At 62.2% G+C, this 55,930-nt stretch carries 52 protein-coding genes, 2 pseudogenes and 1 riboswitch (2 of these 55 running past the window's edge); of the genes and pseudogenes, 20 read left to right on the plus strand and 34 right to left on the minus strand.

Features of this window, described 5'->3' with window-relative positions; translation table 11 throughout:
- The 9 genes in view from AC4P1R_RS21925 to AC4P1R_RS21965 are tightly spaced (at most 58 nt apart) and all read right to left on the minus strand, a layout consistent with a single transcriptional unit that may run on beyond the window.
- Positions 1-785, minus strand: the 5' portion of a protein-coding gene (locus AC4P1R_RS21925) for an arsenate reductase/protein-tyrosine-phosphatase family protein (RefSeq protein ID WP_492177824.1). It extends 559 nt beyond the left edge of the window; the window shows 785 of its 1,344 coding nt (coding positions 1-785); the start codon lies at positions 783-785; its stop codon lies beyond the left edge, outside the window.
- Positions 782-1,705, minus strand: a complete 924-nt coding sequence (locus tag AC4P1R_RS21930; RefSeq protein ID WP_492177825.1) for a phosphoglycerate dehydrogenase — start codon at positions 1,703-1,705, stop codon at positions 782-784. The genes AC4P1R_RS21925 and AC4P1R_RS21930 overlap by 4 nt, the downstream gene beginning before the upstream one ends.
- A 12-nt stretch (positions 1,706-1,717) precedes the next feature.
- A complete protein-coding gene (locus tag AC4P1R_RS21935; protein WP_492177826.1) occupies positions 1,718-2,293 on the minus strand; it encodes a glucose-6-phosphate isomerase in 576 nt (191 codons plus the stop codon).
- A gap of 12 nt (positions 2,294-2,305) precedes the next feature.
- Positions 2,306-3,256, minus strand: a complete 951-nt coding sequence (locus tag AC4P1R_RS21940; protein WP_492178814.1) for a shikimate dehydrogenase family protein — start codon at positions 3,254-3,256, stop codon at positions 2,306-2,308.
- 7 nt (positions 3,257-3,263) lie between these two features.
- Positions 3,264-4,763, minus strand: coding sequence for a glycerol kinase GlpK (glpK, locus tag AC4P1R_RS21945; RefSeq protein ID WP_492177827.1), 1,500 nt, complete (start codon positions 4,761-4,763; stop codon positions 3,264-3,266).
- Positions 4,764-4,785: 22 nt separating this feature from the next.
- Positions 4,786-5,835, minus strand: a complete 1,050-nt coding sequence (locus AC4P1R_RS21950) for a galactitol-1-phosphate 5-dehydrogenase (RefSeq protein ID WP_492177828.1) — start codon at positions 5,833-5,835, stop codon at positions 4,786-4,788.
- Entirely contained in the window at positions 5,832-6,890 is a 1,059-nt protein-coding gene (locus tag AC4P1R_RS21955) for an alcohol dehydrogenase catalytic domain-containing protein (RefSeq protein ID WP_492177829.1), read from the minus strand. The genes AC4P1R_RS21950 and AC4P1R_RS21955 overlap by 4 nt, the downstream gene beginning before the upstream one ends.
- A 4-nt stretch (positions 6,891-6,894) precedes the next feature.
- Positions 6,895-7,728, minus strand: a complete 834-nt coding sequence (locus tag AC4P1R_RS21960; RefSeq protein ID WP_492177830.1) for an SDR family oxidoreductase — start codon at positions 7,726-7,728, stop codon at positions 6,895-6,897.
- A 58-nt stretch (positions 7,729-7,786) separates the two neighbouring features.
- Complete coding sequence (locus tag AC4P1R_RS21965; protein WP_492177831.1) at positions 7,787-8,428, minus strand: bifunctional 4-hydroxy-2-oxoglutarate aldolase/2-dehydro-3-deoxy-phosphogluconate aldolase; 642 nt, start codon at positions 8,426-8,428, stop codon at positions 7,787-7,789.
- Between the two features lie 206 nt (positions 8,429-8,634).
- On the opposite strand from AC4P1R_RS21965, the gene AC4P1R_RS21970 reads away from it, so the two are divergent.
- The 3 genes from AC4P1R_RS21970 (at position 8,635) to AC4P1R_RS21980 (ending at position 11,703) form a co-directional block, all read left to right on the plus strand.
- Positions 8,635-9,270, plus strand: a complete 636-nt coding sequence (locus tag AC4P1R_RS21970) for an HAD family hydrolase (RefSeq protein ID WP_492177832.1) — start codon at positions 8,635-8,637, stop codon at positions 9,268-9,270.
- Positions 9,271-9,366: 96 nt separating this feature from the next.
- Positions 9,367-10,971, plus strand: coding sequence for a GMC family oxidoreductase (locus AC4P1R_RS21975; RefSeq protein WP_492177833.1), 1,605 nt, complete (start codon positions 9,367-9,369; stop codon positions 10,969-10,971).
- A 48-nt stretch (positions 10,972-11,019) separates the two neighbouring features.
- Positions 11,020-11,703 carry a GntR family transcriptional regulator gene (locus tag AC4P1R_RS21980; RefSeq protein ID WP_492177834.1) on the plus strand — a complete coding sequence of 228 codons (684 nt, stop codon included), beginning with the start codon at positions 11,020-11,022 and terminating at the stop codon, positions 11,701-11,703.
- Between the two features lie 4 nt (positions 11,704-11,707).
- Here the strand turns inward: AC4P1R_RS21980 and AC4P1R_RS21985 are convergent, their stop codons facing one another.
- On the minus strand, positions 11,708-13,204 hold the full coding sequence (locus AC4P1R_RS21985; protein ID WP_492177835.1) for an aldehyde dehydrogenase: 1,497 nt from the start codon (positions 13,202-13,204) through the stop codon (positions 11,708-11,710).
- A gap of 102 nt (positions 13,205-13,306) precedes the next feature.
- Here AC4P1R_RS21985 and AC4P1R_RS21990 point away from each other — a divergent pair, with 102 nt between their 5' ends.
- The 5 genes from AC4P1R_RS21990 to AC4P1R_RS22010 all read left to right on the plus strand — a co-directional run bounded on the left by AC4P1R_RS21990 (position 13,307) and on the right by AC4P1R_RS22010 (position 19,007).
- Positions 13,307-14,170, plus strand: a complete 864-nt coding sequence (locus tag AC4P1R_RS21990; protein ID WP_492177836.1) for a transketolase — start codon at positions 13,307-13,309, stop codon at positions 14,168-14,170.
- A gap of 1 nt (position 14,171) precedes the next feature.
- Positions 14,172-15,161: a transketolase family protein gene (locus AC4P1R_RS21995; RefSeq protein ID WP_492177837.1), complete on the plus strand. Its 990-nt coding sequence runs from the start codon at positions 14,172-14,174 to the stop codon at positions 15,159-15,161.
- A gap of 68 nt (positions 15,162-15,229) precedes the next feature.
- On the plus strand, positions 15,230-16,471 hold the full coding sequence (locus tag AC4P1R_RS22000; protein WP_492177838.1) for a sugar ABC transporter substrate-binding protein: 1,242 nt from the start codon (positions 15,230-15,232) through the stop codon (positions 16,469-16,471).
- Positions 16,472-16,525: 54 nt separating this feature from the next.
- On the plus strand, positions 16,526-18,019 hold the full coding sequence (locus AC4P1R_RS22005) for a sugar ABC transporter ATP-binding protein (protein WP_492177839.1): 1,494 nt from the start codon (positions 16,526-16,528) through the stop codon (positions 18,017-18,019).
- The gene (locus AC4P1R_RS22010; protein ID WP_492177840.1) at positions 18,009-19,007 is read left to right on the plus strand and encodes an ABC transporter permease; all 999 of its coding nucleotides are present in this window, start codon (positions 18,009-18,011) and stop codon (positions 19,005-19,007) included. The genes AC4P1R_RS22005 and AC4P1R_RS22010 overlap by 11 nt, the downstream gene beginning before the upstream one ends.
- A 55-nt stretch (positions 19,008-19,062) precedes the next feature.
- Here AC4P1R_RS22010 and AC4P1R_RS22015 read toward each other — a convergent pair whose 3' ends face one another.
- The gene (locus tag AC4P1R_RS22015) at positions 19,063-19,845 is read right to left on the minus strand and encodes a shikimate dehydrogenase family protein (RefSeq protein ID WP_492177841.1); all 783 of its coding nucleotides are present in this window, start codon (positions 19,843-19,845) and stop codon (positions 19,063-19,065) included.
- Between AC4P1R_RS22015 and AC4P1R_RS22020 the strand changes: the two genes are divergently transcribed.
- The 3 genes from AC4P1R_RS22020 to AC4P1R_RS22030 are packed head-to-tail and all read left to right on the plus strand — an operon-like array spanning position 19,799 to position 22,761.
- Complete coding sequence (locus AC4P1R_RS22020; protein ID WP_492177842.1) at positions 19,799-21,034, plus strand: glycerol dehydrogenase; 1,236 nt, start codon at positions 19,799-19,801, stop codon at positions 21,032-21,034. The two genes, AC4P1R_RS22015 and AC4P1R_RS22020, sit on opposite strands and share 47 nt — an antisense overlap.
- Before the next feature lie 31 nt (positions 21,035-21,065).
- Complete coding sequence (locus AC4P1R_RS22025; RefSeq protein ID WP_492177843.1) at positions 21,066-21,776, plus strand: SDR family NAD(P)-dependent oxidoreductase; 711 nt, start codon at positions 21,066-21,068, stop codon at positions 21,774-21,776.
- A 10-nt stretch (positions 21,777-21,786) separates the two neighbouring features.
- The gene (locus tag AC4P1R_RS22030; RefSeq protein ID WP_492177844.1) at positions 21,787-22,761 is read left to right on the plus strand and encodes a zinc-binding dehydrogenase; all 975 of its coding nucleotides are present in this window, start codon (positions 21,787-21,789) and stop codon (positions 22,759-22,761) included.
- Positions 22,762-22,989: 228 nt separating this feature from the next.
- Here AC4P1R_RS22030 and AC4P1R_RS22035 read toward each other — a convergent pair.
- The 3 genes and pseudogenes from AC4P1R_RS22035 to AC4P1R_RS22045 all read right to left on the minus strand — a co-directional run.
- A pseudogene (locus AC4P1R_RS22035) lies at positions 22,990-23,076 on the minus strand (aldo/keto reductase); the annotation flags it as partial.
- A gap of 44 nt (positions 23,077-23,120) precedes the next feature.
- The gene (locus AC4P1R_RS22040; protein WP_492177845.1) at positions 23,121-24,146 is read right to left on the minus strand and encodes an LLM class oxidoreductase; all 1,026 of its coding nucleotides are present in this window, start codon (positions 24,144-24,146) and stop codon (positions 23,121-23,123) included.
- A 64-nt stretch (positions 24,147-24,210) separates the two neighbouring features.
- Positions 24,211-25,395, minus strand: a complete 1,185-nt coding sequence (locus AC4P1R_RS22045; protein WP_492177846.1) for an MFS transporter — start codon at positions 25,393-25,395, stop codon at positions 24,211-24,213.
- A gap of 260 nt (positions 25,396-25,655) precedes the next feature.
- Between AC4P1R_RS22045 and AC4P1R_RS22050 the strand changes: the two genes are divergently transcribed.
- Positions 25,656-26,558 (plus strand): LysR substrate-binding domain-containing protein, encoded by a 903-nt coding sequence (locus AC4P1R_RS22050; protein WP_492177847.1) that lies wholly within the window; start codon positions 25,656-25,658, stop codon positions 26,556-26,558.
- 588 nt (positions 26,559-27,146) lie between these two features.
- On the opposite strand, the gene AC4P1R_RS22055 is transcribed toward AC4P1R_RS22050, so the two are convergent.
- Together AC4P1R_RS22055 and AC4P1R_RS22060 are read right to left on the minus strand one after the other, a co-directional pair.
- Positions 27,147-28,358: a cytochrome-c peroxidase gene (locus AC4P1R_RS22055; RefSeq protein ID WP_492177848.1), complete on the minus strand. Its 1,212-nt coding sequence runs from the start codon at positions 28,356-28,358 to the stop codon at positions 27,147-27,149.
- Positions 28,359-28,371: 13 nt separating this feature from the next.
- Complete coding sequence (locus AC4P1R_RS22060; RefSeq protein ID WP_492177849.1) at positions 28,372-28,815, minus strand: FixH family protein; 444 nt, start codon at positions 28,813-28,815, stop codon at positions 28,372-28,374.
- 106 nt (positions 28,816-28,921) lie between these two features.
- Here AC4P1R_RS22060 and AC4P1R_RS22065 point away from each other — a divergent pair, with 106 nt between their 5' ends.
- Positions 28,922-29,719, plus strand: coding sequence for a helix-turn-helix domain-containing protein (locus AC4P1R_RS22065; RefSeq protein WP_492177850.1), 798 nt, complete (start codon positions 28,922-28,924; stop codon positions 29,717-29,719).
- Between the two features lie 187 nt (positions 29,720-29,906).
- Positions 29,907-30,599, plus strand: coding sequence for a DUF4386 family protein (locus AC4P1R_RS22070; protein WP_492177851.1), 693 nt, complete (start codon positions 29,907-29,909; stop codon positions 30,597-30,599).
- A 210-nt stretch (positions 30,600-30,809) separates the two neighbouring features.
- Here AC4P1R_RS22070 and AC4P1R_RS22075 read toward each other — a convergent pair whose 3' ends face one another.
- From AC4P1R_RS22075 to AC4P1R_RS22100, 6 genes are read right to left on the minus strand one after another with little or no spacing between them, the layout of a single operon-like run.
- Complete coding sequence (locus AC4P1R_RS22075) at positions 30,810-31,808, minus strand: ABC transporter ATP-binding protein (protein WP_492177852.1); 999 nt, start codon at positions 31,806-31,808, stop codon at positions 30,810-30,812.
- Positions 31,805-32,806: an ABC transporter ATP-binding protein gene (locus AC4P1R_RS22080; RefSeq protein ID WP_069461362.1), complete on the minus strand. Its 1,002-nt coding sequence runs from the start codon at positions 32,804-32,806 to the stop codon at positions 31,805-31,807. The genes AC4P1R_RS22075 and AC4P1R_RS22080 overlap by 4 nt, the downstream gene beginning before the upstream one ends.
- Positions 32,803-33,696 carry an ABC transporter permease gene (locus tag AC4P1R_RS22085; protein ID WP_069461363.1) on the minus strand — a complete coding sequence of 298 codons (894 nt, stop codon included), beginning with the start codon at positions 33,694-33,696 and terminating at the stop codon, positions 32,803-32,805. Before AC4P1R_RS22085 ends, AC4P1R_RS22080 begins: the two co-directional genes overlap by 4 nt.
- 2 nt (positions 33,697-33,698) lie before the next feature.
- The gene (locus tag AC4P1R_RS22090) at positions 33,699-34,634 is read right to left on the minus strand and encodes an ABC transporter permease (RefSeq protein WP_492177853.1); all 936 of its coding nucleotides are present in this window, start codon (positions 34,632-34,634) and stop codon (positions 33,699-33,701) included.
- A gap of 10 nt (positions 34,635-34,644) precedes the next feature.
- Positions 34,645-36,243 carry an ABC transporter substrate-binding protein gene (locus tag AC4P1R_RS22095; RefSeq protein ID WP_492177854.1) on the minus strand — a complete coding sequence of 533 codons (1,599 nt, stop codon included), beginning with the start codon at positions 36,241-36,243 and terminating at the stop codon, positions 34,645-34,647.
- Between the two features lie 2 nt (positions 36,244-36,245).
- Entirely contained in the window at positions 36,246-37,484 is a 1,239-nt protein-coding gene (locus AC4P1R_RS22100) for a trans-sulfuration enzyme family protein (RefSeq protein WP_492177855.1), read from the minus strand.
- Between the two features lie 108 nt (positions 37,485-37,592).
- On the opposite strand from AC4P1R_RS22100, the gene AC4P1R_RS22105 reads away from it, so the two are divergent.
- Positions 37,593-38,489: a LysR substrate-binding domain-containing protein gene (locus AC4P1R_RS22105; protein WP_492177856.1), complete on the plus strand. Its 897-nt coding sequence runs from the start codon at positions 37,593-37,595 to the stop codon at positions 38,487-38,489.
- A gap of 983 nt (positions 38,490-39,472) precedes the next feature.
- Here AC4P1R_RS22105 and ribB read toward each other — a convergent pair.
- The 5 genes from ribB to AC4P1R_RS22130 form a co-directional block, all read right to left on the minus strand.
- Positions 39,473-40,108, minus strand: a complete 636-nt coding sequence (gene ribB / locus AC4P1R_RS22110) for a 3,4-dihydroxy-2-butanone-4-phosphate synthase (protein WP_492177857.1) — start codon at positions 40,106-40,108, stop codon at positions 39,473-39,475.
- Between the two features lie 113 nt (positions 40,109-40,221).
- A riboswitch (FMN riboswitch) is annotated at positions 40,222-40,368 on the minus strand.
- Positions 40,369-40,429: 61 nt separating this feature from the next.
- Positions 40,430-41,218: an SDR family oxidoreductase gene (locus AC4P1R_RS22115; protein ID WP_492177858.1), complete on the minus strand. Its 789-nt coding sequence runs from the start codon at positions 41,216-41,218 to the stop codon at positions 40,430-40,432.
- 16 nt (positions 41,219-41,234) lie between these two features.
- Positions 41,235-42,722: a sugar ABC transporter ATP-binding protein gene (locus tag AC4P1R_RS22120; RefSeq protein WP_492177859.1), complete on the minus strand. Its 1,488-nt coding sequence runs from the start codon at positions 42,720-42,722 to the stop codon at positions 41,235-41,237.
- A gap of 26 nt (positions 42,723-42,748) precedes the next feature.
- Positions 42,749-43,681, minus strand: a complete 933-nt coding sequence (locus tag AC4P1R_RS22125) for a substrate-binding domain-containing protein (protein WP_492177860.1) — start codon at positions 43,679-43,681, stop codon at positions 42,749-42,751.
- 126 nt (positions 43,682-43,807) lie between these two features.
- Positions 43,808-44,782, minus strand: a complete 975-nt coding sequence (locus tag AC4P1R_RS22130; protein ID WP_492177861.1) for an ABC transporter permease — start codon at positions 44,780-44,782, stop codon at positions 43,808-43,810.
- A 210-nt stretch (positions 44,783-44,992) separates the two neighbouring features.
- On the opposite strand from AC4P1R_RS22130, the gene AC4P1R_RS22135 reads away from it, so the two are divergent.
- The 5 genes and pseudogenes from AC4P1R_RS22135 to AC4P1R_RS22155 all read left to right on the plus strand — a co-directional run bounded on the left by AC4P1R_RS22135 (position 44,993) and on the right by AC4P1R_RS22155 (position 50,131).
- Positions 44,993-45,802 (plus strand): transketolase, encoded by an 810-nt coding sequence (locus tag AC4P1R_RS22135; RefSeq protein ID WP_492177862.1) that lies wholly within the window; start codon positions 44,993-44,995, stop codon positions 45,800-45,802.
- Positions 45,802-46,770 (plus strand): transketolase family protein, encoded by a 969-nt coding sequence (locus AC4P1R_RS22140; protein ID WP_492177863.1) that lies wholly within the window; start codon positions 45,802-45,804, stop codon positions 46,768-46,770. The genes AC4P1R_RS22135 and AC4P1R_RS22140 overlap by 1 nt, the downstream gene beginning before the upstream one ends.
- Positions 46,771-46,851: 81 nt before the next feature.
- Positions 46,852-48,321 carry an FGGY family carbohydrate kinase gene (locus AC4P1R_RS22145; RefSeq protein WP_492177864.1) on the plus strand — a complete coding sequence of 490 codons (1,470 nt, stop codon included), beginning with the start codon at positions 46,852-46,854 and terminating at the stop codon, positions 48,319-48,321.
- 24 nt (positions 48,322-48,345) lie between these two features.
- Positions 48,346-49,296 carry a sugar-binding transcriptional regulator gene (locus tag AC4P1R_RS22150; RefSeq protein WP_492177865.1) on the plus strand — a complete coding sequence of 317 codons (951 nt, stop codon included), beginning with the start codon at positions 48,346-48,348 and terminating at the stop codon, positions 49,294-49,296.
- A 48-nt stretch (positions 49,297-49,344) separates the two neighbouring features.
- A pseudogene (locus AC4P1R_RS22155) lies at positions 49,345-50,131 on the plus strand (SDR family oxidoreductase).
- A 359-nt stretch (positions 50,132-50,490) separates the two neighbouring features.
- On the opposite strand, the gene AC4P1R_RS22160 reads toward AC4P1R_RS22155, so the two are convergent.
- The 7 genes in view from AC4P1R_RS22160 to AC4P1R_RS22190 are tightly spaced (at most 49 nt apart) and all read right to left on the minus strand, a layout consistent with a single transcriptional unit that may run on beyond the window.
- Positions 50,491-50,994: a gluconokinase gene (locus AC4P1R_RS22160; protein ID WP_492177866.1), complete on the minus strand. Its 504-nt coding sequence runs from the start codon at positions 50,992-50,994 to the stop codon at positions 50,491-50,493.
- Positions 50,991-52,265, minus strand: coding sequence for a TRAP transporter large permease (locus tag AC4P1R_RS22165; RefSeq protein WP_151612468.1), 1,275 nt, complete (start codon positions 52,263-52,265; stop codon positions 50,991-50,993). The genes AC4P1R_RS22160 and AC4P1R_RS22165 overlap by 4 nt, the downstream gene beginning before the upstream one ends.
- Positions 52,262-52,774 (minus strand): TRAP transporter small permease, encoded by a 513-nt coding sequence (locus AC4P1R_RS22170; RefSeq protein WP_492177867.1) that lies wholly within the window; start codon positions 52,772-52,774, stop codon positions 52,262-52,264. Before AC4P1R_RS22170 ends, AC4P1R_RS22165 begins: the two co-directional genes overlap by 4 nt.
- Before the next feature lie 49 nt (positions 52,775-52,823).
- On the minus strand, positions 52,824-53,849 hold the full coding sequence (locus tag AC4P1R_RS22175; RefSeq protein ID WP_492177868.1) for a DctP family TRAP transporter solute-binding subunit: 1,026 nt from the start codon (positions 53,847-53,849) through the stop codon (positions 52,824-52,826).
- Between the two features lie 27 nt (positions 53,850-53,876).
- The gene (locus AC4P1R_RS22180) at positions 53,877-54,782 is read right to left on the minus strand and encodes an NAD(P)-dependent oxidoreductase (protein WP_492177869.1); all 906 of its coding nucleotides are present in this window, start codon (positions 54,780-54,782) and stop codon (positions 53,877-53,879) included.
- A gap of 10 nt (positions 54,783-54,792) precedes the next feature.
- A complete protein-coding gene (locus AC4P1R_RS22185; protein WP_151612476.1) occupies positions 54,793-55,086 on the minus strand; it encodes a putative quinol monooxygenase in 294 nt (97 codons plus the stop codon).
- Positions 55,083-55,930, minus strand: partial view of an NAD(P)H-dependent oxidoreductase gene (locus tag AC4P1R_RS22190; protein WP_151612478.1) — the 3' portion only. 511 nt of this gene lie beyond the right edge of the window; the window shows 848 of its 1,359 coding nt (coding positions 512-1,359); its start codon lies beyond the right edge, outside the window; its stop codon occupies positions 55,083-55,085. The genes AC4P1R_RS22185 and AC4P1R_RS22190 overlap by 4 nt, the downstream gene beginning before the upstream one ends.

Raw genomic sequence — 55,930 nt, forward strand, 5'->3', positions numbered from 1 at the left:
GGCGTCATCGCCGCCAATTTCCGCAGGCCGTCCAGTGGATCGAGCGTGTTGAAATCGAACAGGCCGAAATGGTGACCGATCATGGCCCGGGCGCCAATCTCGTCCGCGAGCGTCACGGCCTCATCGAACGTCAGGTTGCCCGGTACGCCATTGGCAGCGCGCAGGGCATCCCGGCCGTTGACCGGCAGCAGCGCCAGATCGACCCGGAACGGCATCAGCCATTCCGCAAGGCCGGGAAAGGGGATTGTATCCCCCGAATGCCAGAGCGTTACTCCACCACCGGTCAACACGTAGCCGAGGAAAACATAGCCGTCAGGCGTGCGGCGCAGATCCTCGTGCGCGGCCGGCGTTGCGGTTGCGACGACACCGCCGAGATCGACACTCTCGCCGGCGTCGATCAGAACCAGCCGTTCCTCCGGCACGCCCAGCTCGAGCGCTCGTGCCTTTTCAGCGCGCGGCACAAGAACCTTAGCCTTGGGATTGGCGGCCAGCAGGGCCGGAATCGTACCCGGGTCCATGTGGTCGGTATGACCGTGAGTACAGAGCAGCCAATCGACGCCGGTCAAGCCCCCCGGCTCGACGGGGGCCGGCATCATGCGCTGATGTGGAAACAGCGTTCCCCGGTATTTGTCCGCAAGCGAGTCCGAGAGATAAGCGTCGATGACGATCGTCAGGCCGCACTGCCGGATGAGAAAGCCGGCCTGACCGAGCCAGGCAAGCGCCGCCCCCTCGCCCGCTGGAAGACTTTCCACCGATGTCAGCGGCTCGACCTCGATGATGCTCATCGCCGCACCAGGTTCTTCAAGAGATTGTCGACGGCAACGCTTGTGGCGCGGTCGACGCTTTCCTCGGTGAAACCGCCGGCATGCGGGGTGAGAATCACGCGCTCGTGGCTCAGCAAAGCGGAGCTTTCCGGCGGCTCGCGATGAAAGACGTCGGTAGCCAGCGTCGCGACCTGCCCCCTCTCGAGGGCCCCCAGCATCGCTGTGTCATCGATCAGCTCGGCCCGCGCTGTGTTGACGATGATCACGCCCTTCTTCATGCGTGAGAGAATGGCGTCGTCGAGGATGGGCTTTTCCCCCGGCGGGCAGTGAAAGGAAACGGCATCGGCGACGACCAGTGCATCCTCCAGCCCCGCGAAACGGAAGCCGGACGGTGAAAAGCGGCTGTCGGGATAGGGATCATATCCGATCACTTCCATGCCCAGCCCGAGCGCCATATTCACGACCTCCCGGCCGATCGCACCACACCCGATGACGGCAAGCGTCCGCCCCTTCACTTCCTGGCCGATCCGCCTGCACCATTCTCCCTTGACAAGATGCTGGTGGGACCAGGGAATGTGTCGGTACGAGGACAGGAGGAGACCGACGGCGAGTTCGGCGACGCCACGGGCGTTGGCACCCATGGCTCGCTCCACCGTGATGCCGCGTGCCTCGGCCGCACGAAGATCGATATTGTCGACCCCCGTGCCGTTGCGGCTGATGACGCGCAGTCCCTTCGCCGCATCGAGCACCCGCGTGCTGATCGGCTCCACACCGGCAAGCCAGCCGACGCAGCCGGGTATCGTGCGCAACAGATCCTCCTCCGACGGCGTCTTTCCGGGGGCGGGAAAGACGATCTCGAACCCCTCGTCCATCAGGCGCGTGAGAACCGGATGGCCGGAGCCGGAGAGAGAACGGGGTGTGACGGCGATCCGACCAGACATCGTTCTATCCGCTCAACCGTTCCAGCGGGGATTGTCGATGACGGTCGGCTTGCCGTCACGCTCGACCATCAGCTTGCGGAAACCCTTGCTTTCGATCGTGCCATAGTCATGGCCGGCATTGCCCGGAAAGGCAAAGAAGGTGACCAACGGCTCTGTCGGATGAACGTTGATCGAGCGGTGAGCCCAGCGGCCCGGTACATAAACCGCCTTGCCGGGCAGGAATTCCAGCCATTGGGTGTCGCCTTCCGGCGTTTCCATCATCATGTAGCCGTGGCCGCGCAGGCAATAATAGACCTCGGCCGTGTCGATGACCGTGTGAAAATGCCCCTTGGTCATGTGATATTCGTCGCCGACCTTGCCGGGATAGGTGATCGACGTGCCATAGGCGACGTCCTTTTCGCTGTCCGGCACGCCCATGTCGTAGAATTCGTAAATCAGCACGTCACCCTTGGCCAGTTGCGCCTCGAAGGCCGCCCGATCGTGAAACATGCCCTTCATCTTGGACAGCGTGCGGCGGATGGGCTCGCGCGTCGAACTCAGGCCATTGTTGAGGTTGAATTCGTGAAGGCTGGGGAATACGGCGGTCATTTCTTTGTCCTTTCAGGCAGTTGCGTCACGGGCGATGCGGCTCAGGGCCTCGAAGGCTGGCCCGGACATGGGGATGTCGATGTCGAAAACTTCGGCGATCACGCGCGTCCAGCCGTGGATGAAGTAGACCCACCCGTCATGGACCGTGAGGTTGTGCGCCTGCTCAGCGGCGCGGGCCTGGTCGAGGAAGACGAGGTCACCGCGATAATTGAATTCCCAGACGAGACCGTTCTCAGGAAAGCGGACTGCGTTGGTCAGCGGCGAGCCGGGGCCATCCTTGCCAAGCCCGGTGGCGTTGACCACCATCGAGCCGGCAGGGAGTTCGTCGACCACGCGATCGGCCTCATGCGGGGTGGCGGCGAGCCGGTATTCGATCGGGATCGAAAAGCCGATCTCACCATGCACATGACGCATCTCGACAAGCGAGGCTTCACGTCGTGCGGTGACGATCAGGCGCTGCGGCACGTCTCCGCCGGCCTGCTTCTTGTTGTGCAGGTAGAGTGACAAGGCGAGCGACGACCCGCCGGACCCGAGCACGCAAAGGCTGGCGCCGGTTTTCGACCAGTATCCGTCCGGCACGATCGCCTCGAAGCTCGCCCCCGCCGTGATCGGATCCTTGGCATGGCCTGCGAGACGGTTGCCGCGTTTCGAAATCGAGGAGATTTCGTGCAGGGTCCGGGCATAGGGATCAAGGTCGTCAAAGAGATCGCGCGACGCCTTCAGGAGATTGACCTTGTGGGTCGTCACCAGCGCGCCCAGTGACAACGGGTCGTTCTTGATGAACTCGACCGCGCCGCGATAGGCCGCCGGATCGGAATTCGGTGCAAAATCGATGCCCTTCATTTCGGCATCGAGGCCGAGATGCGCCGACCATGCCGGAAAGACCTTCATGATCGACGACTTTCCGGTCGTGACCCCGATGAAATACATCGTGCGCCGGGTTGCGGGGGCGTATGCCATCAGAATGTCCTCATTCGTGTTCGGCCCAGTCCCGCGACCGGTCAACGGCGCGGCACCAGCCGTGATAAAGGTGATCGGCGGAGGCGCGGTCCGTCGAAGGCCGGAATTCCCGGTCAAGCGCGAAGGCGGTGTGCAGGTCCGCCGTGTCCTTCCAGTAACCGACAGCAAGGCCCGCCAGGAACGCCGCGCCGCGCGCGGTGGTGTCGATGACCTTCGGCCGCAGTACCCGCACACCGAGCTGGTCGGCCTGGAACTGCAGCACGAATTTGTTCATCGCCGCGCCGCCATCGACCTTGAGCTCGGCAAGCGCGATGCCGGAATCGGCTTCCATCCGGTCGATCACGTCGCGGATCTGGTAAGCCATGGATTCGAGCGAGGCGCGGATCAGGTGATTGCGGTTCGCACCGCGGGTGATGCCGACGATCGTGCCGCGCGCATACTGGTCCCAGAAGGGTGCGGACAGACCATTGAAGGCGGGAACGATATAGACGCCGTTGGTATCGGGCACTTCAAGCGCGGCGGCTTCCGTCTCCGATGCGCTATGGATGATCTTCAGCTCGTCGCGCAGCCACTGCACCACCGAACCGACGGAAAACAGCGTGCCTTCCAGAGCATATTCGAGCTTTCCGCCGAGCCGCCAGGCAACGGTGGTGAGAAGACCGTTTTCGGACATCCGCATCTGCGAGCCCGTATTCATCAGCAGGGTACCGCCAGTGCCGTAGGTCGCCTTGACCATGCCTTCGGCGAAACAGGACTGGCCGAACAAGGCGCCCTGCTGGTCACCGATCGAGGAGGCGACCGGGATCTCGACACCGAAGAGGTCGGGATCGGCAGCGCCGTAGACTTCCGAACTGTCGCGCACATCGGGCAAGATGGAACGCGGCACGTTGAGTTCGGCCAGAAGACGCTCGTCCCAATCACCGGTGTGAATATTGAACAGCAGGGTCCGCGAGGCGTTCGAGGCATCCGTTACATGGGCGCGGCCACCGGTCAGGTTCCAGATCAGCCAGGTATCGATCGTGCCGGCCGCAAGTTCCCCGCGCCTGGCCCGTTCGGTCGCGCCGGGCGTGTTTTCGAGGATCCAGGCGAGCTTGGTACCGGAGAAATAGGCGTCGATGACGAGACCGGTCGTCTCCTTCACATAGGGCTCAAGCCCCCTCGCCTTCAGCTGGTCGCAGGCACCTGCGGTGCGGCGATCCTGCCAGACCAATGCATTATGAAGGGGAACACCGGTCTTGCGATCCCAGATCAGGCAGGTTTCGCGCTGATTGGTGATCCCGATGGCTGCGACCTGATGCGCTTCGATGCCGGCGTTATGAATGGCCTCCCGTGCGACCGAAAGCTGGGTGGACCAGATCTCGTTCGCGTCATGCTCCACCCAACCGGGCCGTGGATAGATTTGCCGGAACTCTCTCTGTGCGAGCGAGACGATATTGCCCGCCCTGTCGAACAAGATCGCCCGCGCGCTGGACGTTCCCTCGTCCAGCGCCATGACATAGCGCTCCACCATGATCTCTCCTCCCAGATATGCGTCAGTCGTTCGGCTTGAACAAAATCTTGTGGTACCCGCCGAAGCTTCGTTCCTTCAGTGCCTTGAATATGGCCGGCGCTTCCTCCAGCGTCGCCCGATGCGTGATCAGCGGCTCGACCGCCAGACGGCCGTCGCCGAGCAATCCGATGATGTCAAACCACTCCTTTCCAGGGAATGGTAGCGAATAGGAATTCCAGGATCCGACGACCTGCAACTCGTCGCGAACGATGCGCGCGAAGGCCTTTTCGGCAAAGGTGACGTCTCCATAGGCCGTGCCGTAGAGCATGACCGCGCCCTGCTTCGCAGTGACCATGATGGAAAGGTTGCGGCCGGGCTCGGAGCCTGCGCATTCCAGCGAGACCGCGACGCCACGCCCGCCGGTCGCCTCCCGGACACGGGCGACCACATCGTCCCGCGTCGGATTGAGGCAGAGATCGGCACCGAGCTCGCGCGCCAGCGCCAGCTTGTCATCATCCACGTCAATGGCGATCAACGCCCGCGCGCCGGAGAGCTTGGCAAATTGCAGGGCGAAATAGCCGAGCGCCCCGCATCCGACCACGGCGACGGCATCACCGAGCTTGATATCAAGCTTGTGAATGCCATGCAGGATGATTGCCGCCGGCTCGATGGTTGCCGCGACTTCATAGGATACGCTGTCGGGCACTTTCAGAACATTGGTGGCCGGGGCGCAGAGATACTGCGCGAAGGCGCCGTCGCTGCGCGAGCCCATGAAGTCATAATCGTCGCAAAGGTGGAACTTGCCGCCCTCGCACCACTGGCATTTGCGGCACGGCATGAGCGGCGCGACGGCCACCCGGTCCCCGACCTTCAGATGGCTGACGGACGCGCCGACCTTCTCCACCCGCCCCGCGAATTCATGACCGGGAATGGTCGGAAAATGATAGGTGCCCGTCACCATGACGCGGCCGATATCCGAGCCGCAGATCCCAGCGGCCTTGACCTCGACCAGAACCTCGTCGGGGCCGATTTCGGGAACGGGCACGTCCTCGACCCTCAGATCGCCGGGCGCATGCAATACAGCCGCTTTCATTGCAGTCTCTCCTCCTGCGGATAAATGATCGTTTTCATGCCCTTGCCGGACAAGGCGTGGTCGAAGGCGGCAACCGCCTCGCCCATGCCGAAACGATGGGTGACGACATCGGTGACGCGGATCTGGCCGGTCTCGACGAGACGGAGCGCGCGCGAATAGTCCTCGATGCTGGACCCGGTCGAGCCCAGGAGCTTCAGGCCCCAGTAATGAACCTTGTTCGTGTCGAGCTCGACACGCGTTCCCTTGTTCAGACCGGAAAAGAAATTCATCCGACCGAGGCGGGCGAGGCATGACAAGGCCTGGACCTGTAGGTCGGGCGCAGGAGCGCAGGTCAGCGCCACATCGACGCCGTGACCACCCGTCAGGCGCATGACCTCATCGACCACGTCGACGCTGCTGGAGTCCACAGTATGCGTGGCACCCAACGAGGCAATCTCCTCGAGCCGTTCGGCGCGGCGACCAACGACGATCACCTGCCGAGCGCCATAGGCGCGGGCGAGCTGAAGGAACATGCCGGCGATCGGGCCCGTTCCCAGGATCAGCACCCGGTCCTCCGGCGTCACCGAAAGGTCCTTCCAGGCGTTGACGCAGCAGGACAGCGGCTCGACCAGCGATGCCTCCTCGTAGCTCATCGTCTCGGGGATATCGAAAAGATTGCCGCCGGAGATGGCACCCGCCGTGACGATCATGTGCTGCTGGAAACCGCCATCAATGTCGATGCCGAAAGCCTTGTAGTCCGCGCACATATTGTTGAGGCCCTTGCGGCACATGTCGCAATGGCCGCAACCGATATTCGGAACGACCGAGACCCGCTGGCCGCGGCGCCAATGCGAAACGTGCCGGCCGACCTCGACGATTTCTCCCGCCAGTTCATGCCCCAGCACCCGCGTGTCGTTTGCCCCGACACGAAAATGGCCGCCGCGAAGGACCTTCAAGTCCGTGCCGCAGATCGAGGCGGCGAAAACACGGACCAGCACCTCCTCGTCCCGAGGGTGCGGCTGCGGCCGGTCCTCGAGCACGATCCTGCCCTGGCCCTGATAGACAGCGGCCTTCATCGCCTCAGACCTCCATTCCGTAGCGATGCGCCTTGTGGGTCGGGTAAAGCGAGATCGTCGGAATGGTGACGTCGGGCGTACGGGTAGCGACATAGAGTGCCAGCCAGGCCACATTGTCGACGTCGATGCAGGAGGCGTGGATGCCTTCCTTGATTTCCTTCTCGTCCAGCCAGCCGTCGACATAGGCCTCGAGGTCACCGTCATAGAGCCCCTTGTCGATGATCTCGGTCATCGGCGTCTTGACGTGGCTCGGATTGAGCACGGTTACGCCGATCTTCTTGTCCTTGCCTTCCAGCAGGATGTTCTTAGAAAAACCGAGCATGCCGTGCTTGGACGCGCGATACGGGCTGTGGCCGGGACCGGAAGCGACACGCGTGGACGACGAGCCCATATTGATGATGCGACCGCCCTCGGCTTGCTTTTCCATGTATATGAAGGCTTCACGGCAGCAGAGGAAAACCGCCGTCAGGTTCGGGCCGATGGTCTTGTTCCACTCTTCCAGCGTGACCCGCGTGACCGGCGGCGCGAGGCTGTCGCGGCCGGCGGAATTGACCACCACGTCGATCGAGCCGAACGTGTCGTTCACCTGCTTGAAGAACGAACGGACCGTTTCCTCCTCGCAGACATCAGCGTAGATCGGCAGAACCGTTCCACCCGCGGCCTTGATTTCTGCCGCCACCCGCTCCAGGCGCTCGCGGTCGAAATCGACCATGGCGACCTTTGCACCGTTCTGCGCATAGATGCGCGCAACGGCCTCGCCGATCCCGGACGCCGCGCCGGTGATGATGCAGGATTTGCCCCTGAGGGACAGGCCCTCGGACAGGGTATTGCTGGCCATTTGAAACCTCCGTGTTCGCTCCTCCCGGAGCTTGTTTGCGTTACCGTTGAGAACCGCATCACCCCTTGCGGGCGAGCGCGACGGCCTGCGCCGTCAGTCTGGAAATCTCCTCGAAATTCCCGTCTCGAATGAGCTTGGCATCCACCATCCAGGAGCCACCGCATGCCAGGACCGCCGGCACCGCCAGATAGGATGCGAGATTGGCCGGCCCGATGCCGCCCGTCGGCACAAAGCGCATGCCCGGATAGGGCCCCGTCAGAGCCTTGATAAAGGGAATGCCGCCGCTCGGCTCCGCCGGGAAAAACTTCACCGTTTCCAGCCCGTAGGACATCGCCTGCTCGACCCCCGTCGGATTGTTGACGCCGGGCACGATCGGCAAACTCGCCGCCTGCGCCGCTTCGACGATCGCGGGGTTGAAACCGGGCGTCACGATGAACTGCGCACCGGCCGCACCGGCATCGGCAAGCTGCTCCCTCGTCAGGACCGTACCGGCACCGACAAGCATGTCAGGCACATCCTTGCGAATGCGGGAAATCGCCTCTACGGCAGCCGACGTGCGGAAGGTCACCTCCGCCACGGCAAGCCCACCCTCAAGGAGGGCTTTCGCCAGCGGCACCGCGTCCTCTGAACGCTCCAGCACGACGACAGGCAGCAGGCGCGCAGCGGCGATCCGCTTTTGAATATCCGTTCCAGCCGCCATGTTGGGTCGCCTTTCCAATCGAATTTTCTACCGTGCGAAGTTGATAGAATGAAATTTGTTATTGTGCAATAGAGAAAAAAATGATTTTTATTTTTTGCTCGGACGTCGAGGTCGCAGAGCACCCCCAAACCCTTGGTAATCCGCAACCTTGGAGACTTTTTCTTCCGGAAAGCGGTCCCGGACCAGAACAGAAGCGGTGAAGAACAATGATCAAGGCAGTCTTGTGGGATATGGACGGCACGCTCGTCGACAGCGAAGACATCGCCGTCGAGGCACTCGCCCTCGCCATGAAGGAAGCCGGCCTCATCCCGCCGCAAGATCTGAAGGAGCGTGTCGTCGGCCGCTCCGCCGACGAAATCTATCGCGATATCGTCGATACGTTCGGGCTGCGGGCCGGTCCGGTCGAATGGGAGCGGCGCAAACACCATTTTTACTTCCGCTCAGCCGAAGCGCTGCGCGGCTATGACGATGCGGTCGAGACTTGGCACAGGCTCGATGCAGCCGGTATCCGCCAGGCGGTCGTCTCCAACAGCGACCGCGCCATTATCGACGTCAACCTGCGGGCTGCCGGCCTGCTACGCCCGGGCCTGATTACCGTCGCGCGCAACGACGTGCTCCACGGCAAACCGCATCCGGAAGGCTATCTGCGCGCCGCCTACCTTCTCGGCGTCAAACCCAGTCAGTGCCTGATCGTGGAAGACAGCGCCAGCGGCGCGGCAGCCGCGCTGGCTGCCGGAATTGAAACGGTCTTTGTTCCCCACAGCCACAGCGCCGCACCGGAGGGCGTGAGGCCGCTTTCCTCGATGCGGGAGCTCGAGGAAACGGTGCTGGCCCTTCTCTAAAGTCAAAACTATTTCCCGGCCCGACGCCCCTCCTTGCAGTTGACGCAGGCAATCGCCTCTCATAAAATATATGATATATCATTATGGGAGGCGTGAATGGCTGATTATATCGTGGTAGGCGGAGGCTCGGCGGGCAGCGCGCTCGCAGGGCGACTGGCGCTCGCAAATGCTGGCAAGGTGCTCGTCCTGGAGGCGGGGCCGCGCGACAGCAATCCTCTCATCCACATCCCCGCTGGGTTCGTGAAGCTGCTCGATAGCGATCTGCTTTATCACTACAAGACGGAAAAGCAGGATGCGCTGAACGGCCGGGCGCCGGTCATGCCGCAGGGTGCAGTGCTTGGCGGTGGCGGATCGGTGAACGCCGCCATCTACATTCGCGGCCAGCGGCGCGACTATGACGACTGGGCATGCCTCGGCGCCGATGGCTGGGCCTATAGCGACGTGCTTCCCTACTTCCGCCGGGCCGAGGACAATGACAGGCTATCCGATGCCTATCATGGAACAGGCGGACCGCTCGGCGTTTCGGATCTTCGGCAGGTGACTGACCTGACGCGCGCCTTCGTGCGTAGCGCGCAGGAGGCGGGCATTCCCTACACGCCGGATTTCAACGGCGTGCGCCAGCGCGGCGTCGGCTTCAACCAGACGACGACCCGCAATGGCCGGCGTTGCAGCGCCGCGGTCGGATACCTGCTCCCGGCCCTGAAGACCGGCAATCTCGAAATTCGCACCGGCTGCCTGGTCACGCGCGTTCTTCTCGACGGCGACCGGGCAACCGGCGTCGAATATGTGCGGGGCGGCAAGATCGAGAAAGTCTATGCCGAGAAGGAGGTCATCCTATCCGGCGGCGCGGTCCAGACGCCGAAGCTGCTGATGCTCTCAGGCATCGGCCCGGAGGCGGAACTGCGCCGGCACGGCATTGCCGTGCAGCACCGGCTCGAAGGCGTCGGCCAGAACCTGCAGGATCATCTCGAATTTCCGGCCATCCGTTTCTGCACCGGCCGGCACGGCTATTATGGGGAGGACAGCATCTTCCGCGCGATCCGCAACGGGCTTCAATATCTGCTCTTCAAGTCTGGTCCCGTCATGTCGAACGTCACGGAGGCCTGCGCTTTCGTCAATGTGGACGACATGGAAGCGGAACCGAACATCCAGATGCATTTCGTGCCGATCGTCTTCATGGACAGCGATCAGGAATCGATCAAGCGCGCCGGCGCGACGGTGAACCCTTGCGTGCTACGCCCCGAAAGCCGAGGGGAAATCCGCCTCAAATCGACCAACCCCGCCGACCATCCGCTCGTTGATCCTCGCTACCTGACGGCGCCCGAAGACATGCGCCTTTCGATCAAGGCACTGAAGCTTGCCCGAGAGATCCTCGCCCAGCCCTCCTTTGCTAGCTATGTCGAAAAGACCGAGGCTTATCCCGGCGAGGCGATCGCCGACGAGGCGGCGCTCAGCGCCTATATCCGCTCCAAGGGCAAGACCGTCTACCACCCAGTCGGCACCTGCCGCATGGGCCGCGACGAGATGGCGGTCGTCGATCCGGAACTGCGGGTGCATGGGCTGAGAAACCTGCGCGTTGTGGACAACTCCATCATGCCGACGCTGATTTCGGGAAATACCAACGCGACTGCGATAATGATCGGCGAGAAGGCGTCGGACATGGTACGTGGCCTGACGCCTCTTGCGCCATCCAACGCGTGATGCACATTGTGTGTTGACACTTGCCAACCAAACGCCACAGGTCCCCAGATGAACCGGCTGCCGAAGATCAACAAGGGAAATCTCTCCGAGCAGGTCTATGGCACGATCCGTTCCTCCCTGATGGACGGACGTTATGTCCCGGGCGAGCGGCTGACCTTCGCAAGCCTCGCCGAACAGCTCGGCGTCTCGATCACCCCCGTTCGGGAAGCGATCTTCCGGCTTGTCACCGAACGGGCGCTCGAGATGCGGGCCGCCACCTCGATTCAGGTCCGCAGCCTGACCCCATCGGAACTGCGCGAGATCCAGATCATCCGCCATCATCTGGAAGGCGAGGCAGCGGCCCAGGCTGCCATGCGGATTTCAAAAAAGGAACTGGCGGCGCTAGAGGCCCTGCAGGCGGATTTCGCGAAGGCCGCGGCCAGCGATCCGCTGGAGGCCTCCCGCGTCAACCGCGAATTCCATTTCAGACTTGCCGAAGCCGCGCAGATGCCCCTGCTCTACGCGACGATCGAGGGCATGTGGGCACAGATGGGCCCGCTCATCCACCTCTACCATCTCAACACGCCGACCCGCATTTTGGCGAGCGGCGACCACGGCCATTATGACGTCCTTCGCGCGCTTGCCGCCCGCGATCCGGAAGCGTGCAGGCGGGCGATCCAGGCCGACATCGGCGTCGGCGTCGTGATGGTCGAATGGCTGGAAGCCAAGGAGGCGGCCGGGGCCGCCTCCTGAAATCTCAAAGCTCGATCCAGGTCGTCTTCAGCTCGGTATATTTGTCGAGCGCATGCAGGGACTTGTCGCGGCCGTTGCCCGACTGCTTGAACCCGCCGAAGGGCACCGTCGCATCGCCGTGATCGTAGCAGTTCACCCAGACCGTACCGGCCCGCAGCTTGCGGGCGATCTTGTGGGCGCGCGACAGGTCGCGCGTCCAGACGGCGGCGGCAAGGCCGTAGGAGGTATCGTTGGCGACCCGAACGGCCTCCTCGTCGTCCTCCACCGTGATCGTCGAGAGCACCGGACCAAAAATCTCCTCGCGTGCGATGGTCATGTCGTTGCGCACGTCCGCGAAGATCGTCGGGTTGACGTAGTAACCGTCGGGCGTATCGGTCGGCCGGTCGCCGCCGAGCACCAGCCGCGCACCTTCCGCCCTGCCCTTGGCGATATAGCTTTCGACACGGTCGCGATGGCTGCTTTCGACGAGCGCGCCGAGTTTCGTTTCCGGGTCAAGCGGATCGCCGGGGCGGATCGACTTCGCCGTGCTGACGACGATATCGAGGAACTGGTCCTGGATGCGTTTGGACAGGATCAGCCGTGACGGAGCGACGCAGACTTCGCCCTGATTGAAGCAGATGGCGGTGGCTGCCCGCTCGGCTGCGACGCGCAGTTCCGGCACGTCGTCGAGGATGATGTTCGGCGACTTGCCGCCGCATTCCAGGAACACCCGCTTCATGTTGGACTGGCCGGCATACTGCAGGAACAGCTTGCCCACTTCGCCCGAGCCGGTGAAGGCGAGGCAATCGACCTCCATGTGCAGGCCGAGCGCCTTGCCTGCGGTCGGGCCGAAACCGGGAACGACGTTGAAGACGCCATCGGGAATGCCGGCCTCGGCGGCAAGCTCGGCCATACGGATCGCCGTCAGCGGCGACTGCTCGGCAGGCTTCAGCACGACCGAATTGCCCATGGCGAGCGCCGGCGCGAATTTCCACGTCGCCATCAGCATTGGGAAGTTCCACGGAACGACGGCGCCGACGACGCCGATTGGCTCGCGGGTGATCGTGGCGAGTTGGCCCGGCCCGGTCGGCGCAATCTCGTCATACAGCTTGTCGGGGCATTCGGCATACCACTGCAAAGTATCGAGGACGACATTGACGTCGATGTTGCGGCTTTCGGACACCGGCTTTCCCATGTCGAGCGTTTCGAGCACGGCCAGTTCGTCCATGTGCTTTTCAAACAGGGCCGCGAAGCGTTGCAGCACCTTCTTGCGTTCCTTGGGCGACCGGTCGCGCCAGACGCCCGCTTCGAAGGCGCGACGCCCCGCCCGAACCGCGCGGTCGATGTCCTCGCTGTCGCAGGCCGCGACTTGCGCGATCACCTTGCCGTCGCGCGGCGAGATATCACCGAACGTTTCGCCCGAGGCGGCATCGGTCAGCCGGCCGTCGATAAAGGCCTGCCCCTTGATGGCGATCCGGTTTCGAATGGCGGCCACATCCGAATGTGTCAGTGCAAAATTCACGTTCTCCTCCAATTTTTGTCCGTGACATATATCATATATCATGTTACATCGCCGCCTCGCAAGGAGTTGTTGCTGCCGTTTGGCAAATCAGAGGAGGAGCGCGTGACGCAGCCAATAAGAAATGATTTTCGCCCCACCGACGCAGAAGTCGCGCACCTCAGGGACCGCGCGCAGTTCGTGCGGCTGGAGACGATCCGGCTCATCGAGATGGCAAAAGTGGGCCACTACACCTCGGTTTTTTCCGCCGCCGAGATTTTTGCGGCGCTCTATTATGATGTGATGCGGCTCTCGTCCGATCCGAAATGGCCGGACCGCGACCGCTTCCTGATGGGCAAGGGCCATGCGGCCGTTGGCCTCTTTCCGATCCTTGCCGAGCTCGGCTACATCCCGACAGAAGTGCTGAACGGCTATACCCGGCTCGGCAATCCCCTTGGCGACCACCCTGACATGCGCAAGGTGCCGGGTGTCGATTTCTCCTCCGGCTCCATCGGCCATGCGCTGTCGAACGGTCTCGGCATGGCGTTGAACGGACGCCGCCAGGGCCGCGATTTCACCACCTTCGTCATGCTCGGCGACGGCGAGATGCAGGAGGGCCAGGTCTGGGAAGCTGCGATCGGCGCGGCCCATCACAAGCTCGCCCGCCTCGTCGCAATCGTTGACCGCAACGGCTACCAGCTCGACGGCGCCGTAGACGCCGTCATGGGCATCGAGCCACTGGACGGAAAATGGCGCGCCTTCGGCTGGGAGGTGCATGTCGTCGACGGTCACGACATCGCCGAGCTGACCGCGCTGCTGCGCCGAGTCAAGGCCGACACGTCCCGCCAAAAGCCATGCTGCATCATCGCGCGCACCCTCAAGGGCAAGGGCGTTTCCTACATGGAGACCGAACCCGGCTGGCACCTCGGTTACCTCGATCCGTCCGACGCGGACGCCGCCCGTCAAGAAATTCTTTCCAAGGTGATCTGAGATGAGCACTGTCAACCTGCGGCCGACTTCATCGAATTCCTGGCACTATCGCGAACTGAACATGAAGAATCCGGGTCTGGATCATCTGTCCAACGGATTGATCTCGCTGGTCGAGGCCGGTCGCGACATCGTCGCCGGCTCCGCCGACCTGCAATATTCCAACGGCCTCAACCGCTTCGCCGCCCGCTTCCCGGATCGCTATTTCTCCTTCGGCATTTCAGAACAGAATATGGTCTCGGCGGCTGCCGGCATCGCGACCACGGGCACGATGCCCTATGTCGCGACCTTCGCCTCCTTCCTCGGCCTGCTCACCTGTGAGCAGATCCGTATGGACGTCGCCTATTGCGCCCTGCCCGTCCGGCTGATCGGCCATCACACCGGCATTTCCATGGGCTTCTACGGTACCTCTCATCACGCGACCGAGGACATCGGCACGATGCGGTCCATCGCCGATCTGACAATCGTCTCGCCGGCCGACGGCCCGCAGCTCGAAGCCGCCATCCGCGCTTCGGCCGACCATGACCGACCGATCTACTTCCGCACCGGACGCGGACGCGAGCCGGATCTCTACGATCCCAAGGCCGATTTCATCTTCGGCAAAGCGATCGAACATGCGCAAGGCGAGGAAGTGACCATCATCGCCTGCGGCCTTCCGGTCCACCCTTCAGTGCAGGTCGCCAAAAAGCTGAAGGCCGAAGGGCGCAGCATCGGCGTCATCGACATGGCAACGGTCAAGCCACTCGACCGCGAAGCCGTCCTTGCCGCGGCCGCCCGATCGAAGGTCGTCCTGACGATCGAGGAACACAATATCCTCGGCGGTCTCGGCGCCGCCGTCGCAGAAGTGCTCGCCGAGGAAGGAAGCCCCGCGCGGCTGGTGCGCCACGGCATTCTCGACGAATACGCGCTGATCGCCCCGCCGACGCACCTTTATGCCCATTACCGGCTCGACCAGGCCGGCATCGAAACGGTTGTCCGCGAGATCATCCGCTGACAGGCGTGTCGCGCGCCGGGAGGGCGCGCGACTTCCGCATCGAACTTCACAACAGAGGGAGAGAGACCATGAAGTTCCTGAAATCCGCATCGCGCATGCTGTGCACGGCCGCGCTCACCATATCGGCAACGACGGCGATCGCCGCCGACAAGCACGAAATCTACAAGCTTCTGCCGAATTCGGCACTGTCCGGCGTCATCGACCCCGACATGGCAGATCGTGCCAGCGTTGCGAAGGCGCTGCCGACCGCTGCCCGCGATCCGTACAGAAAGCTGGTGATCGGCTGGACGGAAATCACGCTCGGCAATCCCTGGTTCGTCAGCGTCATCGATACGGCAAAGGCCAAGGCTGAGGAATACGGCTACGAACTCGACGTCCAGGTCGCCGACGGCGATCCGGCCAAGACGTCGGCCCATATCGATGCCTTCATTGCCAAGAAGGTCGATGTCATCGTCGTGGACCCGACTGATCTCGCTGCGGCGGCGGCCGATGCCCAGCGTGCCGTCGATGCGGGCATTCCGGTGATCGCCCTCGGCACCGTGCCGGATGACAGCCCGATCGTGACCACCGTTCTCTTCAACCCTTATGGCAACGGCTTCGAGGCCGGCCGCTATGTCGCGCAACACTATGGCGCGGACAAGCCGATCGCGGCGGCGGCGATCCTCGGCACCGTCGGCAATTCAACTTCGGAAAGCCGCGTCAACGGCATGATCACCGGCATCATCTACGAGCGCTCCCAGCAGCTCGGCCTCAACCTCTCCCGGGAAGACGCGATGCTTGTCGGCTTCCATAAATTCCAGGAGTTGAAGACGAGCGGCTCGTTCGACTATCCGGAAATGAAGTTCAGCGTCGTCTCGATGGGGGTCGGGTTCTGGACCGAGGAAGGCGGCCTTGATGCGGCGGAAGATATTCTCACCGCCCATTCCTCCAAGCTCGACATCATCCTTGCGGAAAACGACTTCATGGGCATGGGGGCTCTGCGCGCGCTCGAAAACCAGGGCCTCAAAGGCAAGGTCGCCGTCGCCAATGCGGCGGACGGTTTCCGCACTGCGCTCGATCTTGTGAAATCCGGCGACATGCTGGTCACCGGCCTGTGCTCCGGATCGCATACCGGCGAAGGCGTCATGACGCTGATCAACCAGATCTTCGACAAGGGCTTCGACGCCAACAACCTGCCGCTCGGCTCCTACTACCCATCGCAGATCGTCACGCAGAAGAACGCGGACGAGTTCATCGATTCCGACACGGCCAACCCCTTCTTCCGCTACACCGTTCCGCCCTTCAAGACGATCGGTGAACTCAAGGGCTGATCGCGTGAAACGGCTGGCCTCAGCCAGGCCCGCCCCATCGGGAAGGAGGATCAGATGGACCGCCTGGACATGCGGGAGATTTCCAAGGAATTCGGCGGCGTCGCCGCGCTGACCGGCGCACGCTTCAGCGCACGCGCCGGTGAAGTCCATGCCCTGATGGGCGAAAACGGCGCCGGCAAATCGACCCTGATGAAGATTCTCGCAGGCGCCTATATCCCTGATAGCGGCGAAATCCGCATCGACGGATCGTCCATCAATATTGTCAGCCCCCAGGATGCGATCCGGAAGGGCGTCTCCATTATCTATCAGGAATTCTCGCTCGCTCGTCATCTGACGGTGGCGGAAAACATCATGGTCGAAACGCTCGGCCATCAATTTCTGGTCGACAGCAGAGGCATGCGGGCACGCGCCGCCGAACTGCTCGCCGGCATGGGCTTTGACGACATCGATCCGGACGATATCGCCGGCGACCTCACCGTTGCGCACCAGCAGGTGGTGGAGATCTGCAAGGCTCTGTCGCGCGACTGCTCGATCCTCGTGCTCGACGAGCCCACCGCCGTGCTCACCAATCACGAGACTGAAAAGCTGTTCAAGCTCGTGCGACGACTGCGCGAGAACGGCGTCTGCATCATCTACATCTCCCACCGGCTGGATGAGATCTTCAGCCTGTGCGACCGCGTGACTGTCCTCAAGGATGGCGCGACCGTAGGCACCTGGGAGACCGCCAGGCTGGATCACAAGAGCCTTGTCAACCTGATGATCGGCCGCGAGCTGAAGGACTTCTTCCCCACCCGCAATGTCACTGCCGGTCCGGTCGCCCTCAGGGTGAACAACCTTTCGACCGGACCGCTCGTCTCCGGCGTCAGCTTTGAAGTTCGCCGCGGCGAGGTGCTGGGCATTGGCGGCCTTGTCGGTGCGGGGCGAACCGAGGTGCTGCGGGCGATCTTTGGGGCCGATCGGCTCTCCGCCGGCGAAATAAGCCTCGACGGCAGGACCTTGGATATCCGCCGACCCGGCGAAGCCGTGCGCGCCGGCATTGGTCTGGTACCAGAAGACCGGAAGCATCAGGGCTGCCTTCTCGACATGCCGATCCTCGCCAATGCGATGATGACACCTGTCAATCCCCATCTCGGGCCGTACGGATTCCTTCGCGACCGGCGGGAACGCGGCGCAACCGAAGACCTGCGCAGGCAGCTCAATCTCAAGGCTGCCAGCATCGATGCGGAAGCCGGGACGCTTTCGGGTGGCAATCAGCAGAAGGTTGCGCTGATGAAATGGCTCGTCTCCGGCTGCGAGGTGCTCCTGCTCGACGAACCGACGCGCGGCGTCGATGTCGGGGCAAAGGTAGAGATCTACCGCGTTATCAACGAACTGGCGGCCGGCGGCGCCGCCATCATCATGGTTTCCTCCGAAATGCTGGAACTGATCGGCATGTGCGACCGCGTGCTCGTCATGCGCGCCGGGAAGATTGCTGGCGAACTGTCCGGCAACGCCATCACGGAGGAAGGTATCATCGAACTGGCAATGGGGCGAGAAAATGTCCACTAATCCAAAGGCTTCCAGCCTCTTTTCCACCCTGATCAACTACAATATCTTCATCATGCTGGCGGCCCTGATCGCCGTATCGGCCATGCTGTCGGAGCATTTTCTGACGCTGCAGAATATCTATAACCTGCTGCGCCAGCTTGCGCCGCTCGCGCTCGTTGCCGTCGGAATGCTGCTGGTGATCCTGACCGGCGGCATCGATCTGTCGGTCGGGTCCATCGCTGCGATCGGCGGCATGGGCGTGGCCATGGTCATGCCAGCTCTGCCTTTCGACGGCGGCGGTGCCCTGATCGCCTGCATTCTCGGCGCAGCGCTGTTCGGTGCCTTGCTCGGCGCGGTCAATGGCTTCCTCGTCGCCGGCTTCGGCATGGCGTCCTTCGTCGCCACGCTCGCCATGATGACCATGGCACGCGGCCTTGCCTACATGCTGTCGAACGGCCAGCCAGTCCGCTTTCCCCGCGACCTGCCGACGGCGCAGATCCTGACGGCCTTCGGCAGCAAGGGCATGCCCGGCATCGGCCTGCCCTGGCCGGTGCTTGCCGTGTTCCTTTTCATCGCCCTGTTCATTTTCCTTCTGCGCCGGACCAGCTGGGGCCGCCTCACCGTCGCGACCGGCAGCAATGAAAGCGCCGTACGTCTCGCCGGCCTTCCCGTCTGGCGCTACAAGTTCCTTGCCTTCACGCTCTGCGGCGCACTTTCAGCGCTCGCCGGAATTTTCGTGACCGCGCGCACCGCCGTCGGAACGCCCGTCACGGGTATCGGCCTCGAACTTGACGCCATCGCCGCCTGCGTGATCGGTGGAGCCTTGCTGTCCGGCGGCAAGGGCACGGTGACGAACACAATGATCGGCGTTCTCATCCTCGGGCTGATCGGCAACATCATGAACCTGATGAGCGTGCCGGCCTATCCGCAGCAGATCATCAAGGGCGTCATCATCATTCTGGCGGTGCTGATGCAGGGCATCGGCGCCCACGCCAAGCGACGCGTCTGATTCCTCCCAGGCCGCGCAACTGGTCCGCATCGCTTGGCGATGCGGACCTTTTTTCTCACTTCAGAAAATCCACGAGTAGCCGCACCTGCTGTTCGATCATATGGACGCCCTTATGAACACGGCACCCGCGCGCTTCCGCATCGATCAGCAAGGGCGTCATGTCCGGCTGCATGACCACCTCCGCAACGATGGTTCCCCTTTCAAGCCTTTCGACAGCGACCGGCAAGGCATCCCCCTCGTGCATGCCGAGCGCAGTGCCGTTGACAACGAGGTCAAAGCCGGTCGGGTCTGGAGCGCCTGTCGAAATCTTCGCATCCGGAAAGACGCGCGCGAGCTGACCGGCGAGATGTTCCGCCTTGTCACGCGAACGGTTGGCGATCGTCAGTTCCGCCACCCCGACCTGCAGAAGAGCGTGCGCGACGCCGCTCGCCGCGCCGCCCGCACCAACAAGCAGTGCACGGAGCTGCTTCGGCTCAAATCCCTGATGCCTCAGACCGGCGACGAAACCCTCGCCATCGAACATGCCGCCGGTCAGGCTGCCGTCACTTTCCCTACGGACGATGTTGCAGGCGCCGACGAGATCCGCTGCACCCACTTTCCGGTCGCAAAGGGTCGCGACCGATCCCTTGTGCGGAATGGTAATGACCATGCCCGCGACATTCTCCATCGCCCGAAAGTTGGCGATCGTATGCTCAAGCATGTCCGGCCGCACGTCGAGCGGGACCATGATCATATCCAGTCCCCGGCGGACACATTCGGCGTTGAACAGGCCGGGTGTTCGCACGTGACGGGTGGGATGGGCGAGCAGTGGAACGAAGCGGGTCTTTCCGGAAATCATGCGGTTATTCCTCAAAACGGGAGATAAGGCGCTTGCGCGTGCCAAACAATCATATATCATATATGAAAATTTACTGAGAACAAACATGCCTGATCCCCTTTCTGTTTTTGATCCACACCTCAACGTCTTCGGCGCGCCGTCGCGCTATGTCCAAGGCCGCGGAATCCTCGATCGGATCGGCGGCTTTGCCGCTCAGATCGGCAAACGCGCCGTGCTGGTCGCGGACACGCATGTCCTCCCCCTCATCGAACGCAGCCTTCGCCAATCGCTGGACGATGCTAAGGTTTCGCTCGTGATCCTGCCGTTTCAGGGTCAATTGGGCATTGAAACCGGTCAACAGCTCTCCACCTCGCTGGGGGGAAGTACACCTGACCTCGTCATTGCTGCGGGCGGTGGACGCGCCATCGACGCGGGCAAGGCTCTGGCAGATCTGCGCGATCTCAAGCTGATCACCGTGCCGACGGTCGCCTCTAACGATGCGCCTACAAGCAAAAATTATGTGCTCTACGACGATAGCGACATCCTCCTTGAGGTCCGGCATCTTGCCCGCAACCCCGATTTCGTCGTCGTCGATACAAATATACTGGCGGGGGCGCCGAAAAGGATGTTCGCGGCCGGACTGGGCGACGCTTTATCAAAGAAGGCCGAAGCGCTCGCCTGTGCTGGCGGTCGCGGCACCACCATGTTTCGCGCACGGCCGACGCGGCTTGCCGGTGCGGTCGCCTCCCTCTGTTACGACACGCTTATCACGCAGGGCGCGGCGGCCTACGACGCAGCGGGTTCCGGGGAGCCGAACGAAGCCTTCGATGCTGCGGTCGAGGCGATGATCCTGATGGCGGGGCTCGGCTTCGAAAGCGGCGGCCTGTCGGTTCCGCACGCGCTCACGCGCGGCCTGCCGCTGGTTCCGGGCGTCGCGAAAGGACCACATGGTTTCCAGGTCGCCTATGGTCTCGTGGTTCACCACCGGCTGCTCGGTGAAAGCGTGCCGCCCGCCCTTGCCACGCTTTACCGGCATGCCGGCCTGCCCCTCAGCCTGAAAGCTCTAGCCGGATACCCCATCGATACGGCGCATGTCGAGACGGTCGCCGAAGCGTCCATCGCCGTGTCTCACATGCTGAATTTCCCGCATCCGCTCACCACGAAACAGCTGGTGGATGCGATGCAGGCAATCGAAGCCGAAGCGGCGTGACGTCAGGCCCAAGAACAGACAGGAGGAAACTATGCCCAATCAGGATCAGACGTGCCCCTTGGCGGTGATTACCGGCGGCGGCACCGGCATCGGCCGCGCGGTTGCCGAGCTTCTCGCCGAAAGCGGATACCAGGTCACGGCACTCGGCCTCGACCGTGAAGAGGATCTCGACGAAAGCGTGACCTTCCACAAGGTCGACCTCACCGACACGGCGGCAAGCGTCGCCGTGCTGCCGGAAGGGCGGCCGGTCGCCGCTCTCGTCAATTGCGCCGGCATGCTGCGCCACCAGCAGGAATGGGAGACCAACGCCTTCGAACAGGTGATGCGTGTCAATGTCACAGCCGGCTTTGCCTTCACCGCCGCCCTTCTCGACCGGCTTGAAGCCGCAGGCGGAGCCGTCGTCAACGTGGCCTCGATGTGGGCAATCTTCGGCTCGCCCGGTGCTCCCGCCTATACGGCCAGCAAGGGTGCCGTCGCCGCCATGACGCGCTCGCAGGCCGTCGCCTGGGCCGGACGCGGCATCCGCGTAAACTCGGTCGCGCCCGGCTGGGTGGAAACGCGGATTTCCGCAAAGGCGCGGAACGACCCGGACCGCGCCGAACGCATCGGCGCCCGCATCCCGATGGAGAGATGGGCGAAACCCGCCGAAATCGCCTCAGTGGTGCGCTTCCTGCTGTCGTCGGACGCCGGTTACGTCACCGGCGCCATGATCCCGATCGACGGCGGTTATTCGATCTGCTGAGGAGCAAACAATGAAAGCCTGGGTTCACGATAAGGCCGGCGACCCCGATGTCCTGCAACTTCGCGACATGCCGAAGCCCCGCCCCGGACGCGGCGAACTGCTCGTCCGCAACCACGCGATCGGCCTCAATCCAGTCGACTGGAAATTCATCCTCTGGGGTCACGACGCCTGGTCCTGGCCCCATATTCCCGGTGTGGATGGCGCCGGGGAGGTAGAGGACGTCGGGGACGCTGTCAGCCACATCGGCATTGGCGCTCGCATCGCCTACCACAACGATCTGACACGGCCGGGCTCGTTTGCCGAATACACGGTCATTCCTGCGCGTGCGGCTATTCCGCTCCCGGTCAGCCTGCCATTCACGGCAGCGGCTGCAATCCCCTGCCCCGGCCTGACCGCACAGCAGGCGATCGACAAGGTTCCCCTTTGGCCCGGAGCTCATGTTCTTGTCACCGGCGCCTCGGGCGCCGTCGGCGGCGCGCTGCTCCAATTGGCCCGCGACAGGGGTTGGATTGTCCATGCCGTTGCTTCAGCATCGCAGACCGATCGCCTGCTGAAACTCGGCGCGGCAACCGTCACGGACTATCGAAGCGATGGTTGGACGGAAGACTGGAAACGCCGGGCACGACACCAGCCGATCCATGCCGTATTCGACATGGTCAGCGGCGCCCATGCCACCAGCCTAGCACCCCTGCTGACGGCGAACGGCCATCTCGTCTGCATTCAGGACCGGCAGGAAACCGCGCCGCTCCCGGCCTTCTCCACCACGATCTCGCTGCACGAAGTCGGCCTCAACGCCATGCACACCTATGCATGCGATCGCCAATGGGGAAGGCTCGTCGCTGCCGGCGTCCGAATGGCGAGGAGTATTTCCGATGGACGTTTCGACCCGCAGGTTATCGAAGCGACAAGTTTCGATAACATGCCGGCAGCCCTTTCACGTCTGAAGGCAGGGCCTAATCCGGGGAACCGAGTAGTCGTTCTCTAATCCTGGGGGTACAGCGAACAGGCTGGCTTTCCGTTTCCGTTGGCAACGACAAGAAACCCGCCGACAAGTATCCATTCATGCACAGGAGGCAAGAATTGGTGCGGCGGTCTGACCATATGGCTGATGTCGGAGCGCTCATCACCGTAATCGAGATGGGTCGATGACGGAGGGTGCAATTGCACTCTCCACCAACGCCATCGGCGATTAGCCGCGCAATCAGCCGGCTTGGCGGAAACCGACTTTCAGCACATGCGGCACGATCCTGAGAACATCGGCGCCGGGCATGCGGAAGGTGCCGAAACCGAGGGCCGGGATGGCCGCGCCGTTGGCGGTGACCGTAGCATGGTACTACTCTTTGGTTATTCCGCAGCGCTCTTCGCTGGGAAGGAAGGGGGCTTGAGAACGGGAAGGACGTCGCGCGCCAGTTCGTCGATCACCTCATCAAGCGGCCGTCGCGATGGCCGCAGGAGAAGCGCCAGATGATCGACGCCGGCCTCTTCCAGCGCATGCAGATGATCGACGAAGGCGTTGCGACCGATGTGCGCGCCGAAGCGACGCAGCGTCGCCGGTTCGGCGGGATCGTCGGCGAGATCGAGGTGGAAGGCGCTGACGAAAGCGCCGCGCGGCAGTCCGAGGGCCTTGCGGGCGGCAGTCCAGTCGCGGGCCTGGGAGGCGAGCCGCTCCAGCCCGTTCGGATAGACGAACCGGCCTTCCAGATTGGCGGCGATCCAGTCCGGCGACTGGCGGCCCTGACCGGCGATGATCATCGGGATCTGGGTTTGCTGCGGTTTGGGAAGCAGATCCAGGCTCGGCTCGATCCGGCCGTCGACAAGTGGCAGGCCGCCCGTCCTCCAGGCATCGCGCAGATAGGAGACAGCGTCACGGAAGGTTTCGGCCCGGCTCTCGAAATCAAGACCAAGCAGCGGATATTCAACCGGACGGTCGCCGGAGGCGACGCCGAGAATCAGGCGCCCACCCGACAGCTTGTCGACGGAGGCGGCCGCCTTAGCGATCATCATCGGGTGGCGCAGCGGCAGGACGACCGCCGCCGTTCCCAGAGCGACGTTCTCGGTAATTCCCGCGAGGAAGCCGAGATTGACGAATGGATCGTAGACGGATCCGGCGTCACCGAAATTGTTCGGATCGAACACCGGCACGTCGCGCATCCAGACGGCGGCAAAGCCGGAACGATCGACCTGGCGGACGAGATCGGGGTAATGGGTGAGATCCGGAACGCCGAAGGGACGTCCCTCCTTTACGCGCTGTTCCTCCCGCGCTGGCGACCAGTCGTTGTCGAGGGGAAGCTCGATGCCGAGCGTCAGGCCGCCCTCCGGCCTGCAGACGCGGTCGAGCGCAGAGGCTCGGCCGGCGTTGAACATGAACATGAGATTTCTCCGAGGTGAGGGTCGAGGGTGGAGCCCGGCGCTGAACGCGCCGGGTCAAAAGAGCTTAGGCAGTCTGCAGGACCGGGGCCGCCGCGCGGCGATCGAGAGCGCCGCTCCAGATGGTCAGGAACAGGGCGACGACGACAAGGATCGCACCAATCCAGGGGGTCGCACCGAGACCGAGCGGCGATTCCACTACCAGACCACCGAGCCATGCGCCGATGGCGATGCCGAGGTTGAAGGCGGCGATGTTGAGCGCCGAGGCAACGTCAACGGCGCCGGGACGATGCTCCTTGGCGAGCTGCACGACATAGAGCTGTAGCCCCGGCACATTGCCGAACTGCAGGAAGCCGAGGGCCGCTAGCGTGACGATCATTAGGACCGGCGAAACGGCGGTGAAGGTCAGGATGACCAGCACGATGGCTTGCAAAACGAACAGACCGATCAGCGCCTTGACTGGATTGTCGTTGGCGATCCTGCCGCCGGCGATGTTACCGACGGCGATGGCGATACCGTAGAGCACGAGGATGAGGCTGACGCTCTGCTCGGAGAAGCCGGTGATCTCCTGCAGGATCGGCGCCAGGAAGGTGAAGGCGACGAAAGTGCCGCCGTAACCGAGCGCCGTCATGGCGAAGACGATTAGCAGACGGCCGGAGCCGAGAACGCGAACCTGGTCGAGCAGGCTCGCCGGCGGCGCCTTCTTTAGCGTGTTGGGAAGCAGCGCGGCGATGGCGAGAAAGGCGACGACGCCGAGCGCGGCAACAGCCCAGAAGGTCGCTCGCCAGCCGAAGAGCTGGCCGATATAGGTGCCGAGCGGCACGCCAGTGACGATGGCGACGGTGAGGCCCATGAACATCATGGCGATCGCCGAGGCGCGGCGGCTTTCCGGCACGAGATCGGCGGCGATGGTCGAGCCGACCGAGAAGAAGACGCCGTGGGCGAAGGCAGCGAGCACACGGGCGACGAGTAGAAACTCATAGCTCGGCGACAGGGCCGCGACCGTGTTGCCGACGATAAATAGGGCCATCAGGCCGAGCAGCAGCGGCTTTCTTTCGATCTTGCCGGTGAGCGCCGTCAGGATCGGCGCGCCGAAGGTGACGCCGAGCGCATAGACGCTGACGATCAGGCCCGCGAGCGGCAGGGTGATGTGGAGGTCGTTCGCGACCGTCGGCAAAAGCCCGACGATCACGAATTCGGTGGTGCCGATCGCGTAGGCCGCGATCGTCAAGGCAAAGATGGCTATGGGCATAACAGTCCGCTCCTGTCTGCGACCACATGAACAGATCGCAGGGGTTTACTGATAGGGAATAGTTCGGGGCGAAATATGCGCTGTTGGATATGCCGCGATAATCACGCGGCGGATCGAAACGCTTGTGAAGCCAATTCGCAAATGCTGGGCTTGCCAAACGAAGGCTCGCCCGATTTCGTGTACGCAAGCACACTAGCATGGCCTGGTTTTGCTACGGGCTGAGAGTCAATCTTACGCTGAATTCACATCGAGGAAAATTGATGGACAACCGGGCTGGCGAGATGATGGTGTTCGTTCGGGTGGTGGAAGCCGGCAGCTTTTCCGAAGCGGCGCGCTCGCTCCTGATGACACCATCGACCGTCAGCAAGCTTGTGCAACGAATCGAACTTCGTCTTGGCGTGCGTCTGCTTGAACGCTCGACCCGAAAACTTTCCCTGACCGACGAGGGGCGGCTTTATTACGAGCGCTGCAGCCGAGTGCTTTCTGATCTGGACGAGATTGAAGGTTCACTGATGCGCGATGCACGCACGGCCCACGGAACGATCCGGGTCAATGCGTCCGTTGCCTTCGGGACATTCGGCATCGAACCGCTGTTGGCGGAATTTTGGCAACGTCACCCCAACATCGTCATCAACCTGTCGCTGTCAGATGAAATCGTCGATCTCTATCTTGACCGCACCGATATCGCCTTCAGGGTGGGGAAACTGGCGGATTCCAGTCTCACGGCCCGCCTGATAGGAACCGCCCGCCGCCGCATCGTGGCCTCGCCGGCCTATCTGGACAATCGAGGCAGACCGATGACAATCGAGGACCTCCATCATCACAACTGTCTCGGCTTTAACTTCCGGCGCGCGCAACCCGTCTGGCCGCTTAACCAGGGCGGGCGTCTCGTTGACCGGATGCTACGAGGCAATTTGCTCGCCAATAACGGTGAGACAGTCCGCCGGCTTGCCGTAGCCGGCGTCGGCATCGCCCGGCTTGCGGACTTCCATATCGACCCGGATATCGACGCCGGCCGGCTGGTGGAGGTGCTGCACGATACCGGTCACGATACCGAAGAGGTTCATGCCGTCTTCCTCGGCGGCCCAAATACTCCCCAGCGTATTCGCCTCTTCCTCGATTTTATGGTACCCCGCCTCCAGGCTTTCATGGCCAGACGGTGACCAGGCACACATGGCGGCGCCCTGGCTCGGCCGAGTGTGCGAGTTCACGTCAAGGCCGATTTCGATGCCGGATTTCTCATGCATGTGCCAGAGGACCACAACCGGTGACACGGAGATGCTCTACAGTATCTCCGCTGAGCGCGAAGATCTCGCCTGTCGCACATGCCGTGATCGCCCTCGTCCAGCGATCGGACACGCTCCATTGCCACCGCTCAGGAAGTTGCGGACCACTTCGAGAAAGTTGAACGACAGCTTATCGCCCAATGAGATTGATAGTAGCCTGCGGAACGGTCCACAGTCAGTCGGCAGCAAGCGGCCTTTGAATGCGCCCCCCAATTCCTGTTGATACATTATGCGATCTTCTTGGCCTAAAACGTGAACATCCTCGCAACAGGCGTGTACACGGCTCGTGAAGAACCGCTCCCTCCGATCCATTGTTGTCGTAGGCGTCTGTCGCACCGAATGGCTCGATTGGTGGTCAGCAGACGATTCGGACTGCTTTAGCCAGGTATTCCTGTTGATAGATAATACGATCTTTCTGAGCATAGAACGAGACCACGCGCCCTGGTAATGGATGCAGGTCCAAAGTCAGCGCACTTCGTCCAGCGACCGGAGGAACGCCTCAAGATTCCTTCGGTCCTGCTCGTCCATGTCCAGCGGTTGGAGTTCGCTATGGCCCGCAGGCGTCTTGGGCGCGGCCACATAATGGGCGATTACTTGGGTCAGGGTCTGGATCTGTCCAGCGTGCATGTAAGGACGGCGGCCCGCGGCGCCGCGGAGGGACGGCGTCTTGAATGCCCGGCGCATCGAATGGTCCTCCGGCGCCATGAAACGCAACTCGGAGCACTGATCTGGCTCGGCGTCGCTATAGGGCCCCAGGCAGTTGAAAATGTCCGCGCGAACGAGCCGCACCCCGGCCTCACGCCCCTCATCCTGCGGCAGCCCCGGTACGGCGGGGACACCGGTATTGTGGAAATGATTGTCGGTCAGCAGCGGGCCGTTATGGCAGTTGACGCATTGGCCCTTGCCTACGAAGAGGCGAAGTCCGGCCACTTCCTCCTCACTGAGGAGTCCCGGTGCGGGAAACTCGGGCGAGGCGACCCAAGAGTCAAAGCGTGTCTCGATGGGCGCGATCGTCCGCTCAAAAGCGGCGATGGCCTTGCCGATGTTGGCGAATACCACGGTTACGGCCTCGCGCTTCGCCTCCTCCATCGCGTTCCAGGCAGCGGCGGCCTTCGGCTCAGCGTTTGGTCCAGCGTTGGCAGGCAGAGCAGCGAAATCGGGTAGAGAGCCGAACAGTGCCTCATAATCTTCGCGATGGTGCTTCGCAATGAGCCGCGCGTACTGGGTGCGGTCGCTGCCGTGCTCCACCGGGCTCTCAAGCGGCCCGAGCGCCTGTGCCCACAGGCTGTCCTTGCGGCCGTCCCAAAACAGGAAGGGACTATGGGCCATGCCGGCGATTGGCATTGTACGGCGGCCGGTTCGACCGACACCTTGCCCCAGCGGACGGTCGTCCTGGAACTGTCTGTCCGGTAAGTGGCAGCTCGCGCAGGCGATGTCGCCCGTCGAACTGAAACGTTTGTCGAAGAACAGCGCACGGCCGAACTCCGCGGCGCGAGGGTCGTCGGCGACTCTGTTCGAGGGGTCGGCCGGTACGGGCGGCAGCGCCTGGATCGAAAGGGAGCGAACGAGCGCAAGGTCATCCTCACTCCAGCCGGAACCGAACGTGGCGGGAGCCCCGGCGGCGAGCGCAGCAGCACCCATTGCGAGCAGCGGAAGGGCGAGGAGGACCTTACGCATCGCGACCTCCTCCCTAGAGAACAACATTGAAGGTTATGGTGTCGGCACCGGTGGGGCCGTCGATCGCGAGATCGATCTCCCACCAGCCGGGCATGTTGAACTTCATGCCCTCTATCAAGTATCGGCCGCCGCCCAGCGACTTCGTAACGGCTGGCGCCGTGGGGAGGCCGTGCCCATGCTGGGGCATGCCGCCATCAATCCCGATCGTTGCCCGGTTGATCGACTTCCCGTTGGCATCGGTCAGGGTAACGGTCCAAGCGTGCATGCGGCCAACCGCGACAGGCTCCTGTTCGGGCGCGATGGCCGCGATGTACAAGCCCGCCGAAGTGGGTTTCTTTAGCGCAAGATCGAGGTCGCTTGGTATACTGCGGGAAAAGAGACCGGCGGCGACGGCAGTGGCGACGAAGACCGCCGGCACTGCAAGCAGAAGGGCGCGGCGAGACGGCAGACGGAACATGTGTGCTCTCCAAGAAAGGTCGTTCTGAAGAACCGCAGATACAATTCCCGCGTATGCGGCGCTTGAACGAAACGGCTATTCTGCGCGGTCGTACAGAAGGGTTGAGATGGAGATCGACCGGCGAATGGTCGCGAAGGTAACGAAAGATGGGCGGATCACTCTCTGGGAAGGCGCCAGCCTCTGGGCGTTCGACGTTCTACCGGGCAACCAGCCCGCGTCGAATCGAATGCACTCCCACCACGCCTTCCAGCTCACGCTCGCCGCTGGGGGCGGCGTAGGCATTCGAACGGCCCAGGGATTGGTGCCCGGACCGGTCATCCTGATTGCGCCGGACGTGTCCCATGCCATCGAAGCGGAGGGCCGGATTGCCCTTCTTTTCGTCGATCCAGAAAGCCGGGCGGGCGCCGGTCTCAAGCAGTTGCTCCATAACGCCCCGATCGCGCGCCTGCCGGAGCTGTTGGACCGAGAGGCGGCACTCGAGAGGATTTGGGATCAGCCTCCTCCGGCCGAGGCGGCGTTAGTCGCTATTGGCATGCGTTTACTTGATCTTGTTCTCGGTTGCGGTAGTCACCGGTCGGAACTCGATCCCCGGATTGAACGAGTGCTTGACCGGTTGAACGAGCGGAGCGAACGCGGCCTCACCGCTACGGAGGCTGCAGGCATTGCCTGTCTGTCGGAAAGCCGGTTCAGCCACCTCTTCGTCGAGCAGGTGGGCCTTCCGTTCCGAACCTTGCTGCTATGGCGCCGGCTGATGCGCGCGGTCGAACTACTGGCCGGCGGCAAGCGGCTGACCGAAGCGGCACACCACGCCGGCTTTGCCGACTCGGCCCATTTCAGTCGAACGTTTCAGCGGATGTTCGGGTTACCGGCGGCCTCGCTTGAGCTGACTTCCCCGGAAGATTAGCCGTTCCGTTCAAGCAGCTGATGGCGGGAACCTATAGATGCGGTGGTCGCCGCTGCATGAGAACCAACGGGTGCACACGACAGTTCTTCGAGCACCCCCGACCGGGGTCAATCAGACGAGGTCGATGTCAAGAGCAATAGGCATCACTCGGCAGTGGAGCGGCCGACCAATTTTGAGCGGAGGTACCATGATTGATCGCGCGTCACTACGTCTTTCGGCCGGGCTGCTCCTCGTTGGGCAACTCCTGTACATCGCGGTAACTCAATTTCACGCGGGAGGGGACGCCAACAACCATCCCGCCATCTTCGCTGTATACGCCGGTGACGAAATCTGGGCGGCCGTGCATCTTGGCCAGTTCGCGAGCATGGCGATGCTGATCGCGGGGCTGCTCGCCCAGTTTTTTGTCCTGGACATAAAGGCTAAAGCAGCCAAATGGACGGGGCGCTTCGGTGCCGCTTCGGCGGTTGCAGCGCTGGCGCTGTACGGGGTTCTCCAGGCGGTAGATGGAATCGCCCTCAAGCAAGCCGTCAACGCGTGGGCCGGTGCGCCGGATACCGAGCGAGCGGCGCGCTTCGCCGACGCAGAGGCAATCCGTTGGCTCGAGTGGGGGATGAGGAGCTACCATGATTTTGCGCTGGGCCTTGCTTTGCTCCTGCTCGCGGCAGCCATCGCGCGGATAACTTGGGTTCCGCGGCCGATAGCCTATCTGATGGGACTGTCCGGCCTCACTTACCTCGTGCAGGGCTGGGTCGCCGGCTCCGAGGGCTTCTCGCCAGCGCAGTCGGCCGCCATCGTGCTGGGCTGGGTCCTTAGCCTAGTATGGATGATTTGGCTGGTCGTCGTCGCCTGGTGGATGCAGGAGTCCGAGCGTAACTCATAGGCGCCCGTCAGAGCCTAATGGGAGTCATTCATCGTCCGAGGATTTCAGCGTCTGCCGGTTTTTGAAAAAATCAACAATTGCGATCGGAAAAGCGGTTTCGACAAATCGCACTGTTCGCTGTCCGGTCCTTGAACCGCAGCGACGATCCTGATCGCTCCCTGTCGAAAGCGCCGAGCTGTTAAGCCCGGCGCGCTCTCTGCCCCAATTTGCTCACGCGGGAAGTTGAATTGCGCTCACCTGGCCGGCGTAAAGCTCCTTGGCAAAGACGCAGGCTGCGCTGTGCGCCGGCGAAACCGTCTTGTGCGGCGGAGGCGCCTGCCCACAAGCTTCTACTGCGAGGGGGCACCGTGTCCGAAAACGGCAGCCGGACGGCGGATTGGTCGGGCTGGGAATTTCCCCGGCTATCAGCGGAACCTTGCGCTGACGCTCCACGATCGGGTTCGCGTCTGGAACCGAGGCCAGCAGAAGCTGTGTGTACGGATGACTCGGCCGCTCATAAAGTTCTGCCGAGGGACCGAGTTCAACGATCCTTCCAAGGTACATCACATAGACGCGCGTGGCCGCCTGGCGAACGAGCGCCAAATCATGCGCGATAAACAGGCAAGCTACGCCAAGGTCTTGCCGCAACCCCATGAACAGGTTCATGACCTGCGCGCGGATCGATAGATCGAGTGCACTGACCGGCTCGTCACAGATCAGCACTCTCGGCTCTACGGCGAGCGCGCGTGCGATTGCTACCCGCTGGCGTTGGCCTCCGGAGAGCTCGCGTGTAAACCTGTCCCGCACTGCGGCTGCGAGTCCGACCTGATCAAGCAGTTCCGCTGTGCGCGCGACACGTTTCTCCCTGGAGGCCATGCCGCCAATGATCAGCGCTTCCTCAATGGCCTCGCCGATAGTCTGCCGGTCATTGAGAGACGCGTAGGGGTCTTGGAACACATATTGGATCGCACGGCGCGCCTCCCGCAGCCGCCGGCCCGAAAGGGCACCAAGATCAACTCCATCGAGGACGACCTTGCCTGACTTGGGCGTCTCGAGCCCAACGATGGAGCGACCAAGGGCCGATTTGCCACATCCGGATTCGCCCACCAGGCCGACGATCTCCCCCTGATGAAGAGTAATCGATACGTCGTCCACCGCCTTCACGGGGCGACCGCGCACCGTTCCGGTAAAACTTGTGACGAGATGGTCAACTTGCAAAACGGGCTTCATCCGAGGCGTTCCTTGCAGCTTGTGTTGAGAACCGGACAGGCGGCGAATATGGCCGCATCAACGGTGCGTTCGAGTTTGGGGCGACTGTTGCGACACGCCGGCACGGCATGTGGACATCGTGGTTCGAAAGCGCAGCCCGGAATGGGCGCAGAGAGCACCGGCGGCATTCCGGGCAAGCCACGAAATGGCGCTCCGACCGGATCCGACCGACTTGGTATCGCGTCGATGAGCCCCATCGTATAGGGATGCCGTGGACTCACCAGAACCTTGTCGACCGGCCCTGTTTCGACATTGCGTCCAGCATACATCACCAGGACGCGGTCGGCCGCACTCGCAACCACGCCCATGTCATGCGTGATCAGCACCATTGCCATTTCCAGTTTTGCCTGGATCTCCTTTAGAAGCCTGAGGATTTGCGCTTGGACAGTCACATCGAGCGCCGTCGTCGGCTCGTCGGCGATTAGAAGTTTTGGCTCCGCGGCAACTGCAATCGCGATCATGACGCGCTGACGAAGACCGCCGGATAGTTCGTGCGGATACTGTCTCAGCCGCGCCGACGGATCCGAAATTCCTACCAGGCGGATCAGGTCGAGCGCCCGTTCCTCGGCCGCCCTTGCGGTCATGCTGAGATGATATTCCGCCATCTCGGCAATCTGCCTTCCGATGGTACGAGCAGGATTGAGTGCGCTCATCGGATCCTGGAAGATAAAGCCGACGGACTTACCCCGCAGGGTTCGAAGGCCCTCCTCGCCAGCACCGACTAGCTCCATTCCATCAAATCGGATCGAGCCGGCGACGTCTGCCACCACGCCGGTGGGCGCAAGGCCGAGTGGGGCGAAATTCATCACGGTCTTGCCACTGCCGCTCTCCCCCACGACTGCCAACGTTTCGCGGCGATTGAGACTGTAACTGACACCATCAACCGGACGCACAGCTGTCTGTGCTGTCAAAAGATCGACCGTGAGGTTCGTGACCTCGAGAAGCGGTTGCGTAGTCATAGGACAGTTTCCTTAGTCCAGAGCGCCGTAACACGGCGGCGGCTTGCGAGTAGAGCGGAGCCAAGCGGTTTCGGCACACGGTTCAGAGCAACGGCTTCGCCGAGAATGTTGAACCCGATCACCGCCAAGGTCAGCGCAATTCCGGGCAGCATCACTTGGCGTGGATCGACCTCGAGATAGGGAAGCGCGTCGACCAGCATCTGTCCCCATTCAGGGGTGGGCGGCTGAATGCCAAGTCCGAGGAAGCTCAGGGTGGCAATGGCAAGCGCTACGGCGCCGGCATCAGCCGTCGCATAGACAAGCACAGCACCGAGGGTCGTCGGCAGCAAATGAACGAAATAGATACGCAAAGGGCTGGCACCGAGAACTCGCAGCGCTTCCATGTGCGGCCTGTTCATGACGTTTACGGCAACCGCGCGACTGATGCGCGCACTGCCCGGCCACCACGCAAGCGCCAGCGCCAGGATCATATTCCAGTAGCTGGCCCCGAAGATGCCGATCACAGCGAGCGACACGATCAGGCTAGGGATGGCGAGACCGACGTCGACGATGCGCATCAGGATCTCATCCGTCCAGCCGCGCCGATACCCGGCAATCGTGCCGATCGCGATGCCGATCGAATGAGCCAGGGCCAGCACGAGGCACACACCAACAAGCGAAGTACGGGCGGCCATGATAAGGCGGCTCAGGGTATCGCGTCCGAGGTGGTCGACGCCGAGCCAATGCGCCATCGACGGACCTTCGCCCGCAATCAGCAAGTCTTGAGCATTCGGATCATGCGGCGCAAGGAATGGCGCGAAAACGCCTGCGAAAACAAAGAGGCCAATCGTGATAACCGCGGCGCGCGGCATCCGTTTCAGCGCTCCGCCAAGAGTGGAAGCAATATTCATGGTTAAGTCCTCTGACGACGCTGACGCGGATCGGTAAGCATCATCGCAATGTCGACGATCACGTTCAAAATGATGAAGAAGGTGATGAAGATCAGCAGACAGGCCTGCACCACCATGAAGTCGCGGAATCGCACACCGGTAAGAAACAGGTCCGCGATTCCCTGCCAGGCAAACAGCGGCTCCACCACTACCGCTCCGACCACCATGACGCCCACTTGTGTGCCGAGCGCATTCAGGTAGGTGGGTGCGATGTTCGGAAGCGCATCTCGAATGAGGATCCGAGGGCGGCTGAACCCTTTGCTCATAGCTGTCTGCACAAAAGGACGCGCCATGACCTCTTCCAGACCGACGCGGATCACGCGGCTGAGCACGGCGGCCGGCAGAAAGCCTAGCGTGAGCCATGGAAGAATGAAGCTCGCCAACCCGTCGTAGCCGAAAGTGGGAAAGAGCCGCAGCGATACCGAAAAGGCATAGACCAGTAACGCTCCCACGAAGAAGGAGGGCGTGGAGGCGCCGAGAAGCGCCAGTCCCCGTGTGAGATGGTCCGGCAGTCGGTGAGCGGCGAACGCGCCAGCAAATCCGAGAATGAGACTGAGCACGAAGGCGACTACCGCTCCCCCGGCGACGAGCGTCGCGGTCACGGATAGTCGGCTTCTGAGTGATGCACCGACCTCCTCGCCGGTTTTATAGGAGACACCAAAATCTCCTATCGCCGCGTCCCCGAGCCAGTCAGCGTAGCGGACGAAGAGCGGCTTGTTGAGACCGATCTCCTCTGCCACCTTGGCGATGTCCTCCTTGGTGGCCGTCGGCGTCCGCAGCTCTGCAATCAGAATTGCCACGTTGCCGGGCGCCGAAACCACCAGCGTGAAGCAGAGCAGCGACGCCAGAAATAAAAGAATGACTGCGTTGCGTGCTCTTTTGACGATAAAACCTGTCACCGTCTCCTCCTCATTCCACCAGGGAGATGTGCTCGTAGGGCATGTCGTATTCGGTCGCGGGCCCCTCGAAGCCGCTAACCCGCTCTGAATGAGCCCAGATGCCCGGTACGAACAGGAGCGGCGCAATCGCGTCGTTGTCGTGCAGCCAGTCATAGACTTCCTGAAGCGCTGCACCCATGTCGTCTTCGGATGCCGACATTGCAGCAGTCACAAGCGGGTCAAGATGCTCCGCATCGATAAACAGCTTTCCGTCGACGCCATTGTCATAGGTTGAAAGAAAGAGACCTACGATCGTACCGAACGGCTCGTAAGGTGCGCCGAAGGTCTGGAAGAAGGCGAGGTCGAATTTGCGTTCGGGGATATCGCTGTGGCGTGACGCATGGTCGACCGAGCGGATCGTCACTTGGATGCCCAATTCCATCAGCTCTGCCTGGATGACTTCCGCCACAGACCGAGAGCCAGGAATCTGCTCCTCGCTGACGACGAGCTCGAGCGCGAGCTGCTGGCCGTTCTTCGAACGCATCGGTTCGCCGGTCCAGCCTGCTGCTTCGAGGAGCGCTTTCGCTGCCTCGATGTCGCGGACGGGCGTGTCATAGCGCTTGCCGGACATCGGCACGTTCGGAGAGAACAGGTTCCCGGTAGACGACGCAAGGCCGCGATAGAGGACCTGCGAAATCGCGGCTCGATCGATGCCGATATTGATTGCCTTGCGAACCCTCGGATCCTTCAAAGCGTCGACGCGGTCCGGGTTGAAAGCCATCACCATCGTCGTGGTGCCGGGATCGATGGCGACTTGAACGCCCGCGGCACTCAGGGTTTGGGCTTCCGTCGCTGTGATCGGCGACGCAAAGGCACCGCCCATCAAGTCAATGTCTCCAGCTCTCAGAGCCGCCATGCGGCCTCGAGAATCCGGCAGAACCCTGACTTCGAGTTTCGGAAAGGCCGGCTTGTCGCCCCAATAGTCGTCGTAGCGCTCGAAAAGGCTTGCCTCGTTGCTGCTGCTCACTTGGCGCCATGGGCCGGTTCCGATCGGTTGCTTGTAGCTTCCGTCGTCAGCGACGGAGTTCGGGCTCAAGAACCGGACGGGCCGGACATACGTGAACTCTTGTAGGAGACCGAGAACCGGTTCGCGAAACCGAATTCGCACATGATGGTCGTCGACGATCTCCAGACCGGCGAAAAGGCGCGAAGAGTTCATCCAGTTGTTGGCTTCGATGCCGATCCAACGGTCGAGATTCCATTTGAGCGCCGCGGCATCAAACGGCGTCCCGTCGTGGAAGGTTACCCCCTCGCGAAGCTTAAGATTGAGCAACTTGCCGCCGTCCTCGACTGCCCAGTCCGTGGCGAGGCCGGGCTCAATGCTCCCGTCATGGGCGTAATTGAACAGCGGCTCGAACAAGAGATCCTGCACGGCAAAGAGGCCGGTGTACTTGTGCGGATTGAGGTCGCCTGCCGCCTTCGCGATCGCTACCCTCAACGTGCCCTCGTCCACCGCAGCGGAAGCTATGCGCGGCAGCAGGCTTGCAGCCGCCGTGACGCAGAGCACTCCTGACAATCCGCCCAGGAAATGGCGCCGGTTTACTGTAAATGACGAAATCCTCTGGTTCATCTTCATTCCCCTTGTTCGTTGTTGAGCATGTATCGGGTTCCATCCAGCGCGCTCACAGGAAGCCGCTGGGGGAGATTTTTTTCCTCAAGGGAGGCAAGCAACCGCTCGATGTCTGCGCGCAAGTCTTCGCGCGCCTCAAGTCCGGCGCTGACCCGTAGGAGCAAGTCATCGTCTGTCCATTCGGTCTCGGAACGATTTGAGCGGACCTGCATCGGCGCAACGAGGCTGCGCGTCCCGCCCCAGGAGGCCCCTATGGCAAAGACTTGCAGTTGGTCGAGCGCAGCGGCCAGGTGGGCCGAAACGTCTGGCTTGAACACCACGCTGAAAACGCCGCTTGCACCAAGGAAATCGCGCTTCCACAGCTCATGTCCGGCGCACCCCGGCATTGGCGGAAAAAGGACGCGGTCTACGAGCGGATGGTCACGGAAGATTTGCGCCAACTGCAACGCAGACTCGGATGCGTAAGCCAGCCGGACCGGGAGTGTCTCCATGCCACGAAGTACCAAGGCCGCATCGTCGGGCGACACTCCTATCCCGTAGCGTCCGAGTAGCCCCCGCACGGGACCGGCGAGAGCGTCTGTGGAAACGGTGATCGATCCCATCAGCACGTCGGAGTGGCCGGATACGTATTTTGTCAGTGCCTCCGTGACGATATCGGCGCCGTAGCCCAGCGGCTTGTAGTTCAACGGAGTAGCCCAGGTATTGTCGCAACCGACCAGCGCGCCTGCCCGGTGGGCGATCTCGACGATCCTCGGCAGGTCCTGGACTTCCAACGTGGTGGAGCCGGGAGACTCACACCAGACCATGCGTGTGCGATCGTCGATGCGGTGCTCGAGGGCAGAGGGCGAGATCGGATCATAGAAGTCGACGGCGACCCCTAGGCGTTTCAGGTCATGGGTCGCGAAATCCCGAACGGGAGGGTAGCAGCTGTCCGCTATGAGAACCTTGTCCCCAGCCCCGACAAATGCCAGCATCGCGATCACATTTGCACCCTGTCCGGACGGCGCCAGGAACGTCCTCGCGCCTTTCTCCAGCTGCGTGATCTTGCGCTCGAGTGTGCGGGTCGTCGGTGTTCCATAGAGACCGTAGGAATAGCCGTCCATGCCGCGCTTGGCGCGATTTGCATACTCGTCCGCCGATCTGAAGACGATGGTCGAGCCGCGATGGACTGCGACCCCGAGCGGATCGAACCCATCCGCCTTCACAATCGGCGTCACCACACAGTTCGTATGATCCTTCATTTTGCTGTCTGCTCCCCTCGTTTCGAAGAGGATTTAAACAGTTGGCGACCTATTCCGTCTAATATTAATATTGATGTAGTCTATTCGCATAGGTTATAGGGCATTCTCATGAATCTGCGCCAGATCGAAGTCTTCCATGCGGTGATGACCAACGGCACCGCATCGCGTGCCGCTGAGGTCCTCAGGATCTCGCAACCGGCCGTCAGCAAGGCCATTCAGGAACTGGAACGCACCACCGGGCTTGCACTCTTCCATCGAACTAATGGGCGGCTGATAGCGACCTCGGAGGCCCAACTGTTCTTTCGCGAAGTCGAGCAATCCTTCACGGGGCTCATCCATCTGCGTAGCGCAGCGGCCCGGATTCGCGATTTTGGCTCTGGCGAAATCCGAATTGCCAGTCTTTCGGCGCTTAGCACCAATATAGTTCCCAAGGCGCTGTTTAATTTTCAGCAACGCCATCCTGAGGTGGCAATTACGTTCCAGGCCAGAATGTCCTCGGTTGTGAAGGATCTGGTCGCTTCCGGTCAGTTCGACGTCGGTTTGGCAGCGGACGAGATCGATCTGGCCGGCGTCGATGCGCGGCCTTTTGCGAACTACCGCACGGCGATTGCGCTTCCGGCCAACCACCATCTGACGAAACGCTCCGTCATACTTGCGGCGGACCTGCACGGCGAACCTTTCATCGCGCTCGCCCCCGAGGACACGACGCGTCGGCAGGTCGACGCGATATTCGATGAACGAGCCGTGAAGCCTAAGATCGTTCTTGAGACGCCCTACTCGACGACCATTTGCGCAATGGTCAACGCAGGACTCGGCTGCGGCGTTGTGAACCCGCTGACGGCGGAACCTTATCTGGGAAAAAATCTCGTCGTCCGGCCCTTCGAACCCGCCATATATTTTCGAACTCTCCTGCTTCTGCCCCCCAACCGCCAACCCTCGAGAATTGTCAGAGACCTCATAAGTGAACTGAAGAAGCATGCCAGCGGAGAAGGCTATTCGTCGTAGCCGACCAGCATGGGCGGGCACGACGGCTGGGTGGTGAAAGCGCGCATCATTGTCTCGCGCCCCGGAGCCGATAGTTGCTGAAGGTGCGCCAGTGCCAGCTTTCGCGCAGGGCATTGAGTTACGTCATCGTGGCAACGCATAGGTCTGTGGCGACTTCCGATATGCCTCTTCGCAACCCGGCGAACAGAACCATGGCCCCCGCGGCGGCGCCCGTCGATAGGACGCATACGGTGCATGCATCTTACACACCGGATCGATCCAGGCCGGATCAACCGACGGGGCAAGCTCTATCTCATAAAGGGGGATTTCGCCGGCTACCGATCGAACCGCCACCGCCCCCAGATCTCGCACCAGAATGCCGCGGGCGGCGGCCGCCTCAGCAATGGGTCTAGTGGCAAGCAATTGACCGGGGGATGCGAGCGCCGCGACGCGCGCTGCGATGTTGACGGTCGATCCAAAGAGATCGTCTGCTCTTCGGAAACCGGGCCGTGATTCAGCCCCGCCCGAGTGAGCGGCAGACGCGGTTCTTTCCGGCATGCCTGTAACAGCCTTCCAAGTGTCTGGATCGCTGTTTCCGGATCACGAAACGAGAGCATTGCCTCATCACCAATCCATTTGATAGGAGGCTCATAGCCGCGAAGAGCCTCGCGGACCATGCTCTCGAAAATCTCCAGCACTGCGATCGCGGAAGCGTCTCCGTGGACGTCCGCAATAGCACTGAATCCGGCAAGATCTATGAATGCAACGGTAGCCGATGCGTCTGCGGAACTCTGCGTCTGATTCATTTCGTTGTTCATCGCCATGTATTGTAGCGCTATCGCAAAGTTTCGCGAATCTCAAACGTGGAACCGGCGTCGGAGGGATGGCATTGTTAAGAGGCTGTAGCGAATCCATCGCCTTGAGTAGGGTCGAACCGCGGCCCCCGTTGCTGCGGGGCGGCGGCGTGAGCGATCTTCGAGCAGACGCCGCCGATCCCACTTCGTCTACGCGGCTTCTGCGGCATCAGCCGACTTCCGTCCCTCGACATATGCAATCAGATCTTCAATGGTGACAAGCGGCAACCCGTGCAACTCAGCGAATGCCATCAGTTCGGGAAGCCGTGCCATCGTGCCGTCGTCGTTAGCGACCTCGCAGATTACGCCTGACGGAGCCTTGCCCGCAAGGCGCGCAAGATCGACAGCGGCCTCCGTATGGCCGGGACGGCCGCGCACGCCGCGAGGATGCGCCCGCAAGGGGAAAATGTGACCAGGACGGGCAAAATCTTCAGGCGCCGAAGCCGGATCCATGAGCGCTTTCACTGTCGCGGCCCGGTCGGCGGCGGAAATGCCGGTCGTCGTTGCCGGCAGATAATCGACCGAAACGGTGAAGGCTGTCTTGTGATATTCGGTGTTCTGCGGAACCATAAGAGGGATACCGAGCGCGTCGAGGCGCTCGCCCTCCATCGCCACGCAGATGAGGCCGCGGGCGTGTTTCATCATGAACGCGATCGCTTCGGGCGTCACCGCTTCCGAGGCGACGATGATGTCGCCCTCATTTTCGCGGCTTTCGTCGTCGACGACGACGATCATGTCACCGCGCCCCAGCGCCGCAATTGCGTCTTCAACTTTCGAGATTGCCATTTCATTGCCTTTCAAGGGTTGCCGGTATCGGCGTTAAACCGCGGCCTCTCGGCCGCTATTCATCCCTTGGGCGAACAGGCCCGTACCCGCTCCTTGAAAAAGCGGTTATGCAGGCATGTCCTCTTCCATCCGGACTTTAACCGTCGGCCCCGGCCTCTCACCGGGTCTGCTGACCTTCCACGTGCATGGAAGCGCTCGCGGGCTCCCGGATTGCTCCGGATACCGCCGGTGGGGAATTTCACCCCGCCCTGAGAACACGCGTAATTAAGAAATTTCCGCAGCAAATTGCAAGGGTCCGGATTTTTTTCGGCCCTGTAATATTTACCAGCAGCAAAAACCACCATCCACGAGGAGGTCGACGCCGGTCACGAAACTCGCCGCGTCCGACAGGAGGAAGACGGCCGGGCCGACCATCTCGTCAACGCTCGCCATGCGCTGCATCGGCGTCTGCTCCTCGAAGAGCTTGGTCTGCTGCACCATCTCCGGCCGGGTGTTCATGGGCGTTGCCGTATAGCCCGGGCTGATCGTGTTCACACGGATGCCGCGGCCGACCCATTCCATCGCCATGGACTTCGTCATGTGGATCACGCCCGCCTTGGAGGCGTTGTAATGGCATTGGTTGAGGCCGCGGTTTACGATGACACCGGACATGGAGGCGATGTTGACGATCGATCCGCGGCCGCTCTTCAGCATGGCGCGTGCTTCCGCCTGGCAGGAAAGAAAAACGCCTTTCAGATTGATGTCCATCATCGTCTGGAATTGACTTTCGTCCATTTCCTCGGCTGGATTGGCATTGGCGATGCCCGCAGCGTTGACCGCGAGGGTCAGCCGGCCCAGCTCCGCTTCTGTACGCGCCACCGCGCCGTTGAGCGCCGCGCCGCTGGTGACGTCTGCGGCGATCTGGATGCTGCGACTTCCGGTCTTTGCGATGAATTCGGCTGTCTTCGCAAGACCGTCATCGGTGCGACGGTCGAGCAACGCGACATCTGCGCCACACTGGGCGAGACCCATTGCGATGCGTTGGCCAATGCCGCTGCCCGCGCCCGTCACGAAAGCGACCTTTCCGGAAAGGTCGAACAGTTTCGGCGCGTCGAGGGTGATTTCAGACATATGGATTGTTCCTTGCTTAAATCGTTGCCAGTTCCATGACCGAGACGTCGTTGGCATCCTCGCGGTTCAGGATGCCGGCCTGCTTGCCCTGCGCCATGACCATGATACGGCTGGAGACGCCGAGCACCTCCTCGAGATCCGAGCTGACCACGATGACCGCGACGCCATCGCGCGCGAGATCGATGATGAGATCGTAAATCGACGAGCGTGCACCTACGTCGATGCCGCGCGTCGGCTCGTCCAGCACGACCACCTGCGGCTTGCGCGCCAGCCATTTGGCGAGCACTACTTTCTGCTGGTTGCCCCCGGAAAGCTCGCCCGCATTCTGCCCGCCGCGGCCCTTTACCCCGAACTTCTTGATGCAGTCGTCGGCGAACTGCTGGATGCGGCGCGACGAGATCCAGCCATTGCGGGAGATCTCGCCGAGATTGGCATAGCCGATGTTTTCTGCGATCGAATGATCGAGCACGACCCCCTGGAGCTTTCGATCTTCCGGCACGAGAACGATACCGTTGCGGATCGCATCGATCGGGGAGCGGGGCGTGACGGGCCTGCCGTGCAGCAGGACCTCGCCGCCGGAGATGGGATCGGCGCCGCTGATGGCGCGTACGAGTTCGGTTCGGCCCGCCCCCATGAGGCCGGCGATGCCGAAAACCTCGCCCTTGTGAACAGAGAAGTTGATGTCGCGGAATGCGTTGGACGGCGACGAAAGGTTACGCACCTCCAGCGTCACCTGGTCGGTCGCGGGAGGCAGGGTCGGGAACATGCGCTCCAGGGAGCGCCCGACCATGGCCTCGACGATGGTGCGTACCGGCACGTCGCCCCTCTCGAATTCCTGCACCTTCGCACCGTCGCGCATGACGACGATGCGGTCGGCGATCTGACGGATTTCCTCCAGTCGGTGCGAAATGTAGATGATGCCGACCCCTTCCGACTTAAGCCGTTCGATCTGCTGGAAGAGAAGCTGGGTCTCCTCGCCACCGAGCGCGGCGGTCGGTTCGTCGAGGATGAGGAGGCGTGCATTGAGCGTCAGAGCCTTGGCGATTTCGATGAGCTGCTGCTTGCCGGTCGAAAGTCCCTCGACGAGGCGATCGGGCGAGATGTCGAGACCCAGCCGGTGAAGGCCGCTGCGTGCCCGATCTTCCATCGCCTTACGGTCGATCCGACCCGCCTTCTTCGGGTAGCGACCGACGAACACATTCTCCGCGATGGAGAGCTTCGGAAGCAGTTTCAGCTCCTGATGGATCATGCCTACCCCCTCGTCCATCGCGGCACGGGGATCGGTGGGGACGTAGGCCCTGCCCAGCCAGGTCATTTCGCCCGCTGAGGGTTGCACGGTGCCGGAAATGATGTTCGACAGGGTCGATTTTCCGGCACCGTTCTCACCGAGCAGCGCCACGACTTCTCCCGGATAGATGTCGAGGTCGACACCGTGGAGAACCTTGATCGGACCGTAGACCTTCCGGATTCCACGGAGCGACAGGATGGGAGAGCGGGTCGTCATGGCGCTGCCTTTCGCATCAAGACCGATTACGGATGGCTCTTCACGAACTCCGGTGCGTTTTCGCAGGTCGTCAGAACAGCGTTCGGCGTCTGGCGCTCTTCGATCTTCTGGCCGGCGGCGACGGCAAGCGCGGATTCGACGGCGAGAACGCCCATCTTCTGAGTGCTCTGCGTTGCGGTCGCGATGAACGGCCCCTTGCATTTTGCGAGGTATTCGAGGGCCGAGACGTCACCGTCATAACCGCCGATAATCACCTTGTCGGAGAGATTGGCGACATCGACCGCCTTGGCCGCACCCATGGCGAGACCGTCGGCCTGACCGAAGATGATCGTGATGTCCGGATTTGCCTGCAGCATATTCTGCGCGATCGAGAAGCCCTCGTCGGCCGACCACATGTTGCTCCACTGCTGGTCGACCAGTTCGACACCCTTGTTCTCGTCGATGGCGCGCTTGCAGCCAGTGAAGCGATCGACTTCCGGCGTCGTGCCCTTCTGGCCGTGGATGATCGCCATCTTGCCCGAACCTCCGGCCTTCTCGATGATGTGCTTGCAGACGGCATAGGCGGATTCGACACTCTCGCCGGCGATGAAGGTGTCGCCCGGTGCGCCGTCCGGAACGCGGTCGACGTTGATCACCGGAATGCCGGCTTCGCGGGCAAGGCGGGTCGGCACGGCAGCGGCTGCGGCGCCAGCCGGGATATAGATGAAGGCGTCGATGTCCTGGGTCATCAGGTCCTGTACCTGGCTGACCTGCGTGTTGGTGTCGTTCTTCGCGTCGACGACGATCACATCGACGCCCTTTTCCTTGGCGTGCTTTTCGACGCCGAGTTTGATCTGGTTGAAGAAGTCGGCTTGAAGGTTCGGAACGGCAAGGCCGATCTTCTTGACCTCAGCGGCGGATGCAGGAAGCGCGAGGACCGAAGCGGCAGTTGCCGCCATCAGCAGCGTGGACAGTTTCATAGTTTCTCCTCCGAATTGGCCGGTGACGCCCTGACCTCGCAGGCGGTCACCTTCTCCTTTGCCGGCCCGCACCATTGCTGACCGTTTTCAGCACCCCGTCGCGTCTCGGAAACGGGGTGAAAGTCGTTATTTCCGCCTGCGGTAAGTTTCGGCGGTGACGGCGAGCACGATGACGGCGCCGATGATGACCTGCTGCATGAAGGGCGATACGCTGAGCAGGTTGAGACCGTTGCGTAGGACGCCGATGATCAGCACACCGATGACGGTGCCGCCAATGCCGCCGGTGCCGCCCGAAAGAGACGTGCCGCCGATAACGACCGCCGCGATGGCGTCCAGCTCATAGGAAACACCCGACGACGGCTGGACCGAGTCGAGACGAGCCGCGAGCACCATTCCGGCAAGGCCGGCAAGGAAGCTGCAGACGACATAAACGAGCACGGTCGCTCGCTGGACGTTGATGCCGGCGAGACGCGCCACTTCGGCGTTGCCGCCGATGGCATAGAGCACGCGCCCGCCGTGGCGGTAGCGCTGGTAGAGAAGGCCGACGATGAAGACCACGATCATCAAGGCAACAGTCGGCGTAAGGACGCCGCCAAAGCGCACGATGGCCATCATGTTGAACCAGGCCGGAAAACCGATGATCTGCTGGCCATCGGTGATCATGTTCGCAAGGCCGCGCGCGATCGACATCATGGCGAGCGTCGCGATGAAGGCCGGTACGTTGAAGCGCGTTATGAGAAGGCCCGCGATGAGGCCGTTGAGCGAGGCGGCAGCGAGCGCCAGGGGAATGGCGAGCCACATCGGCACGCCGGCCACGACGTTGAGGTAACCGAGCACCATCATCGCCAGCGCCATCACGGAGCCCACAGCAAGGTCGATACCGCCGATCAGGATGACGAGGGTCATGCCGACGGCCATGACGCCCAGCACCGTGATCTGGTCGAGCACGTTGAGGAAATTCCGCACCGATAAGAACTTGTCCGTCGCGAAGGTGAGGAAGAGGCACAGCACGATGAGTCCGATCAGCGGACCAGTCGCGCCCTTTAATGACGGAAGCTGCCTTACGGCAGTCCCTTGCTTCTCTTGCACTGCAGCCTGCATGCGCGTCCTCCCGCATCATCCGCCTCCTCATTCGGCGGACTTGGCATATTTATTCAATGGTGCGTGTTAATTCGTACAGGATAACTCAGGGGCCTGTCAATATCACCGACTCAGGGATATTCTGCGGGAGCGACGCGCATTTGCGCTTGACTTGCTGGACCGACGTGCAAGTATATGTGTAACTGTATATTTATTCATCACGAGGATTTCATGCAGCCGAACGATCTCGACCGTATCGCTCGACAGATCCGCCTCCGCGATCTGCAGGCGGTCTTCGAAGCCGGCGCCGGCCATATCGGCGGGGAAATGTCTGCCATCGACATTCTGACGGCGCTCTATTTCCGCGTGCTGCGCATCTGGCCCGATCAGCCGAAGCATCCGGATCGCGACCGTTTCGTGCTGTCTAAGGGCCATGTGGCGCTCGCGCTCTATGTGACGCTCGCCAAGCGCGGCTTCATTCCGGAGGAAGAGATCGGCACGTTCCTGAAGCCGCATTCGCGTCTCAACGGGCACCCGAACTGCACCAAGGTTCCGGGTGTCGAGACCAATACCGGGCCGCTCGGTCACGGCCTGCCGGTCGCGGTCGGCATGGCGAAGGCCGCGAAGCTGACTGGCGCGAAGTACCATACCTATGTGATGACCGGTGACGGCGAGATGCAGGAAGGATCGAACTGGGAGGCCATCGCGTCGGCCGCACAGTTCGGCCTCGACAACCTGACGCTGATCATCGACCACAACCGCTTCCAGCAGGGCGCGGCGCTGAAGGATACGAACAATCTCGCCCCCTTCCCCGCCAAGCTCGAAGCCTTCGGCTGGGATGCCACCGAGATCAACGGCAACGCCATGGACGAAATCGTTCCGGCGCTGGAAAAGCGCGGCAACCGCCCGCACTGCATCGTCGCCCATACGAATAAGGGCCACGGCATTTCCTTCATGCAGGACAAAGTCGAATGGCACCACAAGGTGCCGAATGCCGAACAATACAAGATTGCCGTGGCTCAGCTTTCGGAGGCCCTGTGATGAACGTCGTGACACCTTCTGCCAAGCTGCACGACTGCCGCGACGCCTTCGTTGCCGTACTGGAACGCCTCGGCGCAGACAATCCCAAGGTCGTGGCGGTGTGCAACGATTCCGTCGGCTCGTCCAAGCTGGGCGGCTTCAAGTCCAAATGGCCGGAGCGCCTCGTCAATGTCGGCATCGCCGAACAGAACATGGTCGGCGTCGGCGCCGGCCTTGCCAATGGCGGTCTCCTGCCCTTCATCTGCGGCGCCGCCTGCTTCCTGACCGGCCGGTCGCTGGAGCAGATCAAGGCCGACATCGCCTATTCCAACGCCAATGTGAAGCTGGTCGGCATCTCCTCGGGCATGGCCTATGGCGAACTCGGTCCGACGCACCACTCCATCGAGGACTTCGCCTGGACCCGCGTGCTGCCGAACCTGCCGGTGATCGCGCCCTGCGACTCGATCGAAACGGCTGCGGCCGTAGAATGGGCGGCCTATTACGAAGGGCCGGTGTTCCTCCGCCTGTCGCGCGTCGGGGTTCCGGACCTGCTGTCGGCCGGCCACAAATTCGAGTTGGGCAAGGCCAACCTGCTGCGCGACGGCGACGCCATCACGTTGATCGCTAACGGCACGCTGTCCCACCGCATGCTGAAGGCCGCCGACCTCCTTGCCGAACAGGGGATCGAGGCCCGCGTGCTCAACATGGCGACGGTCCGCCCGATCGACGTCGAGGCCGTGGTGGCCGCCGCCCTTGAGACCGGCGCCATCCTAACGGCGGAAGAACATTCGACGTTCGGCGGCCTCGGTTCGGCCATCGCCGAAATCGTCGTGGCTGAAGCGCCGGCGCCGATGAAAATCCTCGGCGTGCCGGGCACCTTCGCCCCCACCGGTTCCGCCGAGTTTCTGCTCGACGAATTCGGCATGTCCCCTGCTGCCATCGTCGAAGCAGCCGTCGCATTGATTGCACGGAAATCTTCCCGCACATGATAGTGCGCGTTTAGATCCCGTGCCGGGCGCGGCAAGTCCTCCCTTTCGCCGCGCCCCCAATTGCTGCCTGCCGGAGCCGCCATGACGACCGCAATTCTCGCCATCGACCAGGGCACCACGAACTCGAAAGCCGTGCTCGTCTCCACGGCCGGCGAAATCCTGTCGCGCGGGGCCTCCCCGGTCGGCATCGAACACCCACAACCGGGCTGGGTCGAGCAAAGCCCGCTGCGCCTGTGGGAGTCCGTACAGGAGGCGATTGCGGCCTGCCTGCAAGCCGGCCCCGAGGTCGACATCCTCGGCATTGCGATTTCCAACCAGCGCGAGTCCGTCACCGTCTGGGACTCAGCCACCGGCAAACCTCTCGGCCCGGTGGTGAGCTGGCAGTGCCGCCGCAGCGCACCGGCCTGCGCCGAACTGACGGCGTTGGGCCATGCCCCGCGCGTCCAAGCGCTCACCGGCCTGCCGATCGATCCGATGTTCCCCGGTCCCAAGATGAAGTGGCTGCTGGACCGGGTACCCTCGGGCCATGACGTCCGCATGGGCACCATCGATGCCTGGCTCATCTATTGTTTCACCGACGGCGCGGTCCATGCCTGCGACGCCGCCAACGCCGCGCGCAGCCAGCTCTACGACCTCAACCGGCAGGTCTGGAGCGAAGAACTCTGCGCCCTGTTCGGCGTGCCCAAATCCGCCCTGCCCGAGGTGCGTGACAGCGCCTCCCGCTTCGGCGTGACGAAGAACGTGCCGGGTCTTGCGGACGGCATCCCGATCGCCTCGGCTATCGGCGATAGCCATGCCGCGCTCTTCGGCCACGGCGCCTTCAATCCTGGCGACGGCAAGGTGACCTTCGGCACCGGTTCGTCGATCATGACGACCCTGCCGCACTTCATCGCCCCCGAGCAGGGCATTACCACGACGATCGCCTGGTCGGTTGGCGGAAAGCCGACCTATGCCTTCGAGGGCAATATCCTCGTTTCTGCCGCGGCGCTACCGTGGATGGTCGAGATGCTCGGCCTTCCCGACGTGCAGGCATTGACCGATCTCGCCGCCACGGCCGAGCCCGGCGGCCCCGGTTTCGTGCCAGCCTTCGTCGGTCTCGGAGCGCCCCATTGGCGTTCCGATGCGCGGGCGTTGTTCTCCGGCATCACCTTCAACACAACACGCGCACAGATGGCTCGCGCCGTGACGGATTCCATGGCCTTACAGGTCCATGACGTATTCAAGGTCATGTCGGCACAGTCACCGGCGCCGCTTGGCCGCCTCTACGCCGATGGCGGCCCGAGCAAGAACACCTTCCTGATGCAATGCGTTGCCGATACACTGAACCACACCATCACCCAGTGCGACGCACCCGAAGCCTCCGCGCTCGGCGCGGCCTATCTCGCCGGTCTCTCGCTGGGTGTCTGGGCGGATATCTCCACCATCGCCGCCCTGCCGCGCGCCAGCAACGACATCGCCCCGCGTATCTCCGACAACACAGATCGCCTCCTAGTTTGGCAGGACGCAATCTACCGCTCGACCGTTCCGGGTCCTTCAACTATGAGTGAATAAAAATTCACCGCTCTGGAGGACCCAATGGGACGGCTCAACGAGCTTCGACTGATCGCCCGCGTTGCCCAGATGTACCATATCGATGGCAAGCGGCAGGCGGAGATCGCCGAGATCATGCACATGTCGCAGGCGACCGTTTCGCGCATGCTGAAGCGCGCCGAACAGGAGGATATCGTCCGTACGACGGTCATCCCGCCGCCTGGCACCTTCGCCGAACTCGAAACTGCGCTACGCCAGCGCTACGGCCTGACCGAAGCGATCGTCATCGACTGTTCGGAAGACCGTGACGGGGCGATCATGGCGCGCATCGGCGAGGCGGCAGCGCACTTCCTCGAAGTCACGCTGCAGCAGGACGAGATTGTCGGTGTCTCAAGCTGGAGTCAGACCATCCTGCGCATGGTGGACAACATCCACCCGCTGAAGAACGCCAAGGCCAAGTACATCGTGCAGATCCTCGGCGGCATGGGTGACGCCTCGGTGCAGACCCATGCCACGCAGCTGACTGCGCGCCTTGCACGACTGACCGGAGGCGAGCCGCGGCTCCTCCTCGTGCAGGGCATCACCTCCTCACGCGAGGCGAAACTCGTCATGCTCGCCGACCCGGTCGTGCGCGAGACGATGGACCTCTTCGGCCGCCTCAGCCTCGCCATCGTTGGCATCGGCGCGGTGGAGCCGTCCGAACTGCTCGCCCGTTCCGGCAACACCTTCTCCCGCCAGGAAATGGCGATGCTGCACGAGGCCGGGGCGGTCGGCGAGATTTCCTACCGATTCTACGACAAGGACGGAAAGCCGGTCGAAACCCCGCTTAACGACCGCGTAATCGGCATCTCGCTGGACGACCTGCGCAAGACCGACCGCGTTATGGCGCTGGCGGGCGGAGAATCCAAAACTCAGGCCATCGCCGGCGCCCTGAAATTGGGCATCATCGATGTGCTTGTCACCGACAAGTTCACTGCGGCACGCCTCACGGCCTGATCCATTCGGAACCAGTCTTCGGCCTGCTGCGCTTATGGAGGAAAGGTCATGAGGCGTTTTGCAGGTCAGACGGTATTCGTCACCGGGGGCAACAAGGGCATCGGGCGCGGTATCGCCAAGCGTTTTGCCGACGAGGGCGCAAAGGTGGCAATCGCGGCGATCGAAAAGGACACGCCCGCAGCCGCCGAAGCGCTGGCACAGGAAACCGGCGCCGAGGTGATCGGCCTTGCACTGGACGTGACCGACGCTAAGGCCGTACAGGAGACCTACGGCGAGGCCGAAGCGAAGCTCGGCGCCATTTCCGTCTCCGTACAGAATGCCGGGGTCATCACCATCGCCAAGGTCGAGAACCTCACAGAGCGCGAATGGGACCTCAACCTCGATGTTAACACCAAGGGTGTCTTCCTCTGCTGCCAGGAGGCAATCCGCCGCTTCCGCGCCCGCGGCACCAAAGGCCGCCTCATCAATACCGCCTCCGGCCAGGCCCGCCATGGGCTTCATCTACACCCCGCACTATGCCGCCTCGAAATTCGGTGTGGTCGGCCTAACGCAGAGCCTTGCAAAGGAACTCGCCCGAGAAGGCATCACCGTCAACGCCATTTGCCCCGGTATCATCCACACTGAGATGTGGGACTATAACGATCGTGTCTGGGGGAAAATGCTCGGCGATTACGGCCCGGGCGAACTGATGACCGAATGGGTCGAAGGCATCCCCATGGGTCGCGCTGGCACGCCTGCCGAAGTCGGCGCGCTCGTCGCCTTTCTCGCCTCGGACGATGCCGCCTACATTACCGGCCAGACCATCAATGTCGATGGCGGGCTGATCATGTCCTAGTCATATCGTGTATTAGTGCTAACCGCACAATCTAATGCACGGACTAATGCACGGACTGGGCGCGCATCGGATGTCGCGCGCCTTTACGGGACGCGCACCTTACCTAGGGAGTAGCGGGCAAAACCACGGTCTTGAGCCGGATCGAACCATCGACCCCATTAATCAGCATGGTGACGCATCGGCACAGTTGCGCCCTGCGCGGGTGAGCCCGAAGGGCGGCCACGTTGGTTGACGGCGTGGCGGGGACCGGCGCGACTGCTACACGGCACTCCGCGAGAATGGAAACCCGACTCTGGAGACCCCCACGGTCCTCCAACATCCTGTTTCCATCCATGCCGATTTCAAGACGGCAGGAGAGCTTAGATGTTCGAGATGGCTGGGCCGAGAACACTTTCGGCCGCCGCAAGCAGGCGTGGCAGGTTTAGCCTTCCGTCCAGCGTCGCACCAAACTCGTCAGGCGCCAGTGGCTCGAGCGTTGCCAATTGACTGTCCAGCAAGGATGTCGGCATGAAATGCTGGCGGGATGACATCCGTCGCAACAGATTCTCGCGCTCGACGTCGATGTGCAGAAAGAACACGGCATTGGCCATGGAAAGCCGCTGTCTGTAGGTCCGCTTGAGCGCGGAGCAAGACACAACTACGCCATCAGCATGCTTCTGGAGACTGTTAGAAATCCGGTCCAGCCAGGGCCAGCGCATGTCGTCGTCGAGCGGAAGCCCATTCCGCATCCGCTCAATATTCTCAACCGGATGCAACTCGTCCCCTTCCACAAACTTAAGCCCGAGCCGTGTCGCCAGGCACGCGCCGATCGTCGACTTGCCGCAACCGCTCACGCCCATGACGACGATGCGCGGCGCACTCATAGGGTCAGCCACCTGATCGGCAGCATGACGATCTCGGGGAAGGCCGCGATCATGACCAGCACGACGAGATTGACCGCGTAGAACGGCATTGCTGCGGCGACGAGGCGCGGCGTCGGCACCTTGGATACGTAGGCTGCGGCAAATAGACAGGTCCCGACCGGCGGCGTTGCCAGGCCGACCGCCAGGCAGGCGACCATGTAGATCAGGAAATGCATCGGTTCCACGCCCGCAGCAACGGCCGCCGGCATCAGGACGGGGATCAGCATCAGTGCCGCCGCAACGATGTCCATCAACATGCCAACGATGATGAAGATGAGCCCCATCAACATCAGCGTCATGAACGGCGACCCCCCGAACGTCGACAGCACACCTGAAGCCTTTTGCGGCAAGAGATCGACCGTGAACACGAAGGTGGCTGCACTCGCCACCATCAGTATGAGAAGAACCGAGCCTGCCAGCCTCCCTGAACTGATGGTGAGCTCGACAACGTCCTTGAAACCGATCTCCCGATGCACGATGCCGGCCACGATCATCGTGTAGAGCACCGCCAAGCCGGCCGCCTCGGTCGGGGTCACGACGCCTGAGAACATGCCGGTCAAGATGATGATCGGGGCGCCGACGGACGGCAGTGCCCGGAATAGCGAGCGCGCCGAATGGCGCATGCTGAAGTTGGTGATCGCACCATAGCCCTTCTTGCGCGAAATGATCGTGTTGTAGATCGCCAGGGCGACAGCGAGCAGAATGCCGGGGCCAAGGCCTCCCGCGAGTGCCGCACCGACGGACTGGCCAGCAGACGCGGCCGCAACGATGATCAGGATCGACGGCGGCACCAGTGTTGCCAGCGTCGAGGTGATCAGGGTTAGAGCTGCAGAATAGGGCCTCGGATAACCGCGCGACGTCATCGAACGGATGGTGATCGGACCGAGGCTGGCGATGTCGGCAACGGAAGACCCGGAAATCCCGCCGAACACGAAACTTGAGGCAATGTTGACATGGCCGACGCCCCCGGGGAGCCGGCCGACCAGTGCCTCGGCGGCGTCGAAGATCCGCTCGGACAGCCCGCCGCGCTCCATGATCTGGCCAGCAAGGATGAACAGCGGAACCGCGATCAGGAGGAAGGAGTTGATCGACGTCGCCATCGACTGCGTGATCATCGAAAGCGGCAGATCGAACCACCAGAGCGTCACGACCGACGACAGACCGAGCGCGACGGAAAGCGGAACGTCGAGCAGCGCCAACAGCGCGAAGACAGCGATCAGCGTGTAGCTCATTTAACGGCTCCTTCGTGATTGCCGAGCACCGCGACAGCGACGTCGTCTTCATTACCTTGCGCGATCGCATTGACCGCGGTTCCGACAATGGCGAGACCGGCGCCAAGCACGAGCGGCAGGGTCGCCAGCCACATTCCGATCTGAAGGATCGCAGATTCCTCCCCAAACCTGATCTGCTGCATCATGAGATGCCAGCCCTGCCATGTGACAACCCCGAACAGGATCATTGCGCTCACAGCCGGGATAAGCCGGTAAGCGATTCGCATGGAGGCCGGGATCAGGCCGGTCAGGAAATTCAGCGCGGGATGCTGACCGTTGCGGAAGCCCGCCGCAAGGCCGAGCCAGATGGTCCAGATGAAGAGAAATCGCGAGAGCTCTTCGGTCCAGGCCACGGAGTGTCCGACGAGGCGGGAACCGACCTGAAGCGCAATCAGCACCACCATGCTGATGACGGCGACAAGCAGGACGGCATCGACCACCCGCCAGATGATCTTGTCCAGGAGTTGCATGACGTCCTCTTTCTGGCGAACCGGGGCGCCGAAGCGCCCCGCAATCGGATCAGTTCGCCTTCACGAAGTCGATGCTCTTCTTCATGAAATCGGCACCGATCTTATCTTCGAATTCGCCATAGATGCCGCGGGCGATCTCCTGAACCTTCTCAAGCTCGCCGTCGGCGAAGTCATTCACCTGCATGCCCTTTTCCTTGAGCTTGCCGATGATCGCCTCTTCCTGCCGGATCTCCTCGGCGTCGTGCTCGGAAATCATCAGTTCCGCCGCTTCCTGTACAGCGTCCTGGTGCTCTTCGGGAATTTTGGCCCAGGCAGTCGACGAAAGTCCGAGAAGGAAGCTGTCAGCGAGGTGCTGGGTCATGTTGAGCTGACCCTGAACCTCGTACAAGCGGTTGTTGTACGGGACCTCGACCGGGTTTTCCTGCCCATCGATCGCCTTGAGCTGCAAAGCCGAATAGACCTCTGAGAAGGCCATCGGCGTCGGGTTGGCGCCTAGCGCCTGGAAGAGACGAACGAACAACGGATTGTTGGGCGTGCGCAGGGTAAGTCCCTTGAAGTCTTCTGCCTTGGTTATGGCCCGGTCGCGCGTGGTCACATCGCGGAAGGTCCGCAGGAAGAAGCCGAGCCCCTTGATGTTCAGGCGATCCAGCGAGGTCAGCAGTTCCTGACCCGGTTCGCCGGCGAGATAGGCCTTCAACTGATCGTAGTTCGCGAACAGGTAGGGCAAGGAAATGGCATTCATCTTCGGCTCGAAGGAGGCGTAGACGGATGTCGCCAGGATCAGGCCGTCCAGAGCTCCCGAGCCAAGCTGATTGATGGCCGCATTCTGATCCTTGCCGAAGAGCACGCCATCGGGGAAGACCTGGATCGTCACCTCGCCGCCGGTCTTCTCGTTGACCAACTCGGCGAACCGGGTTGCGGCGCGACCGACGGAACTGTCGGCCGGATCTGGTACGGCCAGGCGAAGCGACGTCTGTGCGAAAGACGGCGCAGCAATCCCGCAACCGGCTGCTATCATCGCAGCCACGGCAATCCCGCGCATGACGGCGCGACGGGTGGTGTTAAGTTTCTTCATGATCGGGTCTCCTCCCTTTACTTAAGATCAGTCGTGCAGGGGGCTGCCCGGGGGCAGTCTTCCGTTCCGACGTTTGAGTTCGAGTATCAACGCCGAATGGTCGAGGTCTCCACCTCCATGGTCGACCAGTGACGTGAACAGTCCGTCCGCGAGTCGGAGGACCGGTAGTTCGAGGTTGAGCGCGGCGGCCACATCGAGCGCCGCCCTTGTATCCTTGATCTGGTATTTCGCGGGCCCACCCGGCGCGAAGTCGCCGGCGATCATGCGCTGACCGTGAAGCTCGAGAATTCGCGAAAAGGCAAAACCAGCCAGCATCGCTTCGCGCACCTTGGCCGGGTCGGCGCCGCCCTCCTCTGCCATCAACATGGCCTCGGAGATGGCAACGATCGTGCTTGCGACCAGAAGCTGGTTGACCAGCTTTGCCAGTGCTCCCGTTCCGGCGGGTCCGATATGCACCACCCGGCCCATTGCTGACAAAACCGGGTTGGCCGCTCTGACGTCTTCGATGTCGCCGCCCGCCATGATCGAAAGGGTGCCGGCCTTCGCCGCCGGAGTTCCGCCCGAGACAGGTGCATCGAGCCAGCGGAGCCCCAGCTTTCTGGCCTTGTCAGCCATCAGTTGGGCGTCGGCCATGCCAATGGAGGACATGACGATCAACAGCGCATTCTTGCGCATGGCGCGCGCGGCGCCTTCGGGACCGAAGAGAACCTCATCACAGACGCGACCGGACGACAGCATCACCACGACCCAGTCGGCGTCGATGACAGCGCCTGCCGGGTTGCCGGCAGGGCCGGCTCCCATTTTGGCGAGTGACTGTGTCTTGTCGGCGCTACGGTTCCACACCGCAACATCGAAACCGGACGCAACGAGGTTGGCCGCCATCGGTCCGCCCATCAGCCCCGTACCAAGCACCGCAACGCTGCCTCTGCTCATCGCTTGATCCTCAAGGTGCAACGCGTTCGAAGAAGCCTACCGACCCTTCCGTGACAAGGCTCAAGGCTTGCCTGAACCGCGCCAGATGCGGAGTTTTCAAATGCGCTTCGAAGGCGGCCCGGTCGTCATAGACTTCGTAGAACATCACCTTTATCGGCGAGACGCGGCGGTCCACGACGACATCGAACTGTTGGCATCCGGGTTCATTTGCAACGGAGTTCTCTGCGTCGTCCCTGGCGGCCTCCAGAAAGGTCTCTAGGCGGTCTTCGGCGACGTCAAATTGCGGCAGGACGACATAGCTCATGCCGCAACCTCGGATGTCGGGCCCATGGTGCGCACCTGTTCACGACGCAACTCGACCACGTCGAGATCGTCCACGAGTACGACATCGGACATGCGCACAACCTGGTCGCGCCTGATCGGCTTTTTGAGCTTGACGTTGTGAGCGAGGCCGATCGGCAGGGCATCGATCTCACTGGAGATCGTGGCCGGAATGGCCTTGGCCCAGACGGCGTACCCGCCCTCGCCATCGAGCATGTCGCCGGCCTTGAAGTCCCCCTTGGCTGTCGCAACCGCGTCACCGCGATATTCCTTCGACGAGCCGGTGGGTTCGCCGCGAAGAATCGCCGAAAGAACGGATACGGAGGTCTCCAGTCCGATCAGGTGGAAGGGGCGCCACATGGAGCCGTACCAACCGGTCTTGTCGGTCAGGAGGCCATACTGCTTGAAGCAGTCGCGGGTATATGCATCGGGCGCCTTGAAGGTGACGAACATGCCGTAACGGATGTTGTTCAACACCTCACGCCCATCGGGCTCCTGGCTTGCCGCGATGTCGACGAGACCGGCCTTCGGCAAACGACCGCCTTCCGAGACGGGTTTGAACACGGATGCCAAGTCCTGCAATCCAGACGGATAGAAAGCCAGTCCGTCGTCCGGGCAGTCAAGCCCGGTGCCATTGGCGACAGCGGCCATTTCGATTGCAGCCTTGGTTCCGTCGGTGAAGGAGTTGTACATCTTCGGATTGAAGTCGCCCTTGGCGACTTCTTCCTCGGTCCAACCGAAGTAGCCCCAGACGGTATCCGGCGTCGAATAGCGGTAACGCGGCTCGAAATTCATGCCCTTGCCGGCGGAGATCAGTTCGAAGCCGC

Source organism: Sinorhizobium sp. Y406 (assembly GCF_058732025.1).

What these genes read in the sequence shown, in the direction of transcription:
- AC4P1R_RS21930 (WP_492177825.1), bottom strand. Translation starts at nt 1,705, where the DNA reads ATGTCTGGTCGGATCGCCGTCACACCCCGTTCTCTCTCCGGCTCCGGC.
- AC4P1R_RS21935 (WP_492177826.1), bottom strand. Translation starts at nt 2,293, where the DNA reads ATGACCGCCGTATTCCCCAGCCTTCACGAATTCAACCTCAACAATGGC.
- glpK (WP_492177827.1), bottom strand. Translation starts at nt 4,763, where the DNA reads ATGGTGGAGCGCTATGTCATGGCGCTGGACGAGGGAACGTCCAGCGCG.
- AC4P1R_RS21950 (WP_492177828.1), bottom strand. Translation starts at nt 5,835, where the DNA reads ATGAAAGCGGCTGTATTGCATGCGCCCGGCGATCTGAGGGTCGAGGAC.
- AC4P1R_RS21955 (WP_492177829.1), bottom strand. Translation starts at nt 6,890, where the DNA reads ATGAAGGCCGCTGTCTATCAGGGCCAGGGCAGGATCGTGCTCGAGGAC.
- AC4P1R_RS21960 (WP_492177830.1), bottom strand. Translation starts at nt 7,728, where the DNA reads ATGGCCAGCAATACCCTGTCCGAGGGCCTGTCCCTCAGGGGCAAATCC.
- AC4P1R_RS21965 (WP_492177831.1), bottom strand. Translation starts at nt 8,428, where the DNA reads ATGGCGGCTGGAACGGATATTCAAAAGCGGATCGCCGCTGCGCGCCTG.
- AC4P1R_RS21970 (WP_492177832.1), top strand. Translation starts at nt 8,635, where the DNA reads ATGATCAAGGCAGTCTTGTGGGATATGGACGGCACGCTCGTCGACAGC.
- AC4P1R_RS21975 (WP_492177833.1), top strand. Translation starts at nt 9,367, where the DNA reads ATGGCTGATTATATCGTGGTAGGCGGAGGCTCGGCGGGCAGCGCGCTC.
- AC4P1R_RS21980 (WP_492177834.1), top strand. Translation starts at nt 11,020, where the DNA reads ATGAACCGGCTGCCGAAGATCAACAAGGGAAATCTCTCCGAGCAGGTC.
- AC4P1R_RS21995 (WP_492177837.1), top strand. Translation starts at nt 14,172, where the DNA reads ATGAGCACTGTCAACCTGCGGCCGACTTCATCGAATTCCTGGCACTAT.
- AC4P1R_RS22000 (WP_492177838.1), top strand. Translation starts at nt 15,230, where the DNA reads ATGAAGTTCCTGAAATCCGCATCGCGCATGCTGTGCACGGCCGCGCTC.
- AC4P1R_RS22005 (WP_492177839.1), top strand. Translation starts at nt 16,526, where the DNA reads ATGGACCGCCTGGACATGCGGGAGATTTCCAAGGAATTCGGCGGCGTC.
- AC4P1R_RS22010 (WP_492177840.1), top strand. Translation starts at nt 18,009, where the DNA reads ATGTCCACTAATCCAAAGGCTTCCAGCCTCTTTTCCACCCTGATCAAC.
- AC4P1R_RS22015 (WP_492177841.1), bottom strand. Translation starts at nt 19,845, where the DNA reads ATGATTTCCGGAAAGACCCGCTTCGTTCCACTGCTCGCCCATCCCACC.
- AC4P1R_RS22025 (WP_492177843.1), top strand. Translation starts at nt 21,066, where the DNA reads ATGCCCAATCAGGATCAGACGTGCCCCTTGGCGGTGATTACCGGCGGC.
- AC4P1R_RS22030 (WP_492177844.1), top strand. Translation starts at nt 21,787, where the DNA reads ATGAAAGCCTGGGTTCACGATAAGGCCGGCGACCCCGATGTCCTGCAA.
- AC4P1R_RS22040 (WP_492177845.1), bottom strand. Translation starts at nt 24,146, where the DNA reads ATGTTCATGTTCAACGCCGGCCGAGCCTCTGCGCTCGACCGCGTCTGC.
- AC4P1R_RS22045 (WP_492177846.1), bottom strand. Translation starts at nt 25,395, where the DNA reads ATGCCCATAGCCATCTTTGCCTTGACGATCGCGGCCTACGCGATCGGC.
- AC4P1R_RS22050 (WP_492177847.1), top strand. Translation starts at nt 25,656, where the DNA reads ATGGACAACCGGGCTGGCGAGATGATGGTGTTCGTTCGGGTGGTGGAA.
- AC4P1R_RS22055 (WP_492177848.1), bottom strand. Translation starts at nt 28,358, where the DNA reads ATGCGTAAGGTCCTCCTCGCCCTTCCGCTGCTCGCAATGGGTGCTGCT.
- AC4P1R_RS22060 (WP_492177849.1), bottom strand. Translation starts at nt 28,815, where the DNA reads ATGTTCCGTCTGCCGTCTCGCCGCGCCCTTCTGCTTGCAGTGCCGGCG.
- AC4P1R_RS22065 (WP_492177850.1), top strand. Translation starts at nt 28,922, where the DNA reads ATGGAGATCGACCGGCGAATGGTCGCGAAGGTAACGAAAGATGGGCGG.
- AC4P1R_RS22070 (WP_492177851.1), top strand. Translation starts at nt 29,907, where the DNA reads ATGATTGATCGCGCGTCACTACGTCTTTCGGCCGGGCTGCTCCTCGTT.
- AC4P1R_RS22075 (WP_492177852.1), bottom strand. Translation starts at nt 31,808, where the DNA reads ATGAAGCCCGTTTTGCAAGTTGACCATCTCGTCACAAGTTTTACCGGA.
- AC4P1R_RS22080 (WP_069461362.1), bottom strand. Translation starts at nt 32,806, where the DNA reads ATGACTACGCAACCGCTTCTCGAGGTCACGAACCTCACGGTCGATCTT.
- AC4P1R_RS22085 (WP_069461363.1), bottom strand. Translation starts at nt 33,696, where the DNA reads ATGAATATTGCTTCCACTCTTGGCGGAGCGCTGAAACGGATGCCGCGC.
- AC4P1R_RS22095 (WP_492177854.1), bottom strand. Translation starts at nt 36,243, where the DNA reads ATGAACCAGAGGATTTCGTCATTTACAGTAAACCGGCGCCATTTCCTG.
- AC4P1R_RS22100 (WP_492177855.1), bottom strand. Translation starts at nt 37,484, where the DNA reads ATGAAGGATCATACGAACTGTGTGGTGACGCCGATTGTGAAGGCGGAT.
- AC4P1R_RS22105 (WP_492177856.1), top strand. Translation starts at nt 37,593, where the DNA reads ATGAATCTGCGCCAGATCGAAGTCTTCCATGCGGTGATGACCAACGGC.
- ribB (WP_492177857.1), bottom strand. Translation starts at nt 40,108, where the DNA reads ATGGCAATCTCGAAAGTTGAAGACGCAATTGCGGCGCTGGGGCGCGGT.
- AC4P1R_RS22115 (WP_492177858.1), bottom strand. Translation starts at nt 41,218, where the DNA reads ATGTCTGAAATCACCCTCGACGCGCCGAAACTGTTCGACCTTTCCGGA.
- AC4P1R_RS22120 (WP_492177859.1), bottom strand. Translation starts at nt 42,722, where the DNA reads ATGACGACCCGCTCTCCCATCCTGTCGCTCCGTGGAATCCGGAAGGTC.
- AC4P1R_RS22125 (WP_492177860.1), bottom strand. Translation starts at nt 43,681, where the DNA reads ATGAAACTGTCCACGCTGCTGATGGCGGCAACTGCCGCTTCGGTCCTC.
- AC4P1R_RS22130 (WP_492177861.1), bottom strand. Translation starts at nt 44,782, where the DNA reads ATGCAGGCTGCAGTGCAAGAGAAGCAAGGGACTGCCGTAAGGCAGCTT.
- AC4P1R_RS22135 (WP_492177862.1), top strand. Translation starts at nt 44,993, where the DNA reads ATGCAGCCGAACGATCTCGACCGTATCGCTCGACAGATCCGCCTCCGC.
- AC4P1R_RS22140 (WP_492177863.1), top strand. Translation starts at nt 45,802, where the DNA reads ATGAACGTCGTGACACCTTCTGCCAAGCTGCACGACTGCCGCGACGCC.
- AC4P1R_RS22145 (WP_492177864.1), top strand. Translation starts at nt 46,852, where the DNA reads ATGACGACCGCAATTCTCGCCATCGACCAGGGCACCACGAACTCGAAA.
- AC4P1R_RS22150 (WP_492177865.1), top strand. Translation starts at nt 48,346, where the DNA reads ATGGGACGGCTCAACGAGCTTCGACTGATCGCCCGCGTTGCCCAGATG.
- AC4P1R_RS22160 (WP_492177866.1), bottom strand. Translation starts at nt 50,994, where the DNA reads ATGAGTGCGCCGCGCATCGTCGTCATGGGCGTGAGCGGTTGCGGCAAG.
- AC4P1R_RS22165 (WP_151612468.1), bottom strand. Translation starts at nt 52,265, where the DNA reads ATGAGCTACACGCTGATCGCTGTCTTCGCGCTGTTGGCGCTGCTCGAC.
- AC4P1R_RS22170 (WP_492177867.1), bottom strand. Translation starts at nt 52,774, where the DNA reads ATGCAACTCCTGGACAAGATCATCTGGCGGGTGGTCGATGCCGTCCTG.
- AC4P1R_RS22175 (WP_492177868.1), bottom strand. Translation starts at nt 53,849, where the DNA reads ATGAAGAAACTTAACACCACCCGTCGCGCCGTCATGCGCGGGATTGCC.
- AC4P1R_RS22180 (WP_492177869.1), bottom strand. Translation starts at nt 54,782, where the DNA reads ATGAGCAGAGGCAGCGTTGCGGTGCTTGGTACGGGGCTGATGGGCGGA.
- AC4P1R_RS22185 (WP_151612476.1), bottom strand. Translation starts at nt 55,086, where the DNA reads ATGAGCTATGTCGTCCTGCCGCAATTTGACGTCGCCGAAGACCGCCTA.